This is a genomic window from Dyella sp. AD56, assembly GCF_002878475.1.
Classification (GTDB): domain Bacteria; phylum Pseudomonadota; class Gammaproteobacteria; order Xanthomonadales; family Rhodanobacteraceae; genus Dyella.
This window is the reverse complement of record NZ_NRDP01000019.1, coordinates 1-41118: the sequence shown is the minus strand read 5'-3', so window position 1 is coordinate 41118 and position 41118 is coordinate 1. Positions and strand designations below refer to the sequence as shown.

The window sequence follows — 41118 nt, the reverse complement described above, 5'->3', positions numbered from 1 at the left end:
AGGCCCGCAGGGGGATCGGCATGGATGCCGATCCCTTTTCGCCAGGGCAGGAAGCCCTGTCGAAAAGCCCGGCCACCCCTCACGAACTGGCCGGCGCAGCCGGCCAGCGCCAAGTGGGGGTGCCCTTTCTTTGGGTTACTTTTCTTTGGGCAAGCAAAGAAAAGTGACTCGGCCTCCGGCAGGAGGTCGAAACGCCCGCCGCGTAGGCGGCCAGATCGCGATCACGCGACAACCGAGCGCAAAGTCACTGGATCCCTGCCTTCGCAGGGATGACGGCTTAGAAGAAACGATGAGGCTAGATTGACCCCTCACCCCAACCCTCCCCCCAAGGGGCGAGGGAGCAGAAATGCAGCGCCTCGCTTCTACCCACCATCTCGCTGTCCGCACCCAAGAACACCCCGAGGCGAAAACCCGCTGCACCGCAACATCAACACACCCAAAAAAACTCCCCAAACCCAATCAACCAAAGAACCACCCAACAAAAACCCCAAACGCACCTGCACAAACCGTTACAACCGAGCCCATCCCTCGACATCCCCGCCACTCTGGTGCATACGTATTCACTTCGATGAACCGGCGCAGCCATCGCAGAATCGCCGGACTCTGAATTGGGGAGAGGCAATGAATTTGAATTCGACACCGGCGTCGAAGAACGCCGTTGATGATCTTGGGCAGCACGCCACTGCGCGTGTAGTGCTCATCGCCGCCGCCGCTGCGCTGGGTGGTTTCCTGTTCGGTTTCGATACCGCGGTGGTTAACGGCGCGGTCGATGCCGTGCGCGGCAATTTCGGGCTGGATGCGGCACGTATTGGTTTCGCCGTGTCATGTGCACTGCTCGGCTCGGCGGCCGGTGCCTGGTACGCAGGCCCGCTGGCTGATCGTGTGGGCCGTGTTCGTGCGATGCAGGTGGCCGCAGTGTTCCTCGCGTTGAGTGCGCTTGGTTCGGGCCTGGTCACTGGTGTGGGCAGTCTTGTTTTCTGGCGTCTTGTGGGTGGCATTGGCGTGGGCGTGGCATCGGTGATCGCACCGACGTACATCGCGGAGATCTCGCCGGCCGCCGTGCGCGGTCGACTGGGTTCGCTGCAACAGCTCGCCATTGTGCTGGGCATCTTCGCTGCGCTGCTCAGCGATGCGTGGCTCGCTGGCACGGCCGGCGGTGCCGCGGAGAAGTTGTGGTTTGGCCTCGCCGCATGGCGCTGGATGTTCCTCGTTGCGGTGGTGCCGGCGCTTATCTACGGCTCGCTGGTGCTTGGCGTACCGGAATCGCCGCGCCATCTGGTTGCAAAGGGTCGCCTCGCCGAAGCGAAGGACGTGCTGCGCCAAGTGCTGAACATGCACAGCGATGCGGCGCTGGATGCCAAGGTGAAGGACATCCAAGACAGCTTGCATTCGGAATACCGTCCTACGCTCAAGGATCTGCGCGGCCCGCGCCTGGGCCTGCTGCCGGTGGTGTGGATCGGCATTCTGCTGTCGGTGTTCCAGCAGTTCGTCGGTATCAACGTCATCTTCTATTACTCGTCCACGCTGTGGCACTCAGTGGGTTTCAGCGAGAGCGATTCGTTCTCCATCACGGTCGCCACGTCTGTAGTGAACGTACTGGTGACGTTGGTCGCCATCGCACTGGTGGACCGCATTGGCCGCAAGCCGCTGCTGGTGATCGGTTCGGCCGGCATGACCATCACGCTGGGCGCGATGGCGTGGTGCTTCTCGCAGGCCACGGGTACTGGCGCCGGCCTGAGCCTGCCAGCGCCGTGGAATATGGTGGCGCTGGTCGCCGCCAATGCCTACGTGGTGTTCTTTGGTCTGAGCTGGGGCCCGATGGTGTGGGTGCTACTGGGTGAGATGTTCCCCAACCGCATCCGCGCCATTGCGCTGGCCGTGGCTGCCGCCGCGCAGTGGCTGGCTAATTTCGTCATCACCAGCACCTTCCCGGCGTTGTCCGAAGTGGGCCTGTCCTTCGCGTACGGCCTGTACGCGGCGTTCGCGCTGATTTCGCTGTTCTTCGTACTGAAGGCAGTGCGTGAAACCAAGGGCGTGGAATTGGAAGATATGCAGGGCTGAAGCCAAGGGCGCGTTTGACACGCGCCCTTTTTCGGCGTAGATATTTAACTAATACTTTAATTGCTTAAAAGCTGATGGCCGTCGATCAAGTCTTCGAAGCACTCGCCTCTCGCCCCCGTCGCGAGATCCTGGCGTACCTGTCAGCACAAGAGTTGACGGCCGGCGACATCGCCAGCCGCTTCGACATGACGGCGCCAGCCATCTCCCGGCATCTGTCCATCTTGGAAGCCGCGGGGCTGGTGAGTAGCGAGCGCCGCGGCCAATACGTGTTCTACCGGCTCAACAAGGACAGCCTGGTCAACACGCTGACTGGCTTCGCTTTCGAAATCTGCCCCACTGCAGGTCCGCTGAAGCGCGAATCGCGCAAGCTGGCTCGCAAGGGCGGCGCGTAGTGCCGTAACCGCCCGGCGATTGGCGCTGGGTTCGCAAAGGAGCTGCCCGATGTCGTCTCACGCCCGTGCCGTCGCCACTTTCCCCAGCGCTCGCCTCCCATCGCGAAGCGGCGGGCTGCCCATCGAGGTGACGTTGATCGCGCAGTTGGGCCACGGTTCTGGCGACCAGCTCGTCGCCGGTGCAACGGCGCGCCAGCGGGCGCACGCCGGCTTCATCGACGCGATGGACGAACCGTCGGCCAAGCTGGCCGGTGCAGACTTCGAAAAAGGCGATCCCACCTCGCTCTACAGCTTCACGGTGGAGGCGAAGGGACACCCCTTCCATCGCCATGCCGGGCACCGCGTGTTCACGGCGATATCCGGCAGCGGCGGCGTGCAGCTTCGTTTTTCGGACGCTACGCCGGCGCAGGTTGCCGACGATCCGATGAGCTTTCTGCGCGGATTGCGCTACATCGACATCCCGCCGGATTGCCTGTTCACGGTGCGCTTCGGCGGCGATACCTGGCACCAGTTTGCGTCGCTGCGCCCTCGCGCCGGGCATCCCGCGCTATTCGCGCTGTCCTGCCACACCAACGAACTGGGTGGTGATCTCCCTGCGGATATCCAGCAACAGATCCGCGCGAACGAGGCGACCATTCCCTCGCTGACGGAGCTGCTCCCGCTCACCGTCCAGCGCCTGCTCGACGATGGCGCGCTACGCCACGTGGACGTCCCCACCATGGCCTTGTCGCTCGATGCACCGGCCGGCTCGCTGCAGAGTCTGCTCTGTCGCGCTGCCAGGGGCGTCGCGGGCAGGCTGCGTGGCGCATGGGCACACGTGCGCCGGGCGGGAGGCTTCGCCGCACAGCGTGGTGGCCGACATGCGGTGATGCTGTTGCCCGAACCGCCAGCCGACTCATTGCTGCACGAGCAGTTGCAGGGACGCCACCATCATCAGGATACCTCCGTGCTCGGCCTGGATCAGGCTGGCATTGATGGTCTGGGTGCCACCGCGCTGCTCAGCTCCCTGCTCGACGCCTTCATCGCCAACCCGCCGCCCGGTGTCTCCCATCTGATGGCGTTCCGCAACGTGCTCGTCAAACCGCTCGGTCTGCGCACCTCGTCGCTGGGCTGCCCGGTGTCATCGCTGCTTGGCACGGCGGATGGCCCCAGGTTCATGAACCGCTATCCGGTGATCGATCAACGCGTCGATGCGGACGACACCTTCGCGCAGGTGATTCTGGGTGCAGACGACAAGCACCTTCGTTTTCGCTCCTGCGTCGCCGTACGCATTCGTGGCGCGGGCCGGGTCGAGCTAAGCCTGGGCACTCGCGTGCAGTGCACGAACCTGTTTGGGCACGCCTACATGGCGGTGGTCGACCATTTCCACCGCAGCTATGCCAGCCCAACTATGCTGCGCGCGGCCACGGAGCACGCATTTGCCGCGCATGAGTCGCCGGTAGATGCGATCATGGCGCATGACTGATTTCCGCACGCTCCCGCTCAAGCCCGCGCTCCTCGCCAGCGTGGAAACCCTCGGCTATACCGAGATGACCCCGGTACAGGCCCTCAGCCTGCCGCCCATCCTCGAAGGGCGGGATGTCATCGCGCAGGCCCGCACCGGTAGCGGCAAGACGGCCGCCTTCGGGCTGGGCCTGCTGCAGCAGATCGACGTGGACACCATCCGCCTGCAGGCGTTGGTGCTCTGCCCCACGCGTGAGCTGGCCGACCAGGTGAGCAAAGCGATCCGCAAGCTGGCGGCCAATACACCTAACGTAAAGCTGCTGACGCTGTGCGGCGGCATGCCACTGGGCCCGCAGCTCGCCTCGCTCACGCATGATCCGCACATCGTGGTCGGTACGCCCGGCCGCGTGCAGGAGCACCTCAAGCGCGCCAGCCTGCACGGTGGCGGTATCAAGGTGCTGGTGCTGGACGAAGCCGACCGCATGCTCGACATGGGCTTCAGCGAGGCCATCGACGACATCGTCGGGCGCATCGCGAAACACCACCAGACGCTGCTGTTCTCGGCCACATATGCGGAAGAAATCCGACAGGTGAGCAAGCGCCTGCAGCGCGAGCCGGTGGAAGTGACGGTGGAAGCCCCGCACGAAGAATCCACCATCGAGCAGCACTTCCACGAAGTGGAACCGGCACAGAAGATCGACGCGCTCGCGCAGTTGCTGGACAAGGGCACACTCAGCACCGAGCAGACACAGCACGCACTGGTGTTCTGCAATATGCGCAAAGACGTGGATGCCGTGGCGCAAGAACTCGACCGACGCGGCTTCTCCGCGCTGGCCTTGCACGGCGACATGGAGCAGCGCGACCGCGACGAGGTGCTGGTGCAGTTCGCCAACCGCAGCTGCTGCGTTCTGGTAGCGACGGACGTCGCCGCGCGCGGCCTGGACATCGCCTCGCTGCCGCTAGTGGTGAGCTACGACATCGCGCACGATCCGGATACACATACGCATCGCGTGGGCCGCACCGGGCGCGCGGGCGAGAATGGCCTCGCCATCACGCTGGTCACACCGCGTGAACGCCCCAAGGCGATGAACATCGAGGAGCAGCTCGGCCAGCCGCTTTCGTGGCGCCCGCTGCGCGTATCGCCGCCGCGCGGCAAACAGCTCAACCTGGCGCCGATGAAGACGTTAGTCATCGACGCCGGTCGACAGGACAAGCTGCGCCCCGGCGATATCCTCGGTGCGCTCACCGGCGACGCGGGACTGGACGCCAAGGACATCGGCAAGATCGACGTGTTCGCCACGCGCGCTTATGTCGCCCTGCGGCGGGATCTCGCGAACAAGGCGTTGGAGCGACTGCGTTCCGGCAAGGTCAAGGGACGCAACTTCCGCGTGCGCCCCCTGCACTAAGCTCTCGATCTTCGACCGGCAAGGAAACCCCACATGATCCGCTGGCACTTTTGGGCCGCTGCATTCTGCGCACTCGCGGCCACCGCCGCTGCTCACGCTGCCGCGCCTGTCTATGGCTACCGCGTGGTGAAGGTCTATCCGCACGATACCTCGGCCTATACCGAGGGCCTGTTCTACAAGGACGGCTATCTCTACGAGAGCACAGGCGAGGCTGGTGACTCCACCGTGCGCAAGGTGGAGCTGGAGAGCGGCAAGGTAGTGCAGCGCCACGATCTGCCGTCGCAGTATTTCGGCGAAGGGATCGTGGATTGGGGTTCGCAGATCGTGCAGCTGACCTGGAAGGATCAGCTTGGCTTCGTCTACGACATGGCCAGTTTCAAGCAGCAGCGCACCTTCAATTATCCCGGCGAAGGCTGGGCGCTGACGCACGATGACAAGCACCTCTACATGAGCGACGGCTCGGCCGTGCTGCGCGTGCTCGATCCTCACACGCTCACTGCGGTCGGCAGCATCTTGGTTACTGACGACGGCCGACCGGTGGTCAATCTCAACGAGCTGGAATGGGTGAAGGGTGAGATCTACGCCAACGTGTGGCTCACCAACCGCATCGCCCGCATCGACCCCACCACGGGCCACGTCACGGGCTGGATTGACCTGACCGGCCTGTTCGACGTCAGCACACTGCCCGACCCCGGCAACGACGTGCTCAACGGCATCGCCTATGACGCCAAGCGCGACCGCCTGTTTGTCACCGGCAAGCGCTGGCCGAAGCTGTTCGAGATCACCCTGGTGCCACGCAGCCCTTAACCCTGCCATTCGGCATGGGTTGAGCCCGCCCGGGCGGGGGTAAAGTGGGGCGTTACCTTGCCCGGAGCTTTCGATGCGCTACGTTCCCCTGTTGCTGCCGCTGGCACTCAGCCTCGCCGTCTCCACCGCTTACGCGGACGAAGCACCGGTACAACCGCGCGCACAACCGTCGCTGCTCGCATTGTCCACGGCGCCGAGCGAAACGGAGCTGCATGCGACCATCGCCAAGCTGGTGAGCTTCGGCACACGCCATACGCTCTCTGACACCACCTCCGACAAGCGTGGCATCGGCGCCGCACGCCGCTGGGTGAAATCGCAGTTCGAGGCCATCGCCAAGGAATGTGGCGGCTGTATCGAAGTGGTCACGCCCTCGCAGGTGTTCACCGGCAAGCGCGTCCCGCAGCCGACGGAAGTGATGGACGTGGTGGCGATCAAGCGCGGCAAGACCGATCCCAAGCGCGTGATCGTGATGACCGGCCATCTGGATTCGCGCGTCACCGACGTGATGAACGCCAAGTCTGACGCACCGGGCGCTAACGACGATGCCTCTGGCGTGGCCGCGCTGATGGAAGCGGCGCGACTGCTGTCCAAGCAGGACAACGATGCCACCCTGGTATTCGCCGCGCTGTCTGGCGAGGAACAGGGTCTGTACGGCGGCAAGGTACTGGCCGACTACGCCGCGCAGCAGGGCTGGCAGGTACAGGCCGACCTCAACAACGACATCGTGGGCAACAGCCACGGCCAGAACGGCGTGCTGGACAACACCACGGTGCGCATCTTCTCCGAAGGCACCAAGAGCAACGAGACGCCGGAGCAGGCGAAGTACCGCGCCTATCACGGCGGCGAAGTGGATTCGCCCTCACGCAACGTGGCGCGCTACATGGAGCAGATCGGCTCGACCTATCTGCCGGACCTGCGCGTGCACATGGTCTATCGCACCGATCGCTACAGCCGTGGCGGTGATCAAGTGCCGTTCCTCGAAGCGGGCTACCCCGGCGTGCGCGTTACCGAGGGCCACGAGGATTACACCCGTCAGCATCAGGATCTGCGCACTGAGAAGGGCATCAAATACGGTGACACCATCGACGGCGTCGACTTCCGTTACCTCGCCCGTGTCACCGCGCTCAACACTGTGACCATGGCCGCGCTCAGCCGCGCCCCTGCGCCGCCCAGCGGCGTCAGCACCGAGGGTGCACTCGCCACCGACACCACCGTGCACTGGAAGAAGGTGCCGGGTGCCGCTAGCTACGTGGTGCACTGGCGTGACACCACCGCACCGCAGTGGCAGTACAGCCGCTCCGTGGGCGATGTGGACCAGGCGGTGATCAAAGATGTGGTGATCGACGACTGGTTCTTCGGCGTCTCGGCCGTCTCCGCCGAGGGCTACGAAAGCCCGGTGGTATTCCCCGGTGATGCGGGCAGTTTCGAGCGCTCGCCGGCCCCAAAATCGCCGTGACCCCCACCGTCATCCCCGCGAAGGCGGGGATGACGGTGAGGCATGTACAACGTGTGCCGGGGAACGTAAAAGCACGAAAACCAAAACCCCACTAAAATCCCCGCGCCGCTGCATCCTAGGAAACAGCGGCCGCATCGATACGGATGCGTATCAACGGACGATACCAAGGGGATTTCCATGTTTCGCAAAACGCTACCGCTGGCGCTGGCCCTGCTGGCCGGCTTTGTCCTGGCCGCCCCCGTCGCGGCCATGCCCGACGCCAAGGGCGAACACCAGATGACGGCGGAGGAGTTCGTCGCCTCACTGCACCCAAAGACGGGCGACGTGACCATTCCTGAGGCCAAGGCCACGCTGAAGCTGGCCAACGGCTATAGCTTCCTGTCCGCCAGCGACGCACAGCGCGTGCTGACGCAGGCCTGGGACAACCCGCCCGACGACAGCGTGCTGGGCCTGATCCTGCCGAGCACCGACGCGCATTCGGTGCTGGACGACAGCGCCTGGGCCGTGGTCGTCACCTTCGTCGACGAAGGCTATGTGTCCGACAAGGACGCCGCCAAGATCGACTACGACGACATGCTCAAAGACCTGAAGAAGGCCACGCAGGACAACAATGCGGATCGCCTCAAGGAAGGCTATCCCGCCATCGAACTGGTCGGCTGGGCCGAGCCGCCGCGCTACGATCCCTCCACGCACAAGCTGTACTGGGCACGCGACCTGAAGTTCAAGAAGGCCGACGGCAGCGATGACGGCCAGACGCTCAACTACGCCATCCGCGTGCTGGGTCGCCGGGGTTATCTGTCGCTCAACGCCATCGCACCGATCAAACAGCTCGACAAGGTGCGCGCGGACATGCCCGACGTGGTGGCCATGGCCGAGTTCGATCAGGGTGAGCGTTACGCCGACTACAACGCTGGCACTGATAAGGCCGCTGCCTATGGCATCGCAGCGCTGGTGGCGGGCGGCATCGCGGCCAAGGCAGGCCTGTTCGCCAAGCTCGGCATATTGCTGCTCGCATTCAAGAAGTTCATCGTGATCGGGATTGCCGCCGTCGGTGGCTTCTTCGCCAAGCTCTTCAAGCGCAAGAAGGCTTGATGTTATTCGCGTGTCGCGCCGCCTAAGGGTGGCGCGACACGGTCCTCAACATTAGCTCTTCCACGGCACGCCCAGTGCGATCAGGCGCCGCAGGCCATCGTCACTAGGTTGCAGCGCACGACTGCTCGCCCGACGCCTGAGCCAACCCGCATCGAGCAACGCGTCAGTCAGCGATACACCGAGTGGACCGCCCAGATGCAGGCGCCGCTCCGTCCAATCCAGACATCCCCGCCCCGTCAACGGCAGCAGGGCTTCGACGCGCGACGCATCGAGTCCGGCGTCGGCGAGCGCCTGGACGCCACTCTCCAGAAGACGCATGCCTTCGCTCGCCGTCTGCAGGTAACCACGCTGCAGGAGCGCATCACACAAGCCCACGCCCAGTCGCCCGGCGAGATGCCGATAACAGGTCCGCGCTGTGCATAACGCGCGATTGCCACCAGTGGGATCGGGCAGCACCGGCCGCGTGCGCGGCAGGGCGAGCGTTTCGATCAAGGCCGCGACATCGTCATTGGCCAAGTGGTAATAGCGATGGCGACCCTGCTCGTGCACCGCTAGCAAACCGCCTTCCAGCAAGCGCTTGAGATGCGCGCTACCCGTCGCCGCGCCCACGCCCGCTGCTCGCGCCAGTTCGCCCGCCGGACGTGACGTGCCATCGATCAACGCCAGCAACATGGCTGCGCGAGCTGGCTCGGCGAGCAGTGCGCCGATTTCGGCCAGCTGGTATCGGCTCGGGGAGACTGCATCGTTCATGCGCGCAGTCTAACGCCGTGCTTCGCGGCGATAGTTCGACCACCAGCGAAACATTCACTGACCACGCCGGGGACACTGTCGGCATGGACATGCATCGCTACCCCGACATGCGGATCATCCGCCCTTCCATCCTCTATTTCGGTACGCCGGTGGTGCTGATCACCACGCGCAACCCGGATGGCTCCACCAACATCACGCCGATGTCATCCGCCTGGGCTCTGGCCAACCGCATCGTCATCGGCCTGACTGGCGGCGGACAGGGCCTGGCGAACCTGCGGCGCGAAGGCGAGTGCGTGCTCAACCTTGCCGGCGAGGACATGCATCGCGGCGTGGAACGCATTGCGCCAACCACCGGTCGCCAGCCCGTGCCGCCCTGGAAACAGGCCACGGGCTATCGCCATGAAGGGGACAAGTTCGCGCTCGGCGGCTGGCATGCCGCGCCGTCCCTTGCGGTGAAACCGCCGCGCATCATGGAATGCCCGCTGCAACTGGAAGCTCGCCTGTTGCTGGATGTCGACCGCCCATTGGACGCATGGAGCGACGGCCCGGGCGGTTACGCCATCCTCGAACTGGAAGTGCTCCACGTGCACGCGCATGAGGACGTCACCGTGCCAGAGACGCAACATGTCGACCCGCAGCGCTACCGGCCGCTGTTCTATCTGTTCCGCCATTACGTAGGGCCCGGCAAGCCCATGGGCCGTACGTTTAAAGCGGAAGTTTGAACGGGCCGGTGATGTTGTTGCAGCGAAAGCCGGTGCTAGGATCGAACCTATTACGGCTTCGGTACGATTGCGGTCGAGCATGCGCATTCTGGTCACGGGCAGTTCGGGTCATTTGGGCGAGGCGCTGGTGCGCACACTGCTCGATGCCGGTCACGAGGTCATCGGGTTGGACGTGGCCGAAGGCCCTTACACACACCGCGTAGGCTCCATCGCCGACCGCGCCTTCGTGCGACGCTGCATCGCCGGCGCCGCCACGGTGTTCCACCCGGCTACGCTGCACAAGCCACATGTCGCCACGCACGCCCGGCAGGATTTTCTCGACGTCAATCTCACCGGCACGCTGAACCTGCTGGAGGAAGCCGTCGCCACCGGCGTGGAGTCCTTCGTCTACACCAGCACCACCAGCGTATTCGGCGACGCGCTCACACCGCATACCAACGAGCCGGCCGCGTGGGTCACCGAAGACCTGGCACCTGTGCCCAAGAACATCTACGGCGTCACCAAGTCAGCCGCCGAAGACCTGTGCCAGCTATTCCAGCGCAACCAGGGCTTGTCCACCATGGTGCTGCGCACCTCGCGTTTCTTCCCCGAGGAAGACGACGATCGCACCGTGCGTGCGCGCTACACCGACGACAACCTCAAGGCGAATGAGTACCTCCATCGTCGCGTCGACATCGAAGACGTAGTGAGCGCCCACCTGCTCGCCGCACGCCGCGCCCCCATGCTCGGCTTTCGCCGCTACATCATCAGCGCCACCACACCGTTCCTGCCGGAAGACCTGGCTGAGCTGCGTGTACACGCACCCTTGGTGGTGCGTCGGCGCGTCCCGGGTTACGAAGCGGTCTATGCGCAGCACGGGTGGAAGATGGCGCAGGGCATTGATCGTGTGTACGTGAATCAGCGCGCGCGTGATGAATTGGGTTGGACGCCACGCCATGACTTTGGCGCGCTGTTGGCGCGGTTGCAGGCGGGTGGGGATATTCGCAGCCCGCTCGCTCGAGAGATTGGGTCTAAGGGGTATCACGCGGACGCGTTTAGTGATGGGCCTTATCCGGTTGAATCATGATGGGAGTCGGGCGCGAGGCACGCCGTTTTTCTCCCTCTCCCCTCCGGGGAGAGGGTTGGGGTGAGGGGTCAACCTAGCCTCAGCATTTCGATGGAATCGTCATCTCGGCGCACCCCGAGAAGGGGCAAGGGCCGGAGGCGCTTTTCAACAGCCGAATGGCTGGTCATCCAGAGCTTCGGTGTTTGATTGTCGCGTTACCGGGATCTGGCCGCTTACGCAGCGGGCGTTTCGACCTCCTGCCGGAGGCCGAGTCACTTTTCTTTGCTTGCCCACGCACGCGCAGGAGCGCGTGCGAACGGCGAAGCCGGCCCGAAGGGCGGAGGGCAGGATGCCCGGAGTAAAGAAAAGTAACCCAAAGAAAGGGCACCCCGGATGAAGCGCCTTCCGGGCTTCGCCCTCCAGGTACGCGTGCGGGTTCCGGGCTTTTCGACGGGGCTCCTGCCCCGGCGAAAAGGAATCGGCATCCATGCCGATTCCCCTGCGGGCCTTTTCTCCACCCGCCCGCCGCCTCATACGGGGCCCTGGACGATCAAAAGCTGTAAGTAGACGGCTCGTGCAGCGAAGCTGCACATCGCATCGCGGCAGAACGGTTCGCTCCTGCTCTAAGGCACATAGTCAAAGCAGAAGAGAAAGGTCATGCCGTTAGGTTGCGAGCGCTCCACATCGGTCGGGAAGCGTAGCGCGCGCTTTATCTAGCCCCAGCGATCGGAAAGCGAAACCCGCTTCAAGTCCTCTCCGCATCGGCGATGTGCAGCTTTGCTGCACGAGCCGCGTGCTTGCCGCCTTTGATCTACCGGGCCCCCTGTGCGGCGGTGAGGGGTGGACGATCAGGCCCGCAGGGGGATCGGCATGGATGCCGATTCCTTTTCGCCAGGGCAGGAGGCCCTGTCGAAAAGCCCGGCCACCCCTCACGAACTGGCCGGCTTCACCGGCCAGCGCCAAGTGGGGGTGCCCTTTCTTTGGGTTACTTTTCTTTGGGCAAGCAAAGAAAAGTAACCCGGACTGCGGCAGCAGTTCGGAAGCCCGCGGCAGGCGAGCCAGGTCGCCGTATCGCTAAAACCTTATACCGAGGCTCTGGATCCCGGCCTACGCCGGGATGACGACACAGATGAAACGCTGAGGCGCGCCCCCTCACCCACCCCTTGCATCCCCCCCAAAGCGCCGACATATCCCAAGAGTTACAATCCGCCCTCTTTGCCGGAGTCTTCCATGTCCCTCGACAGCGCCACCCGCGAACGTATTGAATCCCTGCTGCAGAGCCACCGCGTGGTGCTGTTCATGAAGGGTAACCGCCAGCAGCCGATGTGCGGCTTCTCGGCAGCCGCGACCAACACGCTCAACGAGCTGCTGCCGGACTACCACACGGTCAACGTGCTGGAAGATCCGGAGATCCGCGAGGGCATCAAGGCCTACGGCGACTGGCCGACCATTCCCCAGCTTTACGTGGGCGGCGAATTGGTCGGTGGCGCCGACATCATTCGCCAGATGTACGCCTCGGGTGAGCTGCACCAGCTGTTCGGTGCCGCCGCGCCGGATCGCACGCCGCCTGAGATCACCATCACCGACAAGGCCGCCGAGGCCATCCGTCAGGGCACCGCCAACGCCCAGGGCCTGGCCCTGCATCTGGAGATCGGCCCGGACCACAGCGCCGGGTTCCAGCTCGCGCCGGGCAGCGACCACGACATCGTGGTAACGGCCAACGGCATTGACGTCCATTTCGACCCGGGCAGCGCCCAGCGCGCCAAGGGCATCGTGATCGATTGGGTGTCCACCGTGCAGGGCGAAGGCCTGAGCCTGAAGTTCCCGGGCGCGCAGGAGATCGGCACACTGACCGTGCAGCAGCTCAAGGAGCGCCTGGCCGCCGGCGACATCACCCTGGTCGACGTGCGCCCGGCCCACGGCCGTGCCGCCGCTGCCCCGCTGCCCCAGGCCCGTATTCTCGAAGACGAAGGCTACGAAACCCTGGCCGCCCTGCCGAAGGACGCGCCGATCGCCTTCATCTGCCACCACGGCGTGTCCAGCCGCGGTGTGGCCGAGCGCTTTGCCGCGCACGGCTTCACCAAGGTCTTCAACGTTGAAGGCGGTATGGACGCCTGGGCCCGGGACATCGACCCGACCGTGCCCCGTTACTGAGGCCTCAGCCTCTCCTGTGACGGCCCGCGAAAGCGCCTGCCCCCGGCAGGCGCTTTTTGTTTGCGCCAACCCCACTTTCAGACGGTTCCGACGACGGCGAGCTGAAAGGCGTGCCTGTTAGCATGACCAAACCATTGCCATGACGTGCCTTATGCGCATCCTGCTCGTCGAAGATGATTCTCTCGTATCCGATGCCATTTCCCGTGGCCTGATCGGGTCTGGTTACGTGGTCGACGCGGTCGGTGACGCCGAATCTGTGGCGTCGCGCTTGTCCGACACGCATTACGACCTGGCCATTGTGGACCTGGGCCTGCCGGGCGAAGACGGCCTGTCGCTGGTGCGCCGCCTGCGCCGTAGTGGCAGCTCGCTGCCCCTGCTGATCGTGACCGCCCGTGATGGCCTGGACGACCGCATCAATGCGCTGGATCTGGGTGCCGACGACTATCTGGTCAAGCCGTTTGCCCTGCCGGAACTGGCTGCGCGCTGCCGCGCCCTGATCCGCCGCGCCACGGCCGCTGCCGCCAACGAGATCGTGATTGGCGGCCTGCGCATCGACCTGGCCGGGCGTCGGGCCCTCAACGAAAAGGGCGAAGTGCTCGAACTCACCCGTCGCGAATGGTCGATCCTGGAGTGTCTGGCACACCACAGCGGTCGCGTGGTGAGCAAGGAACGACTGACCCAGGCCATCACCGGCTGGAGCGAAGACATCTCCGGCAACGCCATCGAAGTGCACGTCTCGCGTCTGCGCAGCAAGCTGGGCAGCTCGGCCACCGTACGTGGCATCCGCGGGCTGGGTTATCGCCTCGAGGACGCCTGATCTTTCGACGATGGCCGACCGCAAACGCCCCACCAGCGTCCACCGGCGGCTGCTGAGCTATCTGCTCGCGCCGCTGTTCCTGTTGTTGGTGGCAGGCGTAGCGGTCGATCACCACGTCATCGTCAGCCCGATCCACAGCGCCTTCGACCACTCGTTGTCGCGCGCCGCCCTGGCCATCGTCGCGCGCATCCATGCCCGTGGTGACGGCCAGCTCGACGTCAACTTGCCGCCCCGCCCGCCCTTGCCATTGCGAGCGATGCCGGACGAGCATTTCTTCTACCGCGTTAGCCTGCCCGATGGCACCACCGTGGCCGGCTCGCCCGAGTTGCCGGTTGCCCCGGACAACAAATCAGCGGACGGCTTCAACTACGCCAACGTCACCTTTCGCAACCAGCCGTTCCGCCTCGCCAGCTACCGCACCAACGAAACGGGCGACCCGCTCGTTGTGACCGTGGCGGAAACGCCGGCGCGTCGCGACCGAGCCGTGCACCGGCTGGACGTAGCCTTCCTCATCAACGACACCCTGCAGATGGCCGCGGTGCTGATCATTGCGTTGATCGGCATCCGCATCGCCCTGCGCCCACTGCAGCGCCTGAGCCGGCAGATATCAGGCCGCCCCGCCGTCGCGCTTAACCAGCTGCAGACCGACGAGGTACCTGCGGAAGTGCTGCCGCTGGTCGAGTCGCTCAATACCCTGCTGGGGCGCGTGCGTGATTCGGTGCTGTCGCAGCAACACTTCCTTGCCAATGCCGCGCACCAGTTGCGCACGCCACTGACCGGCCTGAAGGCCCAGTTGGAAGTCCTGTCCCGCGAGACCGCAGGCACCAACCTGCAGGAACGGATCAGCCTGCTGCAAGGCGGCGTCGACCGCCTGGCCCATACCGCCAATCAGCTGCTCACGCTGGCGCGCGCCGAGCCTTCGGCCCATCGCGCGAGCCACTTCACCGCCGTGGACTTGACGCACCTGATCGGCGAGGTCATCGACAGCTCCCTCGACCGCGCCATCGCCCACGGCATCGACCTTGGGGCGGACAGCCAGCCAGTGCATGTCACGGGCGTGTACTGGCTTCTGCACGAGGTACTCAACAACCTTATCGACAACGCCATTCGCCACACGCCCAACGGCGGCAACATCACCATCCGTTGCGGCATCGCGGACAACCACCCCTTCCTGGAGGTGGACGACAGCGGCGTCGGCATTCCCGTCGCAGAGCGCCAGAAGGTGCGCGAGCGCTTCTATCGCAGCGTGCGGAGCACCAGCGACGGCTCGGACGGCTGCGGCCTGGGCCTGGCCATCGTGGACGAAGTGGCACGTGTGCACGGCGCCCGTTTGAGTATCCTCGACGGCACGTCCGGGCGCGGCGCCCGGATGCGCATCGATTTCCCGACGACCGCCTAGGGTGCGCTGATCCTGGTCAGGGCGCCCTAACTTCAAAAGTTCGGATAATCGGCACTTTGAATTAGGATGCCTCGCCCCAAGAGTGGTGGCACCCCTGGAAGGAGTCTCCCCTGTGTCCATACCCAGTGCCGTGAAGAGCACCCCGATCGGCAGCCGTCAGCAGCTCGTCGAGTACCTGGCCGCCGGGGAAAAGCCGCGCGATGCCTGGCGCATCGGCACCGAGCACGAAAAGTTCGGCTTCCTCACCGATACCCTGCGCCCGCCCACCTTCGAGGGCGACCGCGGTATCCGCGTGCTGCTGGAGTCACTGGCCTCGCGCTATGGCTGGGAGATTGCCCGCGAAGGCGACACCCCGGTCGCGCTGTCACGCGACAAGGCCTCCATCACGCTGGAGCCGGCCGGCCAGTTGGAGCTTTCCGGCGCACCGCTGGAGTCGATCCACGAGACCTGCCGCGAGGTCAACAGCCACCTGACCGAAGTGCGCTCCATCGCCGAGGGTCTCGGCATGGGCTTCCTGGGCATGGGCTTCCAGCCCAAGTGGCGCCGCGAAGAAATGCCGTGGATGCCCAAGGGCCGCTACAAGATCATGCGCGAGTACATGCCCAAGGTCGGCAATCTCGGCCTGGACATGATGACGCGCACCTGCACCGTGCAGGTGAACCTGGATTTCGACAGCGAAGCAGACATGGTGCGCAAGTTCCGCACCAGCCTCGCGCTCCAGCCCATCGCCACGGCCTTGTTCGCGGACTCGCCGTTCACAGACGGACGTCCAAACGGCTACCAGTCGTATCGCTCGCACGTATGGGAAGACACCGACCCCAACCGTACGGGCATGCTCGACTTCGTGTTCGAAGATAGTTTTGGTTACGAGCGTTACGTCGACTACATGCTCAACGTGCCGATGTACTTCAGCTACCAGAACGGCCAGTACATCGACCTTTCCGGGCAGGACTTCAAACGCTTCATGGCGGGTGAACTGCCGGCTGTCCCAGGCGTACGCGCCACCATGAAGGACTGGGCCGACCACCTCACCACTGCCTTCCCGGAAGTGCGCCTCAAGCAGTACCTGGAAATGCGCGGCGCGGACGGTGGCCCGTGGAACCGCCTGTGTGCCCTGCCCGCGCTGTGGGTAGGCCTGCTCTACGACGACGACGCACTAACCGCTGCATGGGATCTGGTGAAGGATTTCACCCGTGAAGAGCGCCAGGCCCTGCGCGACGGCGTGCCGCGCCAAGCACTGAAGCTTCCGTTCCGCACGCACGCCGTGCGGGAGCTGGCTGCGGAAACGCTGAAGATCGCCAGCCATGGCCTGAAACGCCGTGCGCGCCTCAACAACAGCGGCGCGGACGAGAGCATCTTCCTAGAGCCGTTGATCGAGATCGTGGAAGCCAACCAGACCCCGGCCGAACGCAAACTCGAACTGTTCAACGGCCCGTGGAACGGCAGTGTCGATCCAGTGTTCCGCGAGTTCGCGTACTGAACTGCAGCTGTTCACACAAAAAGCCCCGCCACCGCGCGGGGCTTTTTTTATGGGTGGTATCAAGCGCTTCGCCGTGCCGGATGGACAAGCCATCGACCCTCGTCATCCAGCGAACGTTGCAGTGGCATGCCATAGATGCGAGAGAGCACGTCGGCATCCAATGCGTGCGCCGGCTCTCCATGGCGAATCAACCGCCCTTGCGCGAGCAACGCGATGTCGTCCGCGTAGCGCGCGGCGAGATTGAGATCGTGCAGCACGACGACCACACCAAAGCCTTGCCGTGCCAGCGTCTGCGCATGCAGCAACATGTCGTGCTGATGCGCGATATCCAGCCCGGCCTCGGGCTCGTCCAGCAGCAGCCAGCCCGGCGCATGCTGGCAGTCCCAGATCTGCGCCAGCACGCGGGCAAGTTGCACGCGCTGCTGTTCGCCGCCGGATAGCGCCAGATAGCTACGCTCGCGCAGATGCAGCACACGCGTGGCTTGCATGGCGGCATCGACGATGCGCAGATCCGCCTCACGTGTCGACATGACGCCGTGCGGGCTCCGTCCCAGCATCACCACTTCCTCCACGCGGAAGGCGAAGCCCAACTGCACTCGCTGGGACAGCATGGCGCGATGCCTGGCCAGTTCATGCGGTGGCCACGCATGCACAGGACGACCATCCAGGTGCATGTCACCCAGTGATGGCCGACGCAACCCGGCCATCACGGCGAGCAGGCTGCTCTTACCCGCACCGTTGGGACCGATCAGGGCTAACAGCCGACCCGGCTGCGCGCGCAGATGGATGCCCTGCAGCACACGGCGACTGCCGTAGCTCAGGTGCACGTCGATGGCCTCCAGCGCGTGACTCGTTGTCGCGGCGGATGCAGTGTGCCAATCGAGGGCGATGTTCATGTCGATTCTCCGATGCGCAGGCGCAACAGCAACCAGAGGAAGAACGGCCCACCCAGCAAGGCCGTGATGACGCCAATAGGAAGTTCGGCGGGCGCCACCACGACACGCGCTACCGCATCCGCGCCGATCAGCAGGGATGCCCCTATCAAGGCAGAAGCGGGCAGCAGCAACCGATGATCCGGTCCCCACGCCATGCGCACTACGTGGGGCACCAACAGGCCGACGAAACCGATAACACCGCACATGGCAACGGCGGCGCTGGTGGCCAGCGCCGCCCACACGATCAGTTGTCGCCGCAGGCGTTCGGGATGAAACCCCAGCAGCGCTGCCTCCTGCTCGCCAAGTAACAAGGCATTGAGAGCCCGCGCATGGCGAGGCAGCAGACACAGGGGCAACACCATGAGCGGAGCAACGGCAAAGAAGCGCGACCAATCCGTGCCACCGAGGCTGCCGAGCGTCCAGAAACTCAGGTCGCGCAACTGGTGCTCGTTGGCGACAAACGTGAGAGCGCCCACTCCCGCCATCGCGATCGCGTTGATCGCCACACCCGCCAGAAGCAAAGTCGCCACGCCCGGGCGGCGACTGCCAATCAGATAGACCACCGCCGTCGCCGCCAGCCCACCGACAAAGCCGGCGGTCGCCACACCAAACGATGCAAGCACCCTCGGTAACACGCTGAGCACACCGCCACCCAGCACGATCATGCCAATGGCGCCTAAGGCCGCACCGGCGGATACGCCTACCAACCCCGGCTCCACCAACGGATTGCGAAACAAGCCCTGCATGGTGGCACCGCTACAGGCCAGGGCCGCGCCAACGAGTGCCGCCATCAGCACGCGCGGCAGGCGCAACATCAGCACCACGGCGTCGTCGGCTTGCATGGCCTGGCCGGTCAGCCAGCGCCACAACGCGCCCACCACTTCGCCGGCGCCAAGCGGCATCGCACCGCTCGCCATGCCGATGATGGCCGCAACGAACAGCAATGCCGCCAAGGCTGTCACCGGGAAGCCGCTCGCGCGACGAAGCCGGGGATGTTCCGCGGTCACGGCGTTCATGGCTGCACGGCGACCAGCGTGCGCTGCAACGCCTGCTCGTGCTCCGCATTACGAGGACCGAAGCCCAACAATGCCTGGCCGTCGACGAACACGATGCGCCGCGCGCGGCCGGCCGGCGTCATGGCAATGCCCGGCAGCTTGAGCACGCCATCGACGCCGCCGACATCATTCTCGCGTTCACGCATCAACAGGATGACGTCGGGAGCGAGCTTTGCCAGCGCCTCGGGCGACACTGCCTTGTAGCCGGTGAAGTCCTGGCCCGCATTCACGCCACCCGCGAGGGTGATGGCACTGTCCGCTGCCGTGTCCTTTCCCGCCGCCTTGGGGCTTCCCTCGCCAGCCGACATAAGGAACACCACCCGTGGATGCCGCGGCATGGCGGCCACCGCCTTGAATAGATCGGCATATCGGGCCTGCAGCTTCGCGGCGAGCGCATTCGCAGCAGATTCGCGATCAAGTGCGGCGCCCACCTGTTTCACCTTGGCGACCACCGTCTCCGGTGTGCGTGTCACAGGCATGCTGACGATACGCACGCCGACATCGTGCAGTTGCGTCACCACCGTGGCTGGGCCTGCATCGTGCGTCGCAAGGATGAGTTGTGGGTGCAGCGATAAAATGCCCTCCGCCGCGAGCTGCCTGACGTACCCCACGTCAGGCAGCTTGGTCGCGGCTTCGGGCCAAAGGCTGGTGCTGTCTACACCCACGAGCTGATTTTGCGCATCGAGCGCATAGACGATTTCGGTAATGTCGCCACCCAGGGCAACGACGCGCACCGGCGCATCGCCCGCATGAACAACCCATGCCATGCAGCCCAGCAGGCAGATTCCCAGCACACGCAGGCGATGGTTATGCATGACCGGCCTCCCGATCCGCCAAGCTTTCGGCCAGCGCGCGCCACGCTTCCAGTTCAGGTATCCCTGGCTTGCGTTTGCCGAAGAGCTGCACGATCTGCCCGCCGCGCGCATCGTAAAGTTCAAGCGATGTCACATGGCCCTCGGGCGTCGGCTTGCGCACGACCCAGCTTTCGGTGATGTGGTCTTCCCGCAAGTGCAGGTTGAAGTCATCGTCCAATACGTTGATCCATAGACCCATCACTTTGATGTTGGTCACGGGCCCCGTATGGATCTGCACCACGCCTGGCGAACCCACGAACACCATGATGGGCAAACCGGTAGCGGCGGCTGACTCGAGTAGAGTGCGGATCGCGTCGCTGTTTACCTGGCGCGCGAACTCGCGTCCTGCCAGACGCAATGCCTGCGTGCGCGTCACTTGGTGCTTCTTGAGCATGGCAAAGAAGTCATGCGGATCGCGTAAGCGACGCCAGCGTTCACGCAGACCCACTACGTCCACTTCGTCGTCCTCGACCTTCCACGGCAGCGGATCGTCCACCGGGTGGATGGCCAGAAGCGGCGATTGCACTGCGGCGGCGAAGCGGCCGACCAGCCCCGACCACACGTCGTGATGGCTGTGTTCGGTCAGGTAGACCTTGTGCACCGCGCGTCCGTCGGCGTCGAAGAACTGCAGGCTCTGCAATAGCCGTCCGCGTGAGTTCTCGCGCACGGCGAAGCCAAACACCCAATGCTTCAGGAAGATCCGCAGGTCGATGGCCTCGTCCAATACGACGCCCATCACACCGCCGATCTCGATGTGGTCGAAGCGACCTTTCTTTTCATGCACGCAACTGTCGTTGCGGGTGAGCACCATGACGTGCCCCAGCATTGGCAACGCTTCGATCAATGGCGCCCACGGGCCTTCCAGTCGCGTGACGCCATCGCCACAACGGCTGGCGACCAGCTCGGCCTCGCTCACGCCGAGGCGATCGGCGAGATCACGTGCGCGCAGGCCAGGCTCCCGCTCGCGCAAGCGGCGCGAGGCGTCCAACAGTTCGGGAATAGACAAGGCGGATGCAGGGGAAGATGTGTTATCGAGCATGACGACGCTCCTCTCAGAAGGCGATCTTGGCGGCGACGCTGAAGGTGCGACCGGGCATGGTGAGGCGATCGGCAGGAACGCCACCGGTGCCGGAGTCGTTGAGGCCGTTACCGGTCACCAGGTTGCCCAAGGTGCCGCCGTTCAAGTTGCCCCAATCCCAATACTTGCGATTGCCCAGGTTGCTCACGCCGGCAAAGAGCTCCAGGTTTTCGATGGGCGTGTAGTGCGCGTACAAGTCGAAGGTGGCGTAGCCGCCGGGACGGAAGTCCGCCGGGTTGTCGAGCGCGGTATGACGCCGCACGCCGGTACCGATCAGCTCCACGCCCCATTGCGTGGCGTCGTAACTCACACCAAGCACCAGCTTGGCGGGGTCCACGGTGTTGAGCGGGCTGTAGCCCGTGTCACCCGGTTCAATCAGGCGGCCCGTGGCAATGGAAGCATTGCCCCTGAGCGTCCAGCCCTCCAGCGCATCGCTGAACTGCGCAAGGCGCAGCGCGCCGCTCGCTTCGGCGCCCTTGATAAAAGCCTTGGGTGCATTCACCGCCTGGTAGTAGAAGTTCATCCCAGGCATGACCTGCACCCAACCAGGCACCTGCGATGCGGGAAGCTGGTAGCCCGACCAGATGAAGTTGCGATAACGGTTGTAGTACGCGGCAACATTGAACCAGCCGGCCTCGCCCTTGCCGCGCAAACCGAGCTCGAAGCCACGACTTGTTTCCGCCTTCAGGTTGGCGTTGGGAAGGAAGGCAATGTTGAAGCCAGGGAACGGCTGCTCGTTCCATGCACCGGCAATCTCGCTGTAAAGCGGCGGACGGAAACCTTGTGCATAGTTGAAGTACGCACTCAACGTGTCATTGAAGCGCCACAGCGCACCGAACTTCGGTGACGCATGGGTCTTCTCGTAATTTTGGGGCACGTAACCGGGGTTGTAGGCCGAATAGAGCGCATCGGCGTCTGGCTTGTACTCGTAACGATCCACGCGCACGGCGGGCGTAAGCAACAACCGTCCATCCATCAGGCCAATTTCATCCTGGCCGAAGATCGAGTAGCGATCGGTTTCACTGGAAGGAATCAGGTGCAGGGGATAGTTGCCCGGCAGGAAGGCTTTCGTCTTGCCGGTCGCGCCGGTTTTCTTGTTCACCCCATAACCGTCGACGCTGGATTCCGCATCGGTACGCGACAGCTCGGCGCCGTAGCTGATGGACTGGCTCACCGCCGAGCCTTCACCCAACGACTTCACAGCCACAATCTTTCCGCCCGCCACCTTCTCCTGCAGCGGCAGGTTCTCGTAGAAGCGCAGCACGGTCGCCGTATCCGTCTGGGTGTTGGTTCGGGTGCGGCTCTTCTGCCAGTACGCGTTCCAATCCAGCGTATCGGCCATCACGCTGTCGAGCCGTGGGAACCATTGCCCCACGCTTGCACGAAAGCGCATGTCCTCGTCCTGCGAGCGGTAGAAGCTCGTACTACCCGTCACGCTGGACAAAGAATCGGTGCGCGTGCGCGTCTGCGAACCGTCCACAGTGACGCGATCGGTACGGCCACTATCAGCCGTGTGCACGTACTTGCCGAGGAAGCTATCCAATTGATACGTCATCGGGTCGGGACGCGTGCGCGTGGTGCCCGTGCCGCCGACATCACCCATGTTGCTGGTCTCGTTGCCCTCACGATGGTTAGCCACGAACAGCACGCCGTTGCGCGCATCACCGCCAGCGAGAGTGGCCGTGGTCGACAGGCTGCGATCGGTGCTGTCGTACTGCTCCTTCACCGCGATGTAGTTTTTGCCGTCGTTGCGCAGGTAGTCGGCGGGATCCTTTGTCCTCAGGCTCACCACACCACCCAGCGCATCGGAGGGATAGAGCACCGACGCCGGACCGCGCACGATGTCCACTTGCTTGACGTTGTCGAGGTCAATGAAGTTTCGCCCCGCACGGAAACTGCCGCCGGCCACATTCGCACCGAACGATGCCGGCATGGACACGCCGTCGATCTCGATGCGTGTACGGTTACCCGACAGGCCTCGGATATTGAAGCTATCCAGGCCGAAACGGCCGGCCGTGCCGATCACCGAAACGCCCGGCTCGTACTTCACCAGGTCGCGGATGGTCAGCGTCAGATGGCGGTCCATCTGCACCCGATCGATCACCGAGACGGTACCCGGCGTGTTGAGTTCGATGGTCGGCGCAAGCGCCGTGACCTGCAGGGCCGGCAGATCAGTGGCGGACTTCGCATCAGGCGCGAGCGCAGCCGGCTCCGCGGCGAAGACAGGCAGGGACAACAGGGCACCGATAACGGCGGCCAGCGGGGTAAAACGCAGCATGTGAAATCATTCCTTTGCCAAGCGTGGTAGTCACGCGGCTAGCTGGCAAAGAAGGCGAATTGCTGCCCGAGCTGGCGGCCGAAGTGAAACAGGACGCCCCAGGGAGAGCTAAGAGGGCGCCATCTAAATGAGAATCTATCTCATTTGAAATCCATTCGTCCATAGCCTGACATCGATCGCTAATGCTGGCTCGCGAGCACAAGGCGTCGTAACGGACGTCCAAACAGCGGGTCGGCATTCACAGCTGGATCTCATCACTGCTCCGCCGCATGACTTAAAGCACGTCCTTTTGGCCGGCATCGGGCGCAAGAATGGCACTCCTCGGAAGTGCGTCCTTTCGTTCCCATCCGCAAAAGGATCGGTTACATGAAGCGTGTGCCCCGTTGGTTGCCCATCCTATGTTGCACAGCCGTCCTGGTGACGGGCGTATGTGCACAGTCGGCCATACCCGCCACGCCCCAAGTGTTTGCGCCTGGTGTGATATCGGGTCCAGCCAACGAGGACTCCGCGGCGTTCACTCCCGATGGCGACACCGTCTTCTTCGATCGCATCAACTGGCCCAATGCGGCCATCATGGTGTCGCATCGCGTGAATGGCGCCTGGAGTTCGCCGACGGTGGCACCGTTCTCGGGGCAATGGCTCGACCATGACCCCGCGATGGCACCAGACGGCAGCTTTCTGATCTTTTCTTCCAATCGCCCCGACCATGAAGGCGACAGAGCGCTCGACGCCGTGACGGCCGATGGCAAAGTGCGATCAGGCTCTGGCGGACATCTATGGCGCGTCGACCGCAAAGGCGATAGCTGGAGCCAGCCAGTGCTTTTGCCCGAAGCGGTGAACAGTAGTTCGCGTACCTATGCGCCCGCCGTGGTCACGGATGGCAGCGTGTACTTCCAGCGCCCAGACAAGGATGACGACTTCCGTCTGTTCCGCTCGCAGTACCGCAATGGCACTTACCTACCTCCCGTACCCGTGATGTTGGGCGATGCATCGGCGCACAAGCTCGACCCCGCCGTAGCGCCGGACGAATCCTTTATCGTGTTCGACGCAAACTTTGGTGGCAAAGATGACCCAGATCGCCTCTACATCGCATTCCGCGATGGCGATGGTTGGGGCAAACCAGTAGATCTTGGCAAGACCATCAACCTGAAAGGCCCTTGGGGATCGCACCTGGGTCCCGATCACCGCACGCTGTATTTCAGCAGCACCCGATCCCTACCCGTGCACTACCCGCGAACGCTGGAACAAGCCCAAGCGGACATCACTCGCATGCAGTCGTGGGACAACGGTAGCGACAACATATGGTTTGTATCCCTTGCGCCCTGGCTAGACGCTCACGGCAAATCAAGTGACTGATATCGCCGCTGTCCCGACTCCCCTACCATAGCGCCCTCCCCCCTCCTTCGACGCTTCAGGGAAGATCGTGAAGAAATGGATTGCCTTTGGGCTTTTAGCCGTGTCCTCCATGGCCACGGCGCAGACCACGGTGGACGCCGCACTTGCAGCGCCACGCATCGACGTTCGTTCGTGGCTTCGCATGTCGCCGGCGGATTACGGCTGCTTCACTGAGAAGACGCTGGGTTACCGCGATACTCGCTTCAATTGTGCATTGAAGGGTTATCAGAATCGCGGCGATATCTGCAAGACGCCGGATGCTTATTACGAAGGCCCCGAATTCCCCGACCGTCTCGCCACGGATGTACACCCGCTCGCGACACGTGTCGTTCTGAGTTGGGAGCACGGCAATCTGCAGGCCGTGAGCATCACGCTGAAAGGTACCTGGAGCGAAGCGCAGGTACGCCAAGCGTTCCATCTGCCCCGTGCAGCCGCCAGCAAGTTGAGCATCGCAGAGCAGAAAGCACACGCGTGGCCGCAAAACATCATGGACACCGATGTCCAATACCCCACGCAAGGACAAACCGCGGTAACGCTTATCGGCTTCGACCATATGGGCGCAGCCGACGTCGGCTGCGGCGAGGGCGGCTAAGTTCATGCATAACGCTCTGAGGATATTCGGTGCGGTGATGATCTCGTTCGCCATGGCCGGCGGCGGTGTCGCGTATGCCGATGAACTGGCGGGTTACAAAGCGATTCCGCTGATCAACGGCCCCAACAAGGTGCGACTGCAGAACCATGACGTCACGGTGGTGCTCGCCTCGCGCGAGAACTTCAATGCGCACGGCTTCACCCTCGCCACCTTTTATCTGCGAGATAAGGGCGACGATGGCAAGGAGGCCTGGAGCCTCCTACCAGTGTTCGAGAAGCAGAAGGGTGAAGAGAACGAACGGTACGGCGTCACCATCAGCGGTGGCGCGGACTGCGTGCTGCACGACATCCGCTTGCTCTCTGGCGGCAAGAGCCAACCTGCCTTGCTGATCATCGCCAATCGCGAATTTGGACAAAGCTATGCCGACGACGCGCCTGTGCATTTCGATTACTACGAGCTAACTGAAAACGAAGAAGGCGTTCCCGGCCACCCGGCGTTCTACTTTCGTGCCACGCGCTCGACCAAAGCCCGCGCCAACTATTGCGACGTCGACGATGCTTTCGACAAGGAACTGCACCTGGGTCCGTAAACCCCACGATGCAGGTAACCAACGGTAGGCACTCGGGGCCATGACTGACGGCCCCGTAGTATCAGGTTGTCCCTCACCCGACAGCCATCGCAAGCGTTCCTCTGGGCTGACTACGGCGCAACGTGTGGACTGGTGACTCGCCGAATACTTCCCGGTAATAGGCGCTGAACCTTGCAAGATGCAGAAAGCCGTTAGCAAGTGCGACCTCGGTCACCGATGTCGTAGCCTTCGGTGCGAGCAAGGTTTCACGCGCCTTACCGACGCGCACCCTTCTAAGGAATTCACTCGGCGAGCAATCATGCACGGCGCGAAATCCCAGCTCCAGGGTGCGCAGGCTGACGCCAAGCTCCGCGGCTATCTTGCTTGGTGTCTGATGGAGTTCTCCGTCGCGCATCAAACGCTCCGCCTCGCGAACCAATCGCGGTGGAAGCCCTTTCTGCGGGCGACGCAAGTCGTCACTGTAGTTGTGCGGATGCTGGGAGAGCACCAGCGAGATGATGAATTCGTCCAGGTTGGCGATCGCCGATGCGGGAAGCAGCAAACCGCTGCGCGCGTAGCTCACGATCAAACCAACGGCCTGGCCCCAGGCTTGTTCCAGTGCCGCAGAGAAAGGATTCAAGTCGAACCGTAACGGGCGATCAAGCGCTGGCACGTTCAACCAGGAACTGCATAGCGCTTCAACCCGCTCGATGTCGAGACGAACTGATTGCTGCGCGAAGCGGCTATCGAACGCCAGCCGCGTCGCGAGTCCTGGCGACAACGGAACGGTCTGGCCGCGTCGCAATTCGGCACGGAGCGAGCCCTGTTCCACAGCGCCGCCACCATCGAGGCACGTCTGCATCAGCATGAGGCGCGGGAAGGTCCCGGCATCAATGCGGACCGAGCGTCCGTAATGCAATTTGACGACCGGCTGCGGTGCCCGCCGGATCAGGTCCAATCCAGCGGCGTCCGCACGGGCACCACCCAAGGTCATTATTGAATGTGCGCAGTAGATGCCGGCAACGACGGATTGCACCTCTTCGAGGTCGTCGGTCTGGAGATGCGTCACAGGGGGCTTCTCCATCAACCGATCAAGTCGTTGCGGAAACTGGATAGTACTGCGAAAAGTGGATATTGGCCGCGTGGCCCCGCGAGCAATCTGTACCCGTCCGCTCTCCACCAGAGCGCAATCACAGACGGGAGGCTCACATGAACACTGCAACGAACAACCAGGCGTCCATCGTTCTCATTCACGGCGGCTTTGTCGACGGCTCCGGCTGGCAGGGTGTCTACCAGCAGCTCAAGAGCCGTGGCTATGACGTGACCGTAGTGCAGAACCCGACGACCTCGCTGGCCGAGGATGTGGCATTCACCAAGCGCGTGATCGCAGGACAGAAGGCGCCAGTCATCCTGGTCGGCCACTCCTACGGTGGCGTGGTGGTTACCGAGGCCGGCAACGATCCCAAGGTGGCCGGACTGGTCTATATCACCGCGTTTGCCCCGGATGCCGGCGAGTCCGTGGCGTCGCTGATCGCGAACCCGCCGCCGGGTGCGCCAGTGCCCCCGATTCTGCCGCCCCAGGACGGTTTTCTATTGCTGGACAACGAGAAGTTCCAGGCCAGCTTCGCTGCGGATGTCGACACCCAGACCGCCCGCTTCATGGCTGACTCGCAAGTGCCGTGGGGTCTCGCGGCCCTCCAGGGCGCGGTGACCACCCCTGCGTGGAAGTCCAAGCCAAGCTGGTATCTGGTTGCGGGCGATGACCAAATGATCCCGCCGCCCGCCCAGCGCGACATGGCCCGGCGCGCCGGCGCCACCGTCAAGGAAGTTGGGGGAAGCCACGCCGTCTACGTATCCAACCCAGGCGCGGTGGCCCAATGGATCGAACAGGCTGCGATAGCCGTTGGCAAGTAACGGGGCGCTGCCGCTACGCAAGGGTCGACGTTTCGTCGGCCCTTGGTCTTGGCCGGGGATTGGATCCTTGGCGTATAGCCACCCATCGGAGCGGGCCCCGATCGCACGATCGAGTCCCGTGAATAGTCAGCTCATCTTGCTGCGGCGCAACAGACAGCGTCTATTGCAGCGCAAATTGACTCCCCAAAAGGATGTCCATAGCTTCGAGCCCGTACGTCGAACCCGGCGGCCATCGCTGCAACGACCAGAACGTGGATCGCGAGTAAATGTCCATCGATCTACAAGAAATGGAACTGGCCCATAGCTCCGCCGACGCGTACAGGGTCAGCGGCATCGATGCCATTCGCCATAGCCTGTCGGAAATCTATGGTTTCGACGCCGTACGAATTGATCCCCTCTGCCGCGTGAAGAATGTTTCCTCGGAAAGACGCGGTCGCGAGTTCGGCCATATAGGGTATAGCCATACCCACTACGACGCGCCGGTCAAAGTTCATGTGAGCCCCGATATTGGGGAAACCTTCTTTATCAAGTTCGCATCGGCGAACAACACCTTTCAACTCGGCACCGAGTCATCCAGGGTCGGATCAGGCATCGTCGTACCGGTTCAACAAATCGCCGGGCACGAAGGCCTCGCCTACGAGAACGTCCATATCAGCAAGCAGAAATTGTTGGATTTCTGTTCCCGCTGGATAGGCCGTTCACTCGATTTGCCACCGATCTTCAAAGGACAGCCGTTCTCTCATGAGTTGAGCGCGCTGTGGGCGGCGGTAACGATGAGCATGGACTCGCTTATGCACGTCAGCGCCGTCCCCGAACTGATGAAAAGCAATCTGACGGACTACGCCATTTCGTTGTTGATGCAAATGCATCCGCACACCTACAGCGACGCATTCATGGCGATGCAGCTTCTATCGCGTGCACAGGTGAACCGAGCCAAGGGTTTCATCGTTGAGCAGGCTCACGCTGACATCACCAGTGAAGACGTGGCCGCCTATTTGGATTGCAGCACCGCCTCGCTCAATCGCAGCTTTCTTCAGTTCGAGGGAGTGACTCCCCGCCAGATGTTGTACCGCGAGCGGTTGGAACGGGCCCGCGATGAACTCAGGTCTGGTGACGCCCCACAGCCGGACGAAACCTGGATCCGGGACCGCGGCTTCGTCAACACGTCCGGATTTCGCCTTGAGTACCATCGGCGATTCGGCGAGCACCCCGAAGAAACGTCACCTGATGGCAACTTCCTGTCGCCAACGGCTCGCCGAAGCCGGGCTACTCACCACCGCACGCTTTCAAACGAGGGTATCCACCGGCTACTTACCTTCATCCAGCAGCGGTTATCGGAAAAAATTAGCTTGGAAGGGCTAGCCGCGCAGGCCGGGGTGTCCAAGCAGGATCTCATCGCGGCGTTTAAGCATCACCTCAGCATGACGCCACTCCAATGCGTGATCGCTGAGCGCGTCAGTCTGGCCAGGCACCGGCTCGAAACGACGGACCAATCACTCGTCGCCATCGCCATTGACGCAGGCTTCAACAGCCAAAGCCACATGGCAACCGTCTTCAAAGAAGAAACCGGCATGAGCCCCGGTCAGTATCGCAAGCACCACCAATCAACCTAGCTGGCACTACTCGCTCCATCCTTCCGCGCATCCTCCGCCGTGGAGAGGCGATTTCATTGCGTGCGCTCCTGCTCCAGCTGAGCACGCAATGCTTTCTTGTCAATTTTGCCGACGCTGGTCAGCGGCAGTCGCTCAAGGACCACGCACCGATCCGGCAAGGCGTAACGGCTGATCGCGCCACTCTCCACATGCGGGGCCAAATACGCGCGCAACGTTTCCGTATCGATGGATGCGCCCTCCTTGGGCACGATGAATGCCGCCGGTCGCTCACCCCAGCGAGCATCAACAATGCCAACGTAGGCGACAGCGGCAATGTTGGGATGCTTAGCGATCAGCATCTCCATCGTCACCGATGAGATCCATTCCCCACCCGTTTTGATCACATCTTTCAATCGGTCGCGTATCTCAACGCACCCGTCCGAGGTGATGCTCGCCATATCTTGAGTGTGAAGCCACCCACCACTCCAAAGTTGCCGAGACGCCGCAACATCTCCCCGGTAGGCCGATGTCAGCCACGGTGCGCGCGCCACCAACTCTCCACAAGCGTCGCCGTCCGCCGGCAACGTCGTCATGGCCTCGTCGACGATGCGAAGCTGCACCAAGGGCACCGGATGACCCGCACTACACAAGCTCTCTTCCCTCGCATCGGCTGCTTCTGCGAAGGAAAAGGCAATGGACAATACGGGTGCGGTTTCTGACATGCCGTATCCCGTCACTGCCGTGATTCCGCACGCAGCGGCTCTGCGGTGGAGGTCTCGGGAGAGCGCCGAGCCACCCACGAGAACTGTCCAGGGCTGTTCCACATGGTCCTCCGACGAGAAGGCGTCCAGAATCATGGTCAGTACCGTTGGCACACAGTGCGAGAAACTGACGCCCTCTTCTCTGCGTAGCTTGAGCAATCGCGCAGCTTCGTAACGCCCTGGATACACTTGTTTCAACCCGAGCACGGTCGCAATAAATGGGATACCCCATGCATGCACGTGAAACATCGGCGTGATTGGCATATACACATCACCGCGGCGCAGACCCTGGCCAGCGGGCTGTGTGCCTAGCGCACCCATCACGGCCAATGTGTGCAGTACGAGCTGACGATGACTGAATCCTACCGCCTTGGGTTGTCCGGTGGTGCCCGTTGTGTGGAAGGTCGTGGCTTGCGCTAGTTCGTCCACATCTTGAAACGGATAGTCATTCGGATAGCGAGCGATCAACTCCTCGTACTCGCCAAGCGGCTCCAGCCGGGATGTGCATGAGGGCTGATCGCGCATGAAAACCAATGGAACGATCGGCGACAGGCGCGGCGCAATCTGAGCCACCAACGGTTCGAAGTCACTATGAAAAAGCAGCACGCTCGGACCGGCGCTCTCCAACGTATAAGCCATCTGTTCCAGCGATAGCCGAACGTTGACGGTATGCAGCACAGCGCCGAGCATCGGAATGGCAAAATAGCATTCCAAATACCGGTGACTGTCCCAGTCCATCACCGAGACGACATCTCCCGGGCCAACGCCCAGCGCGGTCAGCGCGTGCGCCAACTGGTGCACCCGTGCGCCGAACGAAGGATAGTCGAACCGCTGACCGTCACTCCCTACGAGCACCTCATCGCTATGCGTATCGAGCGCAGAGCGAAAGAGCTGGCCGATATGCAAAGGGTATGCGTGATGTTCGCTATGGGCCGGTGGATAACGTAGGGGCATGGTCACATGACCTTCGCAGTAGAAGAGCGTAGCCCGCCGCCCCGGTTCCAAGGGGCGGCCAGTGATCTCGGGTGCCCCATCACAATCGAATTGCCCAAAAGCCCTATTCCAAAATAATCGGATTTTTTTGGAATTCTTGGCGACCGCTGGTCCTGCAGACTGATCGTGAAAACGTGAAGGCTCGGCCGATCCAAGTCCGCCCAAGTTCCATCCGGGCGAATTTTTCGCAGCGTCATGATATCGATACCAATCGGTCGCCGCGTATCACCACCGGTTTGTGCCCTTCTCTATCTGCAACGAGATGTTGACCGAGGGGACGCAAATGAAACGAATGGCACAGCAGCAGCTCTATCGCTCGTTGGCACTGGTGCTGGCCGGCGCCGGGCTCGGCATACAAGGACTGCATGCGCAGGACACATCGAGCCCGCCATCGTCCGCGTCCTCTCCCGGCACCTCCTCAGCTTCCACTTCGGGTTCGCCTAAGGCCACTAACCCCACGACCAAGCCGACTGAGCTGCAAGCCGTGGTGGTGACCGCCACCAAGCGTGAGGAGTCGGTCGAAAAGATTCCCGCCACGATCAACGCGATCACGGCCGACGACTTGGACAAGCGTGGCACGCAGAACATCAACGATATCGTCAAACTGGTGCCCGGCATTTCGGTCACCTCAGCTGGTAATGGTGATCAACGCATCACGGTTCGGGGCATATCCAGCGAAGCCAACACCAATCCCACCACGGGCTTGCTATTCGATGATCTCTCACTGACCGATTACTACGCGCCGCGCCTGAGTGTCGATCCCAATCCCTTCGACATGCAGGACGTCGAGGTACTCAAAGGCCCTCAAGGCACTTTGTATGGTGCGGCAGCTTTGAACGGCGCGGTGCGCTATGTCCCAAATCAGCCGGAGTTCGGGCAGTGGGGCGGCAAATACTATCTCCAGTACGGCGCTGTTGACGGAGGTAGTAACGCCTTTGGTGGCGGCGCCGCACTGAACTTGCCGCTCGATAAGAGCAACCGCCTGGCGCTTCGCGTGGTGGCCTATGATCAGGCGCTTCCGGGCTACATCGACAACACCCAACTCAACCGCAAAGACAGCGAGCGCGGACGCCAAACGGGTGGCCGCGCGATTCTGGCGTGGAAGCCGATCGACCCGCTGAATATTCAACTGATGTTCGCCAATCAGGAAAACAAGCGTGATGACGATGGCCTTGCGGACAATCGCAACGGCGACCTGGTCAATAGCGTCAGTCCAAGGCTTAGCCCCAACAGTCAACGCTTCAATCTGGCGTCGTTAAAAGTGGACTACGACTTCGGCAAGTTCAAACTGATCTCTGAAAGCGGATACGTACGCAAGGATCTCGATCAGGTGAACGAGGGATCCAACGCGGTGGTCGCCGGGGGCATCTATCCGATCGCCAATACCATCGACCAAAGCCGTTCCAGTACCGCTAGCCAGGAGATCCGTTTGGTATCCAACAACCCGGATTCACCCTGGAACTGGGTGGCGGGTATCTATGGCATGCGCCAACAGATTCGGGGCGAGGACGTACTCGCGCTGGGTTCGCCGAGCCTGCCAGTGCCGACCACTGTGGGGTTGCTCAACCAAGTGTTGCCGGATCTCGGTAACGCCTGGTATCTCTTTGGCCAACCCGATTACGTCAACATCCAAATGAACATCAAGGTACGCGAGGAAGCCGCGTTCTTCGATGTTAGCCGCGACCTTGGTGATGGGTTCAACTTCGGCCTGGGAGGGCGCTTCTATCGTGCCTTTTCAGGCGGCTGGGTGAACAACACTGGCCTGCTGGTAGACATAAGCGGCCATCCCCAAGGGCTATTGAATCAGGGCACCGTTCACAACGATGGTTTCAATCCGAAAGCTGCGTTGAGTTGGAACATCAATGACAACGCGATGCTTTACACGTCCGTCTCCAAGGGCTATCGCGTAGGCGGTTTGCAATGGGGAACGGCGGGTCTGTTCTCTGTCGCGCCCGTCCCGAACCAGTTCAAAACGGACACTATCTGGAATTACGAATTCGGCCTGCGTAGCCAGTGGCTTGATCGCACGCTTTCGTTCGATGCCACCGCCTTCTATGAGAACTGGAAAAATCCGCAGGTACTGGTGTTCGTTGCGGATGGCTTGAGCTCGTACATCGACAACGTAGGTCGCGTTGTCAGCAAAGGCGTGGAGCTTTCATCCGCCTACTTGCCGCGATCCGTGCCGGGGCTCAGCTTCCACCTGTCGGCCACCTACGATAGCGCCCGCACCAAGCAACCCTTCGAAGTCTCCACGGGCCAGATCGAGCCCTCGGGTACGCCGTGGCCTTTGTCGCCGAAGTGGCAGACAGCAGCCACCGCCGACTATCAGCATAGTCTGGGTAGCAGCTGGTACATCGGCGGCTACCTTAGCCAGGCCTTCATTGGGCGCACCAGCTACGGCATCAACCAGCCCGATTCCATCTATGGCTATAGCGAGTACGACGCGCAAATTCGTTTGGGAACATCCTCATTGCCGACGTACCCCGAGTTCTCGCTAACGGTCACCAATCTCACCAACAAGCACGGAATCACCTCCTCCTACTCCGGCTTCGCCGACGTTGGTGGCGTGCCCTGGCATGACGTGAACTACATGCAACCGCGCACGTTCATGCTTCGCGTAACCGGGAGTTTCTGATGCGAAGGCATGGCTCGTCATCGTTTAGCGCCGTTCAAATGGCTATATGGAGCACTAAGTTATGACCGGATTGGAACGTTTAGTGAGGGGCTTAAGCCTCACACTCAGTGTGGCCTTCGTCGTCATGCTTGCGGGCTGCTCGCGCACGAAGCTGAGTGCGGACCAACAAGCGCTGGTGCAAGCCGCTCAACGGGCCGGTGCACAGGATGTCACTGGCGCACCCTTGGATGACGGCGGCATGCGATTGAACGGAGAGCTCGATGGTCGCGCGTTCTCGCTGGCTATCCCGTGGCGCTGGAACAAACAGGCCGTGTTGTTTGCGAACGGATACAGCCCTCCAGGTACTCGCAATAACATCGAAATCACCGACAACCCGCTGAAGGGTGATGACTTCGGGGTCTATCGAATTCCTTATTCACAAGGTTTCGCCGTTGGACTGAGCGCCTACGATAAAGCGGGCATAGGCGTGCAGACCGGCATTGAGAACACCCATCGGTTGAACCAATTCTTGACTCGGTTCGGAAGCACGCGTGCTTATTTGATTGGTGCTTCCATGGGCGGCAACATTACTGAGGGCCTGATCGAGCGGTATCCCGCCGACTTCTCGGGTGCCTTGGCCGCATGTGGTGTGGTGGACAGTTGGCCGGGGGAAATTGGCCATCTTATCGATCTGCGTGCCGCCTATAACTACTTCACGCATGGCACGGCCTATAGCCTCCCCGGTGATCAGCGCATCGATCATTCGGCACTATCCACCTGGACATCGCCAGCGTTCAAATCGGTAACGCCGCTTTACACGTTGATGCAGTTGAAGCGACTGGCCGCCCCCATCGTCAAATTATTCGCGGCAGCGCAGGCGAACCCTACCGGCCCTGAGCAACGCATGATCGATAACATCGCGGCTGCCACGGGTGCAGAGAAGGACTTGGGTTCTTTTCTTCAACCGATTGTGACCGTCAGTTATGGCATGGACGATATAGAAACAACCTTTGGCGGGTCGATCTACGACAACACGGCTAAGGTCTACTCCAGTCCCTATCTGAGCGTCGACGAAACCCATGCATTGAACCGGGACATCCAGCGGATCCGTGCCGACCCACGCGCTCTCGCATATGCCACCGAATGGCACAAGGCGACGGGCAAGTTCAATACCAAATTGATCTCTATCTACAACTCCGTCGATCCGTTAGTGCCGAGCGAGTTAGAAGAGAGCGCGTTGCTGAAGGCCGTGCACGACAGCGGCAATGATCCGAACCTGGTTCAAGAAGCCTTGCCCCCCATGCGTGTGCCGCAGCAACCGTTCACCGACGCCAAAGGCTATGCGCACTGTGGTTTTACGCCGGATCAGATCGCGACTGCGTGGGGCGAGCTACGCCATTGGGTGGAATCCAATCAGCGTCCTGGCGGTGGGCCCGATGCCGGTGAAAGTGCGGGGCACTAAAGATACCCCTGGGCTAAGGTTGCCTAGCCCCGGATTGAGGAAAGCAGATCAAGAAGGGCAGCACAAAGTGTCGTGTGCTTACTCGTGACGATGATCTGCATCTGGTCCACACGCGGGCTCCATGGCTCGCTCGCAATAAAAAGGGCCGGCATAGCCGGCCCTTTTCCTTTTCAGCACATGGCCGCAATTACTTCTTCTGCGGCGCTTCCTTGAGGCCACGGTTCAGCAGCATCGGCTCGATGCTCGGATCCTTGCCGCGCCACTTCTTGTACAGGGTGGCCAGATCCTGCGTGTTGCCCTGCGAGAGAATCATCGCGCGGAAGCGATCGCCGTTCTCGCGGGTCAGGCCGCCCTTGTCTTCGAAGCCCTGGAAGGCATCGTCAGCCAGCATTTCCGTCCACAGGTAGGCGTAGTAACCGGCAGCGTAGCCGTTGCCCCAGATGTGCTGGAAGTAGCTGGAACGGTAGCGCGGCGGCACGTAGCTCAGGTTGATCTTGGCCTTGGTGAGCGCGTCCATCTCGAACTTGTCCGGATCCTGCTTCGGCGTATCGGCCGACAGGCTGTGCCAGCTCATGTCGAGCAGCGCGGCACCGACCAGCTCGGTCATGTCGTAACCCTTGTTGAAGGTCTTGGACTTCTTGAGCTTGTCGACCAGCTCCTGCGGCATCGGCTCGCCGGTCTTATAGTTCTTCGCGTAGTTGGCGAAGATCTTCGGATCGCTGGCCCAGTGCTCGTTGAACTGCGACGGGAATTCCACGAAGTCACGAGCGGTCGCGGTGCCCGACAGGCTCGGGTACTGCGAGTTGGCGAACATGCCGTGCAGGCCATGGCCGAACTCATGGAACATGGTGATCACGTCGTCCGACGACAGCAGGGCCGGCTGGCCCGGCGCGGGCTTGGTGAAGTTGGCGACGTTGAACACTACCGGCTTGGTGTCCAGCAGCTTGGACTGGTCGACCAGGTTGCTCATCCACGCGCCGCCGTTCTTGTTGTCGCGCTTGAAGTAGTCGCAATAGAACAGCGCCATGGAGGTGCCGTCCTTGTCGAACACTTCGAACACGCGCACGTCAGGCTGCCAGACGGGGATGTCCTTGCGCTCCTTGAAGGTCAGGCCGTAGAGCTGGTTGGCGGCATAGAACACGCCGTTCTGCAGTACATTGTCCAGTTCGAAGTACTGCTTGACCTGCGATTCATCGAGGTCGTACTTGGCCTTGCGCACCTGCTCGGAGTAGTGCTCCCAGTCCCATGCCTCGACCTTGAAGCCACCCTTCTGCTGGTCGATCACGTCCTGGATGTCCTTGGCTTCCTTCTCGGCGCGAGCGGTGGCGGCGGGAGCCAACTTGTCCATGAAGCCGATCGCCGCTTCAGGCGTCTTCGCCATCTGGTCTTCCAGCTTCCACGCGGCGTAGTTCGGATAACCCAGCAGCTTGGCCTGTTCGGCGCGGATCTGGGCGATGCGGGCGATCAGGTCACGCGTGTCGTTGGCGTCGCTGTGCTCCGCGCGATCCCACGAGTTCTTGAACAGCTGTTCGCGCGTGGCGCGATCATTGATGTTCTCCAACGCCGGCTGCTGCGTGGTGTTCTGCAGCGTGACCGCCCACTTGCCGTCGAGCTTGCGGGCCTTGGCGGCTTCAGCAGCGGCGGCAACGTCGCCCTCGGACATGCCATCGAGCTTGCTCTTGTCGTCCACCACCAGCGCACCGGCCTTGGTTGCAGCCAGCAGCTTGTTGGTGAACTGGGTGCTCAGGCTGGACTCTTCCTTGTTGAGGTCCTTGAGCTTGGCCTTGTCGGCCTCGGACAGCTTGGCGCCGCCGCGCACGAAATTCTTGTAGGTCACTTCGACCAGGCGCTTGGATTCCGGATCAAGCTTGAGCGAATCACGCTGGTTGTAGATGGTCTCGATGCGCGCGAACAGCTTGTCGTTCATCACGATAGCGTCCTGGTGCTCGGCGAACTTCGGCGCCTCGTCTTCCTGCACCTTTTGTAGCGTGTCGTCGGTGTTGGCGCCGCTGACGGCGTTGAATGCCTGCATCACGCGGGTCAGCAACCGGCCCGACTTCTCCATCGGGACGAAGGTGTTCTCGAAGGTCGGCGCATCCGGGTTGTCGGCGATCTTCTGGATCTCCACCAGGTGCTGCTTCATACCTTCTTCGAAGGCGGGCTGGTAGTCACCGTCCTTGATCTTGTCGAACGGCGGCGCCTGGAACGGCAGCGTGCTCTGCTCCAGGAACGGATTGACCGCACTGACTTCAGGAGCGGGAGCAGCCGTGGAGGCCTTGGCCGGCGCCGTGCTCGCCGGTGCGGGCGCGGGCTGCTGTGCCTGCTCGTTCGACTGCTGCGAGCAGGCGGCGAGCGCGATGGTGGTGGCTATGACTAGAGTGCGGAGACGAAGCATCGGGGTTCCCCATGGAAACGTGACAAACGAACCCTGAGACTAACCATACGCCGGCTCGGGTGCCAAGGGCTGGAAGTACTGGACACCGCACCGCGGCGGGCGCGACGCAACATGTGACGCCGGGGCGATCAGGCCTTGCGCATATCCCGCAACTGCCAACTGTTGCCAATCAGCAAGTTGAGCCGGTGCCGCACGATGCTCATGGGGAGGTCGGTGATCAGGTCCATGTCCGTGCGCAGGTCGGCGACCCGTGCGCTCGCGGTGGCTTGCGGATCGACCGCTCCAAGCGAGGGGTCCACGTCATCCGGCTCATCCTGCATGGCGCGCCAGCGCTCGAACAATCCCGGCGTGCGCATCGCGTTTTGCACTGCAGCAGCAAGATCGTTCGGGCCGGCACCGTCGTAGCTGAGTGCCGGCACCGGTCCGCGTGCCTGCGCGAGATCGGCGATGGAGAGGTAGTAGTGGCTGCGCGTGCTCATGGGTGCCTCCTGCGATGTCGACACGTGCATCCCAGCACGCGCCGCGTGAACGTCATTCCAAGATCAGCGACAGATCCAGATGAGCCGCCGCGTCGTGCGGCGCTACGCCATGCGGAAGTATGCCCAGGCACGGCGCGGGCAGATGATGGCGCAGGGTTTCGATGTTCTCGTCCACGGCTTCCATCGCCGGATCGATGCGGTTGCCGATCCAACCCACTAGCCGGCAACCGTCCGTGGCGATAGCCCGGGCGGACAACAAAGCATGATTGAGGCAACCCAGCCGCAGACCGACGACCAGCACCACCGGCAATTGCCACTGACGGGCAATGTCCGAGGCCAGCAAGCTGCGTGACAGCGGCACCAACCAGCCACCCACGCCTTCGACGAGCACCGCATCGTGCATGCCGCGCAGGCGTTCGAAAGCCTCGTACAGCGGGGCAAGTCGGATCTCTACGCCTTCGCGCGCCGCGGCCAGATTCGGCGACAACGGTTCGCGCAGCGCCACCGGATTCACCCATTCGTAGGGCATGGGTGCGCCGCCCGCAGCAATCAGCGCCAACGCATCATCGTTGCGCAACCCGTCCGGTGTTTCCACGCAGCCACTGGCCACGGGTTTCATGCCGCACGCGTGTATGCCACGCGCATGTAGCGCATGCAGCAGCGCGCAGGTCGCATGGGTCTTGCCGACGCCAGTGTCGGTGCCTGCAATAAACAAAGTCGACATGAGCTTTCCCCTGATGGCGGAGCCTGGCACTGCCGTGCCGACGGCGCCTCACCGGCGCATAATACGTCCTTTGTGCTCGACCGCCCGCGCCTCGCGCCCCTGACGCCAGCGACGCCGGACGACTCAAGAGGATCCGATCCCATGTATGAAGTGAAGACGCAGGCCTACGCCAGCAAACGCGAACAGTACGAAGACCTGTGCAGCCAGGCCCGCGGCCTGATCGAAGGCGAGCCGGACATGATCGCCAATGCGGCGAATTTCTCCGCACTCATCTATCACAGCGTTCCCGATCTCAACTGGTGCGGTTTCTATCTCTACGACGGCACCGAGTTGGTGGTGGGGCCGTTCCAGGGCAAGCCGGCCTGCATCCGCATCGCGCTGGGTCGCGGTGTGTGCGGAACCGCCGCGCAAACGCTTGAAACGCAGGTCGTGCGCGACGTCCACGACTTCGACGGGCACATTGCCTGCGATGCCGCGTCCCAATCGGAGATCGTTGTGCCGCTGGTGCGTGGTGATGGCAGCCTGTTCGGCGTGTGGGATGTGGATAGCCCGTCCGTGGCCCGCTTCGACGACGAAGATCGCGCGGGCATGGAAGCGCTGTGCGCCATCTTCATGGACGCGCTCGACAAGCGCTGAGAGCGCAGCGCCGGCCATGCCGGCGCATGCCTTATTGCCGCGGCATGTTGAGCAGACGCATCACCATGTCGCGTGCTTCCTCCACGCCGGTCCGTGCCTGCGAGGAAAAGACCTGAGCCGTCGCCTGTATGCCGCCAGCGGCGAACTCCTTGCGCAGCGCCGCCAGCGCCTGTGCGGCCTGGTTCCGCGACAATTTGTCCGCCTTGGTCAGCAACAGGTGGCAAGGCAGGTGCGTGGCGAAGCAGAAGTCCAGCATCATCCGGTCGAAGTCCTTGAGCGGATGGCGAATATCGGCGATCAACACCACACCGCGCAGGCTGCGGCGCTGGTGCAGGTAAGCATCGATCTCCTTCTTCCAATGCTCGCGCAGGGCTTCGGGCACCTTGGCGTAGCCATAGCCGGGCAGGTCAATTAGTCGCGCCTGCAGCGCAGGCACGCCTTCACCCTGGGCCAACGGAGGCAGCGAAAACGCCACCATCTGCTGCGTGCGACCGGGTGTTTTCGAAGTGCGCGCAAGCCCGCGATGCGCGGTCAAGGTATTGAGCGCACTGGACTTGCCGGCGTTGGAGCGACCGGCGAACGCGACTTCGGCGCCATCGTCACTCGGAAGCTGCGAAATTTGGTGGGCGGCCAGTACAAACTGGGCTCCCTGCAATGGATTGGACATGGTTTGACCAGGTAAGGTGGCGCAGAGATAATCCGGGAGTTTCTGCCAGTTGCGGACGTGCTGGCCAGCGCGGACCGTGCAGCCACAGCAGTATTTCGGGAGACAAGTGTATGAGTTTTCGGCCTGCCGGTTTCCGGCCCGCTGTAGTTCGTTATGCCGTAGCCCTCGTTTTTGCGTTGTCTTCCGGAGCGATCTTCGCCCAGGAAGCCAAGAATCCCGCCCCGGCGGCCACCTCCGCCACCCCTGCTGCCGCCGAACAAGCCGCCAAGCCGGCCGAAGCCACTGCCGCCGTGAAACCGGGTGACGTCACCGCCGGCCAGGGTAAAGCCGCTGTCTGCGGCGCCTGCCACGGCATGGACGGCAACTCGACCGACCCCCAGTACCCCAAGCTCGCCGGCCAGAGTGAGGCGTACATCGTCCACCAGCTCGCTAGCTTCAAGTCTGGCAAGCGCCAGAACCCGATCATGCTCGGCATGGCCACACCGCTGTCCGAGCAGGACATGCATGACATTGGTGCTTACTTCGCCAGCAAGAGCGCGCTCCCGGGCGTGGCCGACCAGGCGCTGGTCGAGCGCGGCCAGCAGCTCTATCGCCAGGGCGACACCAGCAAGGGCGTACCGGCCTGCATGGCGTGCCACAGCATTGATGGCCGCGGCAACCCGGGCGCGATGTACCCGCAGCTCACCAGCCAGCACGCGCAGTACATCGAGGCCACGCTGAAGGCCTGGCACGACGGCACTGTCTGGGGCGAGGACGCCCACGCGCAGATCATGCCGGGCATTGCCAAGAAGCTGGACGAGAAGGACATCGCCGCTGTCGCCAGTTATGTCGAAGGCCTGCACGCCGCCGAAGGCGCGGGCCCTTCCGCCGCCAAGTAAACGCCCCCGACACGCCGGCCGTTGGCCGGCGTGTCCGTTACAAGCCAAGTGAAAGTATTGAGGATCACCATGCTGAAGCGTCTGTCGTTCATGTGTACCGCCCTGCTCGCGCTCGCCGCCTGCAGCAACAACAACGACAACGCTAGCCAGGCCCCGCAGCCGGCGCCGGCAGCCACTGCGCCAGCCGCGCAGCCACCGGCGGCTTCCTCGGCCGCCACTCCGGC

The 41118-nt window shown here is 62.7% G+C and carries 35 protein-coding genes; 23 read left to right on the top strand and 12 right to left on the bottom strand.

The genetic code is table 11. The features are described 5' to 3' along the window. Window positions 1-621: 621 nt before the first annotated feature. The 7 genes from DyAD56_RS13255 to DyAD56_RS13225 all read left to right on the top strand — a co-directional run bounded on the left by DyAD56_RS13255 (window position 622) and on the right by DyAD56_RS13225 (window position 8657). Window positions 622-2061: a sugar porter family MFS transporter gene (locus tag DyAD56_RS13255; protein WP_102303245.1), complete on the top strand. Its 1440-nt coding sequence runs from the start codon at window positions 622-624 to the stop codon at window positions 2059-2061. Between the two features lie 74 nt (window positions 2062-2135). Beyond that, window positions 2136-2453: a metalloregulator ArsR/SmtB family transcription factor gene (locus tag DyAD56_RS13250; protein ID WP_102303244.1), complete on the top strand. Its 318-nt coding sequence runs from the start codon at window positions 2136-2138 to the stop codon at window positions 2451-2453. Between the two features lie 49 nt (window positions 2454-2502). Then, window positions 2503-3918 (top strand): DUF2867 domain-containing protein, encoded by a 1416-nt coding sequence (locus tag DyAD56_RS13245; protein ID WP_102303243.1) that lies wholly within the window; start codon window positions 2503-2505, stop codon window positions 3916-3918. Continuing rightward, on the top strand, window positions 3911-5302 hold the full coding sequence (gene dbpA, locus DyAD56_RS13240) for an ATP-dependent RNA helicase DbpA (protein WP_102303242.1): 1392 nt from the start codon (window positions 3911-3913) through the stop codon (window positions 5300-5302). Before DyAD56_RS13245 ends, dbpA begins: the two co-directional genes overlap by 8 nt. 33 nt (window positions 5303-5335) lie before the next feature. After that, window positions 5336-6109 (top strand): glutaminyl-peptide cyclotransferase, encoded by a 774-nt coding sequence (locus tag DyAD56_RS13235; RefSeq protein ID WP_102303241.1) that lies wholly within the window; start codon window positions 5336-5338, stop codon window positions 6107-6109. Window positions 6110-6182: 73 nt separating this feature from the next. Next, a complete protein-coding gene (locus DyAD56_RS13230) occupies window positions 6183-7565 on the top strand; it encodes a M28 family metallopeptidase (protein WP_102303240.1) in 1383 nt (460 codons plus the stop codon). A 177-nt stretch (window positions 7566-7742) separates the two neighbouring features. Beyond that, complete coding sequence (locus DyAD56_RS13225; RefSeq protein WP_102303239.1) at window positions 7743-8657, top strand: DUF2167 domain-containing protein; 915 nt, start codon at window positions 7743-7745, stop codon at window positions 8655-8657. Between the two features lie 51 nt (window positions 8658-8708). Here the strand turns inward: DyAD56_RS13225 and DyAD56_RS13220 are convergent, their stop codons facing one another. After that, complete coding sequence (locus DyAD56_RS13220; RefSeq protein WP_102303238.1) at window positions 8709-9407, bottom strand: helix-turn-helix transcriptional regulator; 699 nt, start codon at window positions 9405-9407, stop codon at window positions 8709-8711. An 83-nt stretch (window positions 9408-9490) separates the two neighbouring features. Here DyAD56_RS13220 and DyAD56_RS13215 point away from each other — a divergent pair, with 83 nt between their 5' ends. From DyAD56_RS13215 to DyAD56_RS13190, 7 genes are all read left to right on the top strand, one after another. Further along, window positions 9491-10129, top strand: a complete 639-nt coding sequence (locus tag DyAD56_RS13215; RefSeq protein WP_102303248.1) for a flavin reductase family protein — start codon at window positions 9491-9493, stop codon at window positions 10127-10129. Window positions 10130-10208: 79 nt separating this feature from the next. Continuing rightward, window positions 10209-11195 (top strand): NAD(P)-dependent oxidoreductase, encoded by a 987-nt coding sequence (locus DyAD56_RS13210; protein WP_102303237.1) that lies wholly within the window; start codon window positions 10209-10211, stop codon window positions 11193-11195. A gap of 849 nt (window positions 11196-12044) precedes the next feature. Beyond that, window positions 12045-12191 (top strand): hypothetical protein, encoded by a 147-nt coding sequence (locus tag DyAD56_RS23915; RefSeq protein ID WP_158241336.1) that lies wholly within the window; start codon window positions 12045-12047, stop codon window positions 12189-12191. A gap of 213 nt (window positions 12192-12404) precedes the next feature. Then, window positions 12405-13328, top strand: a complete 924-nt coding sequence (gene grxD / locus DyAD56_RS13205; protein ID WP_102303236.1) for a Grx4 family monothiol glutaredoxin — start codon at window positions 12405-12407, stop codon at window positions 13326-13328. A 151-nt stretch (window positions 13329-13479) separates the two neighbouring features. Beyond that, window positions 13480-14145, top strand: a complete 666-nt coding sequence (locus tag DyAD56_RS13200; RefSeq protein WP_102303235.1) for a response regulator — start codon at window positions 13480-13482, stop codon at window positions 14143-14145. 10 nt (window positions 14146-14155) lie between these two features. Then, on the top strand, window positions 14156-15544 hold the full coding sequence (locus DyAD56_RS13195; RefSeq protein WP_102303234.1) for a sensor histidine kinase: 1389 nt from the start codon (window positions 14156-14158) through the stop codon (window positions 15542-15544). 112 nt (window positions 15545-15656) lie between these two features. Next, complete coding sequence (locus tag DyAD56_RS13190; RefSeq protein ID WP_102303233.1) at window positions 15657-17024, top strand: glutamate--cysteine ligase; 1368 nt, start codon at window positions 15657-15659, stop codon at window positions 17022-17024. 59 nt (window positions 17025-17083) lie between these two features. Here the strand turns inward: DyAD56_RS13190 and DyAD56_RS13185 are convergent, their stop codons facing one another. Genes DyAD56_RS13185 through DyAD56_RS13165 form a run of 5 tightly spaced genes read right to left on the bottom strand, consistent with a single transcriptional unit; the run spans window position 17084 to window position 23224 of the window. Continuing rightward, entirely contained in the window at window positions 17084-17920 is an 837-nt protein-coding gene (locus DyAD56_RS13185) for a heme ABC transporter ATP-binding protein (protein ID WP_102303232.1), read from the bottom strand. After that, the gene (locus tag DyAD56_RS13180) at window positions 17917-18975 is read right to left on the bottom strand and encodes an iron ABC transporter permease (RefSeq protein WP_102303231.1); all 1059 of its coding nucleotides are present in this window, start codon (window positions 18973-18975) and stop codon (window positions 17917-17919) included. Before DyAD56_RS13180 ends, DyAD56_RS13185 begins: the two co-directional genes overlap by 4 nt. Beyond that, complete coding sequence (locus DyAD56_RS13175) at window positions 18972-19829, bottom strand: hemin ABC transporter substrate-binding protein (protein WP_158241335.1); 858 nt, start codon at window positions 19827-19829, stop codon at window positions 18972-18974. The genes DyAD56_RS13180 and DyAD56_RS13175 overlap by 4 nt, the downstream gene beginning before the upstream one ends. Next, on the bottom strand, window positions 19822-20907 hold the full coding sequence (locus tag DyAD56_RS13170; RefSeq protein ID WP_102303229.1) for a ChuX/HutX family heme-like substrate-binding protein: 1086 nt from the start codon (window positions 20905-20907) through the stop codon (window positions 19822-19824). Before DyAD56_RS13170 ends, DyAD56_RS13175 begins: the two co-directional genes overlap by 8 nt. Before the next feature lie 13 nt (window positions 20908-20920). Further along, the gene (locus tag DyAD56_RS13165) at window positions 20921-23224 is read right to left on the bottom strand and encodes a TonB-dependent hemoglobin/transferrin/lactoferrin family receptor (RefSeq protein ID WP_102303228.1); all 2304 of its coding nucleotides are present in this window, start codon (window positions 23222-23224) and stop codon (window positions 20921-20923) included. Between the two features lie 366 nt (window positions 23225-23590). On the opposite strand from DyAD56_RS13165, the gene DyAD56_RS13160 reads away from it, so the two are divergent. From DyAD56_RS13160 to DyAD56_RS13150, 3 genes are all read left to right on the top strand, one after another. Further along, window positions 23591-24580: a PD40 domain-containing protein gene (locus tag DyAD56_RS13160; RefSeq protein WP_102303227.1), complete on the top strand. Its 990-nt coding sequence runs from the start codon at window positions 23591-23593 to the stop codon at window positions 24578-24580. A 67-nt stretch (window positions 24581-24647) separates the two neighbouring features. Further along, window positions 24648-25211 carry a hypothetical protein gene (locus DyAD56_RS13155; RefSeq protein WP_233202412.1) on the top strand — a complete coding sequence of 188 codons (564 nt, stop codon included), beginning with the start codon at window positions 24648-24650 and terminating at the stop codon, window positions 25209-25211. 4 nt (window positions 25212-25215) lie between these two features. After that, window positions 25216-25800, top strand: coding sequence for a hypothetical protein (locus DyAD56_RS13150; protein ID WP_146010505.1), 585 nt, complete (start codon window positions 25216-25218; stop codon window positions 25798-25800). 73 nt (window positions 25801-25873) lie between these two features. On the opposite strand, the gene DyAD56_RS13145 is transcribed toward DyAD56_RS13150, so the two are convergent. After that, the gene (locus DyAD56_RS13145) at window positions 25874-26848 is read right to left on the bottom strand and encodes an AraC family transcriptional regulator (protein ID WP_158241334.1); all 975 of its coding nucleotides are present in this window, start codon (window positions 26846-26848) and stop codon (window positions 25874-25876) included. A gap of 140 nt (window positions 26849-26988) precedes the next feature. Here DyAD56_RS13145 and DyAD56_RS13140 point away from each other — a divergent pair, with 140 nt between their 5' ends. Then, window positions 26989-27693: an alpha/beta hydrolase gene (locus DyAD56_RS13140; protein ID WP_102303223.1), complete on the top strand. Its 705-nt coding sequence runs from the start codon at window positions 26989-26991 to the stop codon at window positions 27691-27693. A 266-nt stretch (window positions 27694-27959) separates the two neighbouring features. Further along, entirely contained in the window at window positions 27960-29306 is a 1347-nt protein-coding gene (locus tag DyAD56_RS13135; RefSeq protein ID WP_102303222.1) for a helix-turn-helix domain-containing protein, read from the top strand. 53 nt (window positions 29307-29359) lie between these two features. Here DyAD56_RS13135 and DyAD56_RS13130 read toward each other — a convergent pair whose 3' ends face one another. Next, on the bottom strand, window positions 29360-31000 hold the full coding sequence (locus tag DyAD56_RS13130; protein ID WP_102303247.1) for a long-chain-fatty-acid--CoA ligase: 1641 nt from the start codon (window positions 30998-31000) through the stop codon (window positions 29360-29362). A 322-nt stretch (window positions 31001-31322) separates the two neighbouring features. Between DyAD56_RS13130 and DyAD56_RS13125 the strand changes: the two genes are divergently transcribed. Together DyAD56_RS13125 and DyAD56_RS13120 are read left to right on the top strand one after the other, a co-directional pair. Further along, entirely contained in the window at window positions 31323-33674 is a 2352-nt protein-coding gene (locus DyAD56_RS13125; protein WP_158241333.1) for a TonB-dependent receptor, read from the top strand. A 61-nt stretch (window positions 33675-33735) separates the two neighbouring features. After that, the gene (locus DyAD56_RS13120) at window positions 33736-35115 is read left to right on the top strand and encodes a hypothetical protein (RefSeq protein WP_146010503.1); all 1380 of its coding nucleotides are present in this window, start codon (window positions 33736-33738) and stop codon (window positions 35113-35115) included. A 187-nt stretch (window positions 35116-35302) separates the two neighbouring features. On the opposite strand, the gene dcp is transcribed toward DyAD56_RS13120, so the two are convergent. The 3 genes from dcp to bioD form a co-directional block, all read right to left on the bottom strand. Next, a complete protein-coding gene (dcp, locus tag DyAD56_RS13115) occupies window positions 35303-37510 on the bottom strand; it encodes a peptidyl-dipeptidase Dcp (RefSeq protein ID WP_102303219.1) in 2208 nt (735 codons plus the stop codon). Window positions 37511-37638: 128 nt separating this feature from the next. Further along, window positions 37639-37989 (bottom strand): hypothetical protein, encoded by a 351-nt coding sequence (locus DyAD56_RS13110; RefSeq protein WP_102303218.1) that lies wholly within the window; start codon window positions 37987-37989, stop codon window positions 37639-37641. A gap of 52 nt (window positions 37990-38041) precedes the next feature. Next, entirely contained in the window at window positions 38042-38713 is a 672-nt protein-coding gene (gene bioD, locus DyAD56_RS13105; RefSeq protein WP_102303217.1) for a dethiobiotin synthase, read from the bottom strand. Between the two features lie 141 nt (window positions 38714-38854). Between bioD and DyAD56_RS13100 the strand changes: the two genes are divergently transcribed. Next, the gene (locus DyAD56_RS13100; protein WP_102303216.1) at window positions 38855-39349 is read left to right on the top strand and encodes a GAF domain-containing protein; all 495 of its coding nucleotides are present in this window, start codon (window positions 38855-38857) and stop codon (window positions 39347-39349) included. A 31-nt stretch (window positions 39350-39380) separates the two neighbouring features. On the opposite strand, the gene yihA is transcribed toward DyAD56_RS13100, so the two are convergent. Then, window positions 39381-40016: a ribosome biogenesis GTP-binding protein YihA/YsxC gene (yihA, locus tag DyAD56_RS13095; protein WP_102303215.1), complete on the bottom strand. Its 636-nt coding sequence runs from the start codon at window positions 40014-40016 to the stop codon at window positions 39381-39383. Between the two features lie 110 nt (window positions 40017-40126). Here yihA and DyAD56_RS13090 point away from each other — a divergent pair, with 110 nt between their 5' ends. After that, entirely contained in the window at window positions 40127-40894 is a 768-nt protein-coding gene (locus tag DyAD56_RS13090; protein WP_199178964.1) for a c-type cytochrome, read from the top strand. The last annotated feature ends 224 nt before the right edge of the window (window positions 40895-41118 follow it).

Bases quoted from the DNA above. Each gene is read 5' to 3' on its own strand.
- DyAD56_RS13185 (WP_102303232.1), bottom strand. From the start codon at position 17,920: ATGAACATCGCCCTCGATTGGCACACTGCATCCGCCGCGACAACGAGT.
- DyAD56_RS13110 (WP_102303218.1), bottom strand. From the start codon at position 37,989: ATGAGCACGCGCAGCCACTACTACCTCTCCATCGCCGATCTCGCGCAG.
- DyAD56_RS13160 (WP_102303227.1), top strand. From the start codon at position 23,591: ATGAAGCGTGTGCCCCGTTGGTTGCCCATCCTATGTTGCACAGCCGTC.
- DyAD56_RS13100 (WP_102303216.1), top strand. From the start codon at position 38,855: ATGTATGAAGTGAAGACGCAGGCCTACGCCAGCAAACGCGAACAGTAC.
- DyAD56_RS13165 (WP_102303228.1), bottom strand. From the start codon at position 23,224: ATGCTGCGTTTTACCCCGCTGGCCGCCGTTATCGGTGCCCTGTTGTCC.
- DyAD56_RS13195 (WP_102303234.1), top strand. From the start codon at position 14,156: ATGGCCGACCGCAAACGCCCCACCAGCGTCCACCGGCGGCTGCTGAGC.
- DyAD56_RS13215 (WP_102303248.1), top strand. From the start codon at position 9,491: ATGGACATGCATCGCTACCCCGACATGCGGATCATCCGCCCTTCCATC.
- DyAD56_RS13175 (WP_158241335.1), bottom strand. From the start codon at position 19,829: ATGCATAACCATCGCCTGCGTGTGCTGGGAATCTGCCTGCTGGGCTGC.
- dbpA (WP_102303242.1), top strand. From the start codon at position 3,911: ATGACTGATTTCCGCACGCTCCCGCTCAAGCCCGCGCTCCTCGCCAGC.
- DyAD56_RS13230 (WP_102303240.1), top strand. From the start codon at position 6,183: ATGCGCTACGTTCCCCTGTTGCTGCCGCTGGCACTCAGCCTCGCCGTC.
- DyAD56_RS13200 (WP_102303235.1), top strand. From the start codon at position 13,480: ATGCGCATCCTGCTCGTCGAAGATGATTCTCTCGTATCCGATGCCATT.
- DyAD56_RS13135 (WP_102303222.1), top strand. From the start codon at position 27,960: ATGTCCATCGATCTACAAGAAATGGAACTGGCCCATAGCTCCGCCGAC.
- DyAD56_RS13245 (WP_102303243.1), top strand. From the start codon at position 2,503: ATGTCGTCTCACGCCCGTGCCGTCGCCACTTTCCCCAGCGCTCGCCTC.
- DyAD56_RS13180 (WP_102303231.1), bottom strand. From the start codon at position 18,975: ATGAACGCCGTGACCGCGGAACATCCCCGGCTTCGTCGCGCGAGCGGC.
- DyAD56_RS13255 (WP_102303245.1), top strand. From the start codon at position 622: ATGAATTTGAATTCGACACCGGCGTCGAAGAACGCCGTTGATGATCTT.
- yihA (WP_102303215.1), bottom strand. From the start codon at position 40,016: ATGTCCAATCCATTGCAGGGAGCCCAGTTTGTACTGGCCGCCCACCAA.
- DyAD56_RS13210 (WP_102303237.1), top strand. From the start codon at position 10,209: ATGCGCATTCTGGTCACGGGCAGTTCGGGTCATTTGGGCGAGGCGCTG.
- DyAD56_RS13130 (WP_102303247.1), bottom strand. From the start codon at position 31,000: ATGCCCCTACGTTATCCACCGGCCCATAGCGAACATCACGCATACCCT.
- bioD (WP_102303217.1), bottom strand. From the start codon at position 38,713: ATGTCGACTTTGTTTATTGCAGGCACCGACACTGGCGTCGGCAAGACC.
- dcp (WP_102303219.1), bottom strand. From the start codon at position 37,510: ATGCTTCGTCTCCGCACTCTAGTCATAGCCACCACCATCGCGCTCGCC.
- DyAD56_RS13235 (WP_102303241.1), top strand. From the start codon at position 5,336: ATGATCCGCTGGCACTTTTGGGCCGCTGCATTCTGCGCACTCGCGGCC.
- DyAD56_RS13170 (WP_102303229.1), bottom strand. From the start codon at position 20,907: ATGCTCGATAACACATCTTCCCCTGCATCCGCCTTGTCTATTCCCGAA.
- DyAD56_RS13150 (WP_146010505.1), top strand. From the start codon at position 25,216: ATGCATAACGCTCTGAGGATATTCGGTGCGGTGATGATCTCGTTCGCC.
- DyAD56_RS13225 (WP_102303239.1), top strand. From the start codon at position 7,743: ATGTTTCGCAAAACGCTACCGCTGGCGCTGGCCCTGCTGGCCGGCTTT.
- DyAD56_RS23915 (WP_158241336.1), top strand. From the start codon at position 12,045: ATGGATGCCGATTCCTTTTCGCCAGGGCAGGAGGCCCTGTCGAAAAGC.
- DyAD56_RS13140 (WP_102303223.1), top strand. From the start codon at position 26,989: ATGAACACTGCAACGAACAACCAGGCGTCCATCGTTCTCATTCACGGC.
- grxD (WP_102303236.1), top strand. From the start codon at position 12,405: ATGTCCCTCGACAGCGCCACCCGCGAACGTATTGAATCCCTGCTGCAG.
- DyAD56_RS13120 (WP_146010503.1), top strand. From the start codon at position 33,736: ATGACCGGATTGGAACGTTTAGTGAGGGGCTTAAGCCTCACACTCAGT.
- DyAD56_RS13090 (WP_199178964.1), top strand. From the start codon at position 40,127: ATGAGTTTTCGGCCTGCCGGTTTCCGGCCCGCTGTAGTTCGTTATGCC.
- DyAD56_RS13250 (WP_102303244.1), top strand. From the start codon at position 2,136: ATGGCCGTCGATCAAGTCTTCGAAGCACTCGCCTCTCGCCCCCGTCGC.
- DyAD56_RS13125 (WP_158241333.1), top strand. From the start codon at position 31,323: ATGAAACGAATGGCACAGCAGCAGCTCTATCGCTCGTTGGCACTGGTG.
- DyAD56_RS13220 (WP_102303238.1), bottom strand. From the start codon at position 9,407: ATGAACGATGCAGTCTCCCCGAGCCGATACCAGCTGGCCGAAATCGGC.